Genomic DNA, 43839 nt, shown 5'->3' on the forward strand with positions numbered 1-43839 from the left:
TCCACCCGGAGTTCACCTCGACTCCCCGTGATGGCCACGCCCTGTTCGCCGGTTTTGTGAAGGCGGCGGGCGAGTATCAGAAGCGTAATTTGAAGTAATTGAAAATAAATGCGGTTGGGGCTCTGTGCCACAGCCGCTTTTTTTGGCATATTTTTGTTGTTTTTTTACGAAACCTGAGGAAATACACATGTCCAAGATCGTTAAAGTGATCGGTCGTGAAATCATCGACTCCCGTGGTAACCCGACCGTTGAGGCCGAAGTTCACCTGGAAGGTGGTTTTGTTGGTATGGCAGCCGCTCCGTCTGGCGCGTCCACCGGTTCCCGCGAAGCGCTGGAACTGCGTGACGGCGACAAGAGCCGTTTCCTGGGTAAAGGCGTGCTGAAAGCCATCGAAGCCGTCAACGGCCCGATCGCTCAGGCTCTGCTGGGTAAAGATGCCAAGGACCAGGCCACTGTCGACCAGATCATGATCGACCTCGACGGTACCGAGAACAAATCCAAGTTCGGCGCCAACGCCATCCTGGCTGTTTCCCTGGCCAACGCCAAAGCTGCCGCTGCTGCCAAAGGCATGCCGCTGTACGCCCACATCGCCGAGCTGAATGGCACCCCGGGTGTCTACTCCATGCCGCTGCCCATGATGAACATCATCAACGGTGGTGAGCACGCCGACAACAACGTCGACATCCAGGAGTTCATGATCCAGCCGGTTGGCGCCAAGACCCTGAAAGAAGCCGTTCGCATGGGCGCAGAAGTGTTCCACAACCTGGCCAAAGTGCTGAAGTCCAAGGGCTACAACACTGCCGTCGGTGACGAAGGTGGTTTCGCTCCGAACCTGAAATCCAACGCCGAAGCGCTGGAAGTGATCGCTGAAGCCGTTGCCGCTGCCGGTTACAAACTGGGCACCGACATCACCCTGGCCATGGACTGCGCTGCGTCCGAGTTCTACGACGCAGAGAAGAAAGAGTACAACCTGAAGGGCGAAGGTCGTATCTTCACCTCCAACGGTTTCTCCGACTTCCTGGCTGACCTGACCACCAAGTTCCCGATCGTCTCCATCGAAGATGGCCTGGACGAATCCGACTGGGAAGGATTCGCCTACCAGACCGCCGAACTGGGCAAGAAAATCCAGATCGTGGGTGACGACCTGTTCGTAACCAACACCAAGATCCTGAAGCGCGGTATCGACAACGGCATCGCCAACTCCATCCTGATCAAGTTCAACCAGATCGGTTCCCTGACCGAAACTCTGGCTGCCATCAAGATGGCCAAAGACGCTGGCTACACTGCCGTCATCTCCCACCGCTCCGGTGAGACCGAAGACGCGACCATCGCCGACCTGGCTGTGGGTACCGCTGCTGGCCAGATCAAGACCGGTTCCATGAGCCGTTCTGACCGTGTTGCCAAGTACAACCAGCTGATTCGTATCGAAGAAGCCCTGGGTGCCAAGGCTCCGTTCCGTGGTCTGAAAGAAGTGAAGAACCAGGCTTAATTTTCGCCTGCGTTCATGCTTCACAAAGCCCCGCCATCTGGCGGGGCTTTTTCGTTCTGCGCTTATGGACGTGTGCGACCTGCATTTTTTATTCCGACCAACCCATCCGGCACACAGGCTTTCTTTTGTCTTGCCTGCGAATATGGGAAACTAGGCCGCTTGAAGGAGACTCAGTGCATGCGGCTACTCACTCTTATCCTGCTCCTCCTGTTGGGAGGGCTGCAATATGACCTCTGGCTGGGGAAAAACGGCCTCTCCGACTATCGGGAACTCTCCACCGCCATCGAGCGGCAGCAACAGGACAACCTGGTACTCAAGGATCGCAACAGTCTGATTTACCGGGAAATCGACGATCTTACCTCTGGCCTTGAGGCCATCGAGGAGTTGTCGCGCAACGATCTTGGCTACATCAAGCAGGGCGAGACCTTCTACCGAATCATTCCCAAAGAAAAGGATCAGGTGACGGAGCCTGATGGTGCCCCCTACGATGACTGATAGCCTGAGCGGTCTGACCGCCATCGTCCCGGCTGCCGGTATTGGCAGTCGCATGGGGGCCAGTTGCCCCAAGCAGTACCTTTCCCTGGCAGGGAAATGCATTCTGGAGCACACCCTGGAGCGTCTGCTCTCCCATCCCGCCATCGCCCGTGTGATCGTGGCGCTGGCGCCCCACGACCGCTGGTTTGAGACCCTGACCGTGGCCACCGATCCGCGGGTGCTGCGAGTGGAAGGGGGAAGCGAGCGCGCCTTCTCCGTGCTCAATGCATTGCACGTGGCAGAAGGGGAGTGGGCACTGGTGCATGACGCCGCCCGGCCCTGTCTGACCCACGAGGATCTCGATGCGCTCATTGCTGCCGCCATGGCCTCTGGTGGTGCCATCCTCGGCAGCCGGGTGCGCGATACCATGAAGCGCACCGATGCGGCCGGCAATATCCTCGCCACCGTGGATCGCGAGCAGCTCTGGCATGCCCTGACGCCCCAGATGTTTTTGGTCCGCCCCCTCAAGCGGGCGCTGGAGGAGGGGCTGGCGCTCGGCGCCGCCATCACCGATGAAGCCTCCGCCATGGAGCGCGCCGGTTTCCCCGTGCGCATGGTGGAAGGGCGGGCCGACAACATCAAGGTGACCCGGCCGGAAGATCTCTCCCTGGCCGGGCTCTATTTACAGCAACAACGTGCGTGCCGGTCGGCACGACCCGATTCATCCCCAGAGGAGCAGGCATGATCCGCACCGGACATGGTTTTGATGAGACAGATTTCCGTGTATTGAGGAGGGCGCAGGCATGATGCGGATCGGACATGGTTTTGATGTTCACAAGTTTGGCGGGGTTGGTCCCTGCATGCTGGGCGGGGTGGCAGTGCCCTATGAACAGGGCCTGCTGGCCCACTCCGATGGCGACGTGGTGCTGCATGCGGTGAGCGATGCCCTGCTGGGGGCCATCGGCGCCGGTGACATCGGCCGCCACTTTCCCGATACCTCAGCCGAATTCAAGGGCATCGACAGCCGCATCCTGCTGCGGGATGTCTTTGCCCGCGTGCAGCGCGCAGGTTATGCCATCGGCAACCTGGATGTGACCATCATCGCCCAGGCCCCCAAGATGGCCCCCCATATCGACGCCATGTGCGCCGTGCTGGCCGCAGATCTGCAATGTGATTTGAACCGGGTGAACGTCAAGGCGACCACCACCGAACAACTCGGATTCACGGGGCGCAAGGAAGGGATCGCCACCGAAGCCGTCGTCTTGCTGGTGAAACAATGATGCTTGAACAACTTGCCTATCTGCACGGGACGCCCACTGCTCGCGGCATCCTCAAGGCCGAAGCCGCCGACTTCATGGTCAATGAAGATCTCGGGTTTGCACCTTGCGGCGAGGGGGAACACATCTTCGTCCGGGTACGCAAAACCGGCGAGAATACCGCCTGGGTGGCTGGCCTGCTGGCCGATGCGGCCGGGGTTGCCCGCAATGCGGTGACCTGGGCTGGTCTGAAAGATCGCCATGCGGTGACCGAACAGTGGTTCGGCATCCATCTGCCAGGCAAGGGCGAGCCGGATCTCTCGGTCATCGAGAACGACAACATCCGGATCCTTGAGGTGAAGCGCCACAACAAGAAGCTGCGGGTCGGCTATCTCAAGGGCAACCACTTCACCCTGCGCCTCACCGGGCTGGAGCAGGCCGACGGGCTGGAATCCCGTTTGCAGGCGATTGCAACCCAGGGGGTTCCCAACTACTACGGCGAGCAGCGTTTCGGCCGCGGTGGAAACAACCTGGAGGCCGCCAAGGCGATGTTCGCCGGCAAACGGATCAAGGATCGCAACAAGCGCTCCCTCTATCTGTCCGCCGCCCGCAGCATGCTGTTCAATGCCATCGTCAGCGCCCGCATCGAGCAGGGACTGGCCCATCAGCTGCTGGCTGGCGACTGCGTGATGCTCAAGGGCAGCCACTCCATCTTCAGTGAAGAGAGCGTGACCCCCGAGCTGGAAGCACGCCTTGCCTCCGGAGACGTGCAACTGACCGCTCCCCAGTGGGGCCGTGGCCGTCTGGCGAGCCAGGGTGCTGCCGCCGAGTTCGAGCAAGAAGTGCTGGCCCCTTATGGCGACTGGTGCGAAGGACTGGAAAAAGCCGGGCTGGATCAGGACAGGCGCCCGCTGCTGCTCAAGCCGGAGCAGATGAGCTGGCAACGGGAGGACGAGGTGCTGACCCTGTCGTTCTTCCTGCCGGCCGGCGCCTTTGCCACCAGCGTGGTACGCGAATTAATGCAGGCCGAAGAGGCCGATCACGGTTTCAGGAACTCAACCGATGCGAATTCTGGTCAGTAATGACGATGGGGTACACGCCGAGGGCATTCGCGCCCTCAGCGAGGCGTTGCGTGCCTGTGGCGAGGTCGTGGTGGTGGCGCCGGATCGCAACCGCAGCGGTGCCAGCCACTCCCTGACGCTGGAAGTGCCGCTGCGGGTCACCCGCCTCGATGCGTCCAGTTTTCACGGCATCAAGAGTTATGCGGTCAAGGGGACGCCGACCGACTGCGTTCATCTGGCGGTCAACGAACTGCTGCGCCCTGAGCCCGACATGGTGGTGGCCGGTATCAATCACGGGGCCAACCTGGGGGATGACGTCATCTACTCGGGGACGGTGGCGGCCGCGACGGAAGGGCGTCATCTTGGTTTCCCCTCCATCGCCGTATCGCTGGTGGGCAAGACCCATTTCGCCAGTGCGGCCCACTACGCCGCCCAGCTGGTGCGGGGGCTGATGGTGCATCCGTTGCCTGCGGATCAGATCCTCAACGTGAATGTGCCTGACCTGCCGCTTGAGCAGATCAAGGGGATCAGGGTGACGCGCCTTGGCAATCGCCACCGGGCGGAGTCGGTGATCCGCACCGAGGATCCCCGTGGTCAGCCGGTCTACTGGATTGGTCCCCCCGGCAACCAGCAGGATGCGGGAGAGGGAACGGACTTTGCCGCCATCGAGCAGGGTTATGTCTCCATCACTCCCCTGACCATCGACATGACGGCCTACGGCAGTCTGTCGACCCTGGGCGCGTGGCTGGATCTGCAGGGATGACGTTGTGATAGTACAGCGCCTGTTGAATCAACTGATTGCCCAGGATGTCCGCGATTTCCGCGTATTGGCGGCGATCGCGAAGGTGCCGCGCCAGCTGTTTGTGGACGAGGCCATGGCCCACAAGGCCTGGGACAATACGGCCCTGCCCATCGGCCATGGGCAGACCATCTCCCAGCCTTACATCGTGGCGCGCATGACCGAGCTGCTGATCCAGAACGATCCGGCCCATGTGCTGGAGATCGGGACGGGATCGGGCTACCAGACGGCGGTACTGGCCCACCTGGTGGAGCATGTCTACACCATGGAGCGGATCAAGTCGCTGCAGTTTCAGGCCAGGCGCAGATTGCGCCAGCTCGATCTGCACAATGTGTCGGCCAAGCACGGCAATGGGTGGCTAGGTTGGCCCAACAAGGGCCCTTTCGACGCCATTCTGGTGACGGCGGCGGCCAGTGAGGTCCCCAAGGCCCTGACCGATCAGCTGGCTGACGGTGGTCGTCTGGTGTTGCCGGTGGGTGATGGCCAGCAGACCCTGCAGCTCATCGAGCGATCGGGCTCCCAGCTCACCAGCCGGATTCTGGAGCCGGTACGTTTCGTTCCCCTGATTGACGGAGATGTCGAGTGAAGTTGTTTTCCCGCCTTTATGTTCTGGTGATGCAGTGGGCACGCCACAAGTATGCCCCCTGGTATCTGGCCATCACCGCCTTTATTGAATCCATCTTCTGGCCCATCCCGGTGGATGTGATGCTGGCGCCCATGGCGCTCGGCAAACCTCATCGCGCCTGGCACTATGCCGCGCTGGCTACCCTCTTGTCGGTGCTGGGCGCCCTGTTTGGTTATCTGCTCGGCTATGCCCTGTGGGAGCCAGTGGTGCAGCCGCTGGTGACCTCGGTTGGCTATGAGGACAAGATTGCCCTGGCCGAGCAGTGGTTCGCGCAGTGGGGCATCTGGGTTATTTTTATTGCCAGCTTCACGCCGATCCCCTACAAGGTGTTTACCGTCACGGCTGGCTTGCTCCACATGGCACTGTTGCCTTTCATCCTGACCTCGCTGATCGGTCGTGGCATGCGCTTCTTCCTGGTTGCAGGTCTGATGCGCTGGGGCGGCGAGAAGATGGAGCGCAAGCTGATGCACTATGTGGATGTGCTGGGCTGGCTCTGTATTGGTTTGGCCGTTGCGGCCTATTTCTGGTTTAGTCGTTAAGGATCCACTATGTGTTCGCGTGTTTGGCAAGGTAGCGGTGTCGTCGTGTTGTCATGGCTGCTGCTTGCCTGTTCCTCCAGCAAGACTGCGGCTCCGGTGCACAGCCTGGGCAATGATCAGGTCGCTTCGACCATCCCCGTGCGTCAAGGTATGACCAAGCCCGGCATTGCAGGCAACGGGTACACCGTGGTCAAAGGAGACACTCTCTACTCCATTGCATTTCGTTCTGGCATGGATGTGGCTTCGCTTATCAGCATCAATGGCATCACTCCCCCCTATAACATTTATCCCGGCCAGCAGCTCAGGCTCGATGGCGCTTCCGCCCCCATGGCGGTGGCAACCGTCGGCAGCCCTGTCAGTCGTGGCAGCGTGACGGGGTCTGGTAGTTACGAGGTGCGCCGTGGCGATACATTGAGCAGCATCGGTCGCCAGTTCGGTCTTTCCAACCAGGCCTTGGCCCAGCGCAACAACCTCCAGGCTCCTTATGCATTGCACGTGGGCCAGGTGCTCAATGTGGGGGGCTCGGGTTCCTCGGGTGGTCAGATGGTGGCAGCAACCACACCGGTTGTGACCAGCACGGGGCCCAAACCCCTGGCCACGGCTCCGGCAGGTACGACCACACCATTTATTGCTCAGAAAACGATTGCTCCTGCCTCGTCAACAGCATACGCTCAGGCGAAAGAACAAAAAACCGTCAGTTCCTCGTCAACACTCTCCTGGCATTGGCCGACCAAAGGGCGGATCGTTGAAGGCTTCTCCGTTGCGGAACAAGGCAACAAGGGCATCGACATTTCCGGCCAGAAGGGCCAACCCATTTACGCTGCGAGCAGCGGCAAAGTGGTCTATGCGGGCAGTGCACTGCGAGGTTATGGCAAGCTGATAATTCTCAAGCACAACGATGACTACCTCTCCGCCTACGCTCACAACGATGAGTTGAGGGTCAAGGAGGGAGACACCGTGAAGGGCGGAGCGGTTATCGCCAATATGGGTAGCACGGATGCGCCGGATGTGCGCTTGCACTTTGAAATCCGGTACAAAGGCAAGTCGATCAACCCGATGGGCTATTTGCCAAAGCGTTAACTCAGAGAGCTGAGTCTTACTCTGGTGTAGGTCAGGGAGAGATATCATGAGCCAAGAACAACTGGTAATGCAGGATGCAGAGTTAGAGTTCGACGAGGAGCTGGAGGTTCAGGAGGAAGAAGAGGTTCAGGAAGTGGCGGCCGAAGCCGAAGAGACCATCTCCGATGAACTGATGGCGCCAGAGCTGAACAAGGTAATGGACGCCACCCAGCTCTATCTGGGGGAGATAGGCTTCTCCCCCTTGCTCACGGCCGAAGAGGAAGTCTACTACGCCCGCCGTGCCCTGCGTGGCGACAAAGCGGCGCGCAAGCGCATGATTGAATCCAACCTGCGCCTGGTGGTCAAGATTGCCCGGCGCTACAACAACCGCGGCCTGGTGCTGCTGGATCTCATCGAAGAGGGCAACCTCGGCCTTATCCGCGCCGTCGAGAAGTTCGACCCCGAGCGAGGCTTCCGTTTCTCTACCTATGCCACCTGGTGGATCCGCCAGACCATAGAGCGGGCCATCATGAACCAGACCCGCACCATTCGTCTGCCCATCCATGTGGTCAAGGAGCTGAACGTCTATCTGCGCACTGCGCGCGAGCTTTCTCATCGTCTCGACCATGAGCCGACCGCCGAGGATATCGCCTCTGCACTGGATCGCTCTGTGGACGATGTGAATCGCATGCTCAAGCTCAACGAGAAGATCACCTCGGTGGATACTCCCATTGGTGGCGATCGCGACAAGGCGCTGCTGGATGTACTTTCCGACGAGCGCGGCATGGGGCCCGAGCTGGAGTCCCAGGAAGATGACATGCGCAGCAGCATAGTGCATTGGCTGGAGGAGCTGAATCCCAAGCAGCGCGAAGTGCTGGCCCGCCGTTTCGGTCTGCTCGGCTATGAACCGGCCACCCTGGAAGACGTGGGCGCCGAGATTGGTTTGACCCGCGAGCGGGTGCGCCAGATCCAGGTGGAAGGGTTGCGCCGTCTGCGGGAAATCCTGCTGGGGCAGGGGCTCTCCATTGAGGCGCTGTTCCGCACCAACTAAACGGGTATGAATACCGTCATCAAGATGAAAAAGGGGCCGCAGGCCCCTTTCTTTTTGTCGTGGATCGTCAGGATCACACCGGATCCAGAGTGTCCAGCGGCCAGCGCGGCACGGCCTTGACGACGAGGGGTTCGAAGACTCCCGCCTTCAGGCGTTGCATGCCGGCATAGGCGATCATGGCGCCGTTGTCGGTGCAGTATTCGGTGCGCGGGTAGAAGACTTCACCTTTGAGGCTCTCCATCAGCTCGGCCAGCTGGACGCGCAGATGACGGTTGGCACTGACGCCGCCTGCCACGACCAGACGATTGAGACCGGTCTCTTTCAGGGCACGGCGGCACTTGATGGCCAGGGTGTCGACCACCGCATCCTCAAACGCCCGGGCGATGTCGGCACGGGTCTGCTCGTCGTCGCCATTGGCTGCTATGGTATTGGCGGCAAAGGTCTTGAGGCCGGAGAAGCTCATGTCGAGCCCGGGACGGTCGGTCATGGGACGCGGGAAGGTAAAGCGTCCAGTGGTGCCCTTTTCTGCCAGCCGGGAGAGCAGCGGACCACCGGGGTAGTCCAGACCCATCAGCTTGGCGGTCTTGTCGAACGCCTCACCGGCGGCATCGTCGATCGATTCGCCCAGCAGCTGATAGCTGCCGATACCGTCGACCCGGACCAGCATGGAGTGGCCGCCGGAAACCAAGAGCGCCACGAAGGGGAACTCGGGGGCCTTCTCTTCCAGCATGGGGGCCAGCAGGTGGCCTTCCATGTGGTGTACGGCGATGGCCGGCTTGTCCCATGCCATGGCCAACGAGCGGCCTATGGTCGCCCCGACCAGGATGGCACCAACCAGACCTGGCCCCGCGGTATAGGCGATGCCATCGATGTCATCCTTGCCAAGTCCGGCCTCTTTCAAGGCGGCCTGGATCAAGGGGATCGTCTTGCGTACATGGTCCCGGCTGGCGAGCTCGGGAACGACGCCGCCGTAGTCCGCATGCAGCTTGACCTGGCTGTACAACTGGTGGGAAAGGATCCCTTTTTGATCATCGAAGATCGCGATCCCGGTTTCGTCACAGGATGTCTCTATGCCCAATACACGCATTGCTAAAAAATTTCACTGCTAAAATGAGACGGCTATGGTAACCTTCGCGGGTTTTTTAAACCAGAGCGATCTCTGCGGGTTTACTTTCATTCCCTGTCCAGAGTATAATTTCGCACCATTTTAAGACATGCTGATCGATTGAAGGTCAGCTAACAATTTATCACTGAGGTGAAAGGCACATGCCAGTAATCAAAGTCCGTGAAAATGAGCCGTTTGACGTTGCTCTGCGTCGCTTCAAGCGTTCTTGCGAAAAGGCCGGTATCCTGTCCGAAGTTCGTAGCCGTGAGTTCTACGAGAAGCCGACTACCATTCGCAAGCGCGCCAAAGCGTCCGCTGTCAAGCGTCACGCCAAGAAGCTGTCCCGCGAAAACGCACGTCGTATCCGCCTGTACTAATCAAGGGATCATGCCGTGTCTCTGAAGGATCAACTCAAGGATCAGCAAAAGCTCGCCATGCTTGCCAAAGACAAGCCTCGGTTGGGTGCTATCCGCTTGTTGATGGCAGAAATCAAGCAGCGTGAAGTCGATACCCGTGTCGAGCTCAACGATGAAGAGATCCTCGCTGTCGTGACCAAAATGGTCAAACAGCGTCGCGATTCCATCAGCCAGTTTGAAGCTGCCGGTCGCCAGGATCTCGCCGACAAAGAGTCCGCCGAGATCGTTGTGCTGCAGGAGTTCCTGCCACAACAGCTGACCGCAGACGAAATTGCCGCACTGATCGAGCAAGCCATCACTGAAAGTGGTGCTGCCGTCATGGCTGACATGGGTAAAGTCATGGCTGTCTTGAAGCCAAAAATTCAGGGGCGTGCCGATGTCGGCGCCGTCAGTGCTCAGGTGAAAACCCGCTTGGCGTAACAGGCAACTCTCTTGTTTGGTCGAAGAAGCCGTGCTTCCCATTGGAATGCGCGGCTTTTTTATTTCCTATGCAATGAAACAGGACGGTTATGGCTGGCAGGATCCCGCAATCCTTTATCGATGATCTGCTCGTACGCACGGACATAGTCGAGTTGATCGACTCCCGTGTGCGGTTGAAGAAAGCCGGTAAGAACTACCAGGCTTGCTGCCCTTTTCATAACGAAAAAAGCCCCTCCTTTACCGTCAGCCAGGAGAAGCAGTTCTATCACTGTTTCGGTTGTGGTGCCCACGGCAATGCCATCGGCTTTGTCATGGAGTACGACGGCCTGGAATTCCCCGATGCCATCGAAGAGCTGGCAAGCCTGCACGGTATGCAGGTCCCCCGTGAGCAAACGGCGGGTGGATCAAGCCATAGCCAACCAGCCGTCAGTAAGGATCTGTTCGAGCTGATGAACCAGATTGCGCGCTTCTACGAGAGCAATCTCAAGAACGCGCCTCAGGCGGTGGAGTATCTGAAAGGCCGGGGCCTGACTGGCGAGGTGGTCAAGCGCTTCAACATCGGTTATGCCCCGGGCGACTGGGACCAGGTGAGGCGCCGGTTTGGTGCCAGCCGGGATCACGAGCAGCTGCTTATCTCAGGCGGTATGCTGATCCCCCGCGATAGCGGTCCCGGCAGCTACGATCGTTTCCGGGATCGCATCATGTTCCCGATCCGGGACAAGCGTGGCCGGGTCATCGGCTTCGGCGGCCGGGTGCTGGGTGACGGCACCCCCAAGTACCTGAACTCGCCCGAAACCCCCATCTTCCACAAGGGGAGGGAGCTGTTCGGCCTGTACGAGGTCAAGCAGGCACACAAGGATCCTCGCCGGATCCTGGTGGTGGAGGGTTATATGGACGTGGTGGCCCTGGGCCAGTACGACATCGACTACGCGGTCGCGGCGCTGGGGACCGCAACGACCAGCGACCACATCCACACCCTGTTTCGCACAACGGCCGAGGTCGTCTGCTGTTATGACGGGGACAATGCCGGTCGTGAGGCGGCGTGGCGGGCGCTGGATAACGCCCTCTCTCATCTGCAGGACGGGCGCGAGCTTAAATTCGTGTTCCTGCCGGATGGCGAGGATCCCGATTCCCTGGTGCGCCAGATCGGCAAGGAGGGGTTCGAAGCCCTGCTCGACCAGGCCCAGCCGTTTGCCGACTTCATGTTCGAACGCCTCGGGCGCGATGCGGCCCTCTCGGGCGAGGCGGGCAAGTTCGAGGTGGCCAACAAGGCCGCCGAGCTGATCCGCCGGGTGCCGGAAGGCTTCACTCGCGAGGGTTTGATCACCCGCCTCTCCAGCATGATGCGCTGGGGGGAGAACAAGCAGCGGATCGCCGAGCTGTTTGCCCGCAACAGCCAGCCGAAGGCCGAGGTGAGCAAGCCCAAGGCGGCCAAACTGACCCCGCTGCGCCGGGCGCTGGCCCTGATGGTGCAATATCCGGCGATCACCGCCGAGTTGCCGGCCATGCCGGAGTTGGCCGATCTGCGTCTCCAGGGCATCCGCTTCCTGCTGCAACTGCACCAGCAGATCCTGAGCCAACCCGGCGTGACGACGGGCATCCTGCTAGAACACTGGCGCGGCACCAAAGAAGGGGACATTCTGGCCCAGCTGGCGATGCACGATCTGTTTGAAGAGGTAAAGCTCGACCAGGAGCCCGATATTCTGGGAGAATTGCAGGATACCTTCGTCGGTTTCATCAACCTGTTTCTGAAGCAACGCATCGAGGAATTGCAGGCCAAGGTGGCGCAGGAAGGGCTAAGCTCTGAGGAAACACAGGAGCTGATGATGCTGATCAGAGAGGTGCAGATTGAGAAAAGAAATGAGAGTGGGGCTTGATATCTGAGTGATTAACCCCAATATGAATACCGTTGCCCGAATCGACGGGATGAAAAGCAAATACTTTATAACCGCCTGGCCCCGACAATACTGCGGGCAGGGGTTTCTCATGACCGACGCCGCAACCAGACATAGCATGTCTGGCGGTTTTCTATTAGAATTGGCTATTTGCGCAGCAGCGCACTGTACGCGCAACCTAGCAACACCAACCGGATGAGTTCTATGGAGCAAACCCCGCAGTCTCAGCTTAAACTCCTCGTTGCCAAAGGTAAAGAACAGGGCTACCTGACCTATGCCGAGGTGAACGATCACCTCCCGCAAGACATCGTCGATTCAGACCAGATCGAAGACATCATTCAGATGATCAACGATATGGGCATTCAAGTGGTTGAAAACGCTCCGGATGCCGATGACTTGATCATGGCTGAAGGTGGTACCGCCGATGAGGACGCTGCCGAAGCAGCGGCCCAGGCTCTGGCATCTGTTGAATCCGAGATTGGTCGCACGACCGATCCCGTCCGCATGTACATGCGGGAAATGGGTACCGTTGAACTGTTGACCCGTGAAGGTGAAATTGACATCGCCAAGCGGATCGAAGACGGGATCAACCAGGTACAAAGCTCCGTGGCCGAGTACCCGGAAGCCATCACCTATCTGCTCGAGCAGTACGACAAGTACGAAGCCGAGCAACTGCGCCTCTCCGACATCATCTCCGGCTTTATCGACCCGAATGAAGTGGATGACGTGGCACCGACTGCCACCCACATCGGCTCCGAGCTCAGTGAAGACGACCTCGCCGACGAAGACGAGGATGAGGACGAGGACGAAGACGAAGACGGCGACAATTCAGACGACGACGGCGACGGCGGTCCGGATCCGGAAGTCGCGCGCGAGAAGTTTGGTGAACTGCGCGCCCAGTATGAAGTGACTCGTCTCTCCATTCAGCAGAATGGTCGTGCCCACGACGACACCCAGAATGCCATCGCCCAGCTGGCCGATGTCTTCCGTCAATTCCGCCTGATGCCCAAGCAGTTCGATCGCCTGGTCAACAACATGCGGGAGATGATGGAGCGTGTCCGCGTGCAGGAACGCATCATCATGAAGCTCTGCGTGGAGCAGGCCAAGATGCCGAAGAAGACCTTCGTCGCGGCCTTCACCAACAACGAGTGCGAAACTGCCTGGTTCGAATACCAGAAGCAGGCCGGCAAGGCCTGGTCTCCCCGTCTGCTCGAGATGGATGAGGAGATCCTGCGCTCCATCGGCAAGCTGCAGCAGATCGAAGAAGAGACAGGCCTGTCCATCGCTCAGATCAAGGACATCAACCGTCGTATGAGCATCGGTGAGGCCAAGGCCCGCCGTGCGAAGAAAGAGATGGTCGAGGCCAACCTGCGTCTGGTGATCTCCATCGCCAAGAAGTACACCAACCGCGGTCTGCAGTTCCTGGATCTGATCCAGGAAGGCAACATCGGTCTGATGAAGGCGGTCGACAAGTTCGAATATCGTCGCGGCTACAAGTTCTCGACCTATGCCACCTGGTGGATCCGTCAGGCCATTACCCGCTCCATCGCGGATCAGGCCCGTACCATCCGTATCCCGGTGCACATGATCGAGACCATCAACAAGCTCAACCGTATCTCCCGCCAGATGCTGCAGGAGATGGGTCGTGAACCGAACCCGGAAGAGCTGGCCATGCGCATGGGCATGCCGGAAGACAAGATCCGCAAGGTACTGAAAATCGCCAAGGAGCCCATCTCCATGGAGACGCCCATCGGTGATGACGAAGACTCCCACTTGGGCGACTTCATCGAAGATACCACCCTGGCTCTGCCAGCGGATGCGGCCACCAGCGAGAGCCTGCGCAACGCGACCCGCGAAGTGCTGGCCGGGCTGACCGCACGGGAAGCCAAGGTACTGCGCATGCGCTTCGGTATCGACATGAACACCGACCACACCCTCGAGGAAGTGGGCAAGCAGTTCGACGTCACCCGTGAGCGTATCCGTCAGATCGAAGCCAAGGCCCTGCGCAAACTGCGCCATCCGAGCCGCTCGGAAGTGCTGCGCAGCTTCCTGGACGAGTAGTCCCGGGTTCTGTCAGCCTGACATAGCAACAAAAAGCCCCGCCATGCGGGGCTTTGTTTTATCCGTGCTGGCATGGGCGTGAAGAGGGGTCATGGAACCGCTTGAATATGGATGAAATCTCGCCAAGTGGTTGATCTGACTATGGACGGGGTATCCGCCATCCCCTATAATCCACGCCGCTAACCAGCATCAATGGCCCCTTAGCTCAGTTGGTCAGAGCAGTCGACTCATAATCGATTGGTCGTGGGTTCAAGTCCCCCAGGGGCCACCATTTTCAGACAAAGCCGCTCTTTTGAGCGGCTTTGTCGTTTCTGGCGCTCACCAGTGTCTGTCCAGATCCTCGGCATAGAGTGCCATGGCGCGCCGGTAGGGGAGCAGGGCGGGATCCGTGGTGGTGGTCGCGAGGATCCCCAGCAGCGTCTCCATCCCCTCCTTGCTGCGCCCCAGGTTGTAGCAGGTCATGGCACGAAACACCTTGAACTCCACGGCATCGGGGAAGCGGGCCAGGGCCTCGTCAAAGGTGGCCAGCGCCTCGGGATGACGGCCCGTGGTGCGATAGGAGCTGCCAAGTCCAAGCAGGGCGCCGCGCAGCGACGCCTCGCCAAGCCCCAGCGACACGGCCTTCTGATAGAGCGGAATGGCCTCGGCCTCTCGCCCCAGCATGTCGTGCAGTCCGGCCACTTCGTAATGCAGCTCGGCGTGGGCCGGGTACGCGATGAGTTGCAGCAGACCGTGCTGACGGGCTTCCTCGAGCCGTCCCTCGGCCTTGAGGGTGTTCAACTGTTTCATATGCGCTCCTGCATGGGGATGAAGGATCAGTATGCCTGCCGGCAGGCTGGCGGGGAACAGGTCATGGGGCCATGAAAAAGGCCTCCCGCCGATGGCGGGAGGCCTGGTTCGGCGCCGGGGCGCAATGGCCCTGGCGTGTGTCCAGCCTTACTGGGCGCTCAGGCTGTAGGCCAGGGTCTGGTCGTTGAAGCGCACCACATAGGCACCGACCACTGCCGTGGTGATGTCTGCCCCGGCCAGCTCGGCCACGCCATCCTTGTTGGTGTCGCCGTAGTTCTGGGTCCAGTCCCCCTTGACGTCGAACTTGAAGCGCTGGCCGCCGTTGCCATCACCGCTGCCGGTGAAGGTGACGCTGGCCTGCCAGAGGTGATCCCCGACCAGGGACATGGGGGTGGTGCCCCAGTTGTTGGTGGTGCCGCGAATGTTGAGGCTGGCGACATTCTTGGCATAGGTGACGCTCACCGGAGTCAGGCTGTATTGCAGGGTCTGATCGTTGAAACGTACCCGATACTGGCCGATGACCGGGGTGAGGATGTCACTGCCGGTCAGATCGGCCACGCCGTCCTTGTTGGTGTCGCCGTAGTTCTGGGTCCAGTCCCCCTTGACGTCGAACTTGAAGCGCTGGTTGCTCTGACCGTCGAAGGTGACCAGGGCTTCCCACTGATTGTCGGCGACCAGTGTCATGGCAAGGGAGCCCCAGGCATTGGGGGTGCCGCGGAAGTTCAGGGTGGGCAGTACGCTGGCGTAGGTGCCGTTGTCGTCGGTGACGGTCACGGTGGCGCTGGCACTGGCGGTCAACCCTTCCGCATCGGTCACGGTGACCGTCACGGTATGGGTACCCGGGGTATCGAACCGGACTGTCTCAGTGGCGGCGGTGCCCCCGCTGGACCAGCTGTAGCTCACCACGCCGCCGTCATCGCTGGAAGCGGAGGCGTCGAACACCACGCTCTCCCCCGCCTTGACGCTGAGGGTCTTGGGGGAGAGGGCGGCGACCGGTGCCTGGTTGCTGGTGAGGGGGGTGACCGTGTAGCGCAGATCGCTCTCGCTCAGGGTGATGCGGTAGGTGCCCGCCCCGCTGACCAGGATATCCTTGCTGCTGCCCTTGTCGGCGATGCCATCCCCTTCGTTGTCGCCGTAGTTCTCGGCCCAGTTGCCGAAGACGTCGAACTTGAAGCGCTGGGCACCGGTGGCGTCACCGTTGCCGGTCAGGGTGAGGGTGGCGGACCAGACACGGTTGGCATCGACGGTCATGGGGGTGTTGCCCCAGGCGTTATGGGTGCCGCGCAGGTTCATGCTGCTGAACTTGTTGCCCGGCAGGACGGAACCGCCGCAGGGGCTGGCCTTGGTGCAACCGGCTATGATGGCGGCCGCCTTCATGCCGGGGACGTTCAGGCTGGCCTTGCCGCTGCCATCGACGGTGACATAACCGCCGCTGCAGTAGTCATTGCCCCCCAGGAGGTTGCAGTACTCGCCGGCCGGCAGGCCGGTCTGCACCGAGGCCACCAGGCTGCCGCTCTCGTTGTTGATGGCGACGAAGCCCTTGTCACCGCGGCTGAAGGCGATCTGGTTGTTGCCGTTGTCCCACCAGTTGCTGACGGGCTGGCCTTCGGTCCGGTTGTGGAACAGGGCCATGTTCATGATGGTCGGTCGGCGCTGTTCGCAGTTCCACTGGCTGTCCGTGCAGGGCGTGCTGCCCGGCGCCCCCTTGTCGGTTTCATAGGTACCCATGTTTTCGAAGCGATAGCCCGACATCACCTGCTTCCAGCCATAGGGCCAGGCCATCATGAAGGTGTTGGCCAGATCGTAGCGGGCACCGCTCATGAAGGTGAGCATGCCGCCACCGCCGTGGCCGCGTTCGCGGTCGTGGTTGACCACGAAGACGAAGGCCTTGTTGGAGGGGAGCAGGCCCCAGCTCTCGCCCAGGGTCTTGAGGTTCTTGATTTGGCCGTTGAAGTTGGCGGCGAGATCGGTGCCGTATTTGAAGTCGGTGACGGTGTCGATGTAGGTGTAGCGGCCCGGCTGGATGTCGGGGGACTCCCCGCCTGCGCCGATCACCTCCAGGTAGGCCCTGGGGCTGCCTGCCTTGTCGAGGATGGCCTTCACATCGGCCGGCGCCATGTGCTTGGCCGCATCGATGCGAAAGCCCGCCACGCCCCAGCCGAGCAGGGTCTTCATGTAGGTGGCGATCTGATCCTGGACGTAGGATGAGCCGGTATTGAGGTCCGGCATGCCGTAGAGGGCGCCGTTCCAGACGTTGTTGCTGTCACCGTAGTTGGTGATGTCGCCGCTGTGATGGAAGTCGTTGTAGCCGAACTGGGGATATTGGTATTGCCCCGAGTTGTAGCTGCCGCCGCCGGTGGCGGTGCCTGAACCCGATGCCAGCTGGTTGAAGACGGCGTCGGCATAGACCTTGACCCCGGCCGCGTTGCAGCGGGCGATCATGCTTCTGAGCTCTGCCTCGCTACCGCCGAAGCTGTTGAAATTCTTGAAGCTGACCGGTTGATAGACGGTCCACCAGACCTGGCTGCCCTGCTTGTGCTCGGCGGGTGGGGTGATCTGGACGCCACCGAACCCCTTGGGCCCGAGCACGGTCTCGCACTCGTTGGCGATGTCGTTGAACTTCCATTGGAACAGGTGAACCATGACCCCTTCGGCGCTGGCAGTGTGGCTGAAAGAGCCGAGTGCCGCCGCCAGCAGGGCGGTTCGAAACAGTGTGTTGTGCATGACGATTTTCCCTTCGATCTTGTTATTGACGTATCACTGTCGTGTAGTCGAACGGACAACAAACAACCTCGTTCAGCTCCGTAGCATTCATGAAATCGACGTGGTTGAAAATCGAACAAGCTGAATTAATTAAGAAATGTGAATGAAAATGCTTTCATGCCATTCGGTGGCAGCAGGAGGGGGCAGAGGGGAGCAGATCGGTGCGAGATCCCGTCAAGCGGGTAGCGAAGGGGATGAACAGGGGCCCCGCTGGGCCCCGTGAACGTTCAGACGTTGGGTTCCTGCTGCCCGGCACTGGCCCGGGAACGACGCCCTGGCAGCATGCGGGTGACCAGGTTGCTGCGCTGGCGCCAGGAGGTGTAGGCGATGGCGCACAGGTGCAGGGCGATCATGCCCTGCAGTGCCCAGGTGCACCACTCGTGCCAGTCGTCCGCCCCCAGATCGAAGCCGGTCTCGGTGTTCTGGAACCAGCCGGTCCCTGCGGTGGCGAGTACCAGCAGCCAGAGTGCCCAGACCGCCAGCTTGCCGCTGCCGTGATGGCCCGGGGTGGGCGGGGTCCGTTCGCGCAGGGCGTCGGCCTGATGGCGAAAATCCTCCCGGCTCGGGATGAGGGCGCGCAGGCGGGCGTGGCCGCGAGCGAAGGTGAGCCCCCACAGCAGGCGTATGCCGATGAGCACCATGACGGCGTATCCCATCCGCTCGTGCCACTCCTCGCCCGCCTCGTTGAGCCAGAGGTTGCCGATACAGATGGCCGCCACACCCCAGTGGGTGAGGCGCACCAGAGCATCCCAGTGGAAGGGATCAGCCTTTCTGCTTGGCATAGTTGTGGTACTCCTTCTTCAGGTCGTTGACCTTGGCCAGGTGCTCGCGGGCCTTGGCCTCGTCACCGGCCTGGAGGGCTGCCAGGCTGGCATCCAGCTCGGTCTGCACTTCGGTCATGCCTTCCAGGAACTTCTCCTTCTTGGCGGCGGGCATGTTCTTGCCCTTGGCGACGTCCAGCTGGGCCTTCATCTCCTTGATGTATTTCTCCATGGTGGCCGCGTCGTCGGCCTTGACGGCCTGCTTGTAGTTGAAGCCGATCTTCTTCATCGGCTGCTCCAGATCGCCGGCCATGGCAGGCAGGGCCATCAGGCCGAACATCAGGGGCAGCAGCAGGGGACGCACAGTTTTCAGCATGGGATTTCCTTATGAGACGACGAGATTGCAGGTTGTTATAGCACTCATTTGAGTGCGGTTTCACGCATCATGATGCCATGAAAGGGCGATCATTGTATGAAGAAAGTGCGACCAATTGTGACGAATTGTGCAGGGGATTGCTGTGGGAATGTAGCCGAAAGAGAACGGCCACCGGATCTCGCCTCCGGCAGGGATACAAGGGCGCGCATCTGGTCCGGGAAGGGGCTCGCAGGCAGTGAATCATGCTGCCATTATTTATCACACATCGGTTTTTTAAAGTCAGGTGAGTTTTTCAGGTGTTTTTGTTTTTGAAAGCCACCACCCATGGACGATTTCACTGCCAGAGCAGGTGCTGTGCAACAAAAAAAGGGCCCGCAGGCCCTTTGAGTGATCGGGATCCGGCCCTTATTCGGCCTGCTCGCGCTCAATGGCACGCCAGCCGATGTCCTTGCGATAGAAGATGCCGTCCCACTGGATGCGACCAGCGAGGGCATAGGCCCTCTGCTGGGCTTCCTGCACCGTGTGGCCGAGGGCGGTGGCGCACAGCACGCGGCCACCCTGGGTCAGGCTGGTGTGCCCTTCCAGGCGGGTGCCTGCATGGAACACCTTCTCCCCTGCCACTTCGTCCACCGGCAGGCCACTGATGGGGTGGTTGCTGCCGTAGTCGCCGGGATAGCCACCCGCTGCCAGCACCACGCCGATGGCGGCGCGGGGGTCATAGACGGCTTCCTTCTGATCCAGCTGGCCGGCGCAGGCGGCGAGGCAGAGATCCACCAGATCGGACTGCATCCGCAGCATGATGGGCTGGGTTTCGGGGTCGCCGAAGCGGCAGTTGAACTCGATCACCTTGGGGTTGCCCTCGGCATCGATCATCAGGCCGGCGTAGAGGAAGCCGGTGTAGACGTTGCCCTCGGCCGCCATGCCGCGCACGGTCGGCATGATCACCCGCTCCATCACGCGCTGGTGCACTTCGTCGGTCACCACGGGGGCCGGGGAGTAAGCCCCCATGCCGCCGGTGTTGGGGCCGGTGTCACCGTCGAAGGCGCGCTTGTGATCCTGGCTGGTGGCCATGGGCAGCACGTGCTCGCCGTCCACCATGACGATGAAGCTCGCCTCTTCCCCGTCCAGGAACTCCTCGATCACTACCCGGGCGCCGGCATCGCCGAAGGCATTGCCGGAGAGCATGTCACGCACCGCCGCTTCCGCCTCGTCGAGGGTCATGGCGACGATCACCCCTTTGCCGGCGGCCAGACCGTCGGCCTTGATGACGATGGGGGCGCCCTTCTCGCGCAGATAGGCCAGCGCCGGCTCCACCTCGGTGAAGTTCTGGTAATCGGCGGTGGGAATGGCGTGGCGGGCCAGGAAGTCCTTGGTGAAGGCCTTGGAGCCTTCGAGCTGGGCGGCGGCGGCGGTCGGGCCGAAGATGGTCTGATCGGCGGCGCGGAAGGCATCGACCACCCCTTTCACCAGGGGGGCTTCCGGTCCGACGATGGTGAGACCGATCTGGTTCGCCTTGGCGAAGGCCAGCAGGCCCTCGATGTCGGTGGCCTGGATGGCGACGTTCTCGATGCCCGGCTCAAGCTGGGTGCCCGCATTGCCCGGTGCCACGAAGACCTGGGTCACCAGGGGGGAGTGTTTGGCCTTCCAGGCCAGGGCGTGTTCACGGCCGCCGTTGCCAATGATCAGTACTTTCATCGTCTCGCTCGCTTCTGTCTGAGTTCACTGGCGCTGCGGTGGCACTGCCAGTGGAAAGGATCCGGTGCTAAAGAGGCAGGGCCGCCATCGGCGGCCCTGGGCTGTCAGTGACGGAAATGACGCATGTTGGTGAACACCATGCACATGCCGTGTTCGTTGGCGGCGTCGATCACCTCCTGGTCGCGCATCGAGCCACCTGGCTGGATGACGCAGGAGATGCCCGCGGCAGCGGCGGCATCGATGCCGTCGCGGAACGGGAAGAAGGCGTCGGAGGCCATGACGGAGCCCGCCACGGTCAGCCCTTCATCCTCGGCCTTGATGCCGGCGATCTTGGCAGAGTAGACGCGGCTCATCTGGCCGGCGCCCACGCCGATGGTCTGGCCGTTCTTGGCGTAGACGATGGCGTTGGATTTGACGAACTTGGCGACCTTCCAGCAGAACAGCAGATCCTGCAGCTCGGCCTCGGTGGGCTGACGCTGGCTGACCACGGTCAAATCCCCGAGCGTCACCATGCCCAGATCGCGCTCCTGCACCAGCAGGCCGCCGTTGACGCGCTTGAAGTCAAAGCCTTGCGCCGGGGCAGTCCACTGGCCGCACTCCAGCAGGCGCACGTTCTGCTTGGCGGCGACCGCCTCGCGGGCTGCCTGGCTGATGCTGGGGGCGATGATCACTTCCACGAACTGGCGGGCGACGATGGCCGCAGCGGTCTCGCCGTCCAGTTCGCGGTTGAAGGCGATGATGCCGCCAAAGGCCGAGGTGGGGTCGGTCTGGTAGGCGCGATCGTAGGCTGCCAGCAGGTCGTCACCGATGGCGACGCCGCAGGGGTTGGCATGCTTGACGATGACGCAGGCCGGTTCGCTGAACTCCTTCACGCACTCCAGCGCCGCGTCGGTGTCGGCGATGTTGTTGTAGGAGAGGGCCTTGCCCTGCAGCTGGATGGCGCTTGCCACCGAGCCCGGCGCGGCCTGCTCTTCGGCGTAGAAGGCGGCAGCCTGGTGGCTGTTCTCGCCATAGCGCATGTCCTGCTTCTTGATGAACTGGCTGTTGAAGGTGCGGGGGAAGCGGGACTCTTCGTCGCCTTCCTTGTTTTCGCCGTAGGAGGGCACCAGGGTGCCGAAGTAGTTGGCGATCATGCCGTCGTAGGCGGCGGTGTGCTCGAAGGCGGCGATGGCCAGATCGAAGCGGGTGGAGAGGGTCAGGCTGTTGCCGTTGCCATCCATCTCGGCGATGACGCGGTCATAGTCGGAGGCCTTGACGACGATGGTGACGTCCTTGTGGTTCTTGGCAGCGGAGCGGACCATGGTCGGGCCGCCGATGTCGATGTTCTCGACGGCGTCTTCCAGGGTGCAACCGGCTTTGGCCACGGTGGCGGCGAAGGGATAGAGGTTGACGACGACCATGTCGATGGGGGAGATAGCGTGCTCGGCCATGATGGCGTCATCCCGGTCGCGACGGCCGAGAATGCCGCCGTGTACCTTGGGATGCAGGGTCTTGACCCGGCCGTCCATCATCTCGGGGAATCCGGTGTAGTCGGACACCTCGGTCACCGGCAGGCCCGCATCGGCCAGCAGCTTGGCGGTACCACCGGTGGAGAGCAGGGCCACACCACGCGCGTCGAGTGCCTTGGCAAATTCCAGGATGCCAGTCTTGTCAGACACACTCAGCAGTGCACGGCGAATGGGTCGAGCTTGTTCCATCACACTATCGTCCTCAGCATAACGGGGACCGTTCCATGGGAGGCGAGGCTCAACACACAGAGAGTCCCCAAATAAATGGAAGTGGGGGATTTCGCAAACCACTCTCGCCCGGGGCGGCCGTTGGCAAAAGCGTTTTAGGAAATGCCCGCTTGACGCGACGCTCTCTTGTGGGCGCGTATTCTACACAAAAAATGTGACCTGTGGTGGATTTTTTAAAGAGACAAACCCTTGTGGGATGCGGCGTTAAACGTTTTCTGGTGAATTTTTGTGAAACGTTTGTCTTTTCAGTGTTTTGGGGATAAATGGCCGGCAAGTGAGGGGTTAGCTGCTGCTTTCCTGCCTTTGACTGGCAATCGCCGGGCAAAGAGGTGATAGTGGAGGCCGGTTTATATTGAGTACCATGTCGGGAATGTCATGCGGGGGGAGAGGACCATGTATCGGATCGGTGAACTGGCCAAGGCGTGCGGGGTGAAGGCCGACACCCTGCGCTTTTACGAGAAGAACGGCCTCATCTCGCCGGGCATTCGCAACGAATCCGGCTATCGCCTCTACGGCGAGCAGGACAAGCGGCGGCTGGAGTTCATCATCCGCGCCAAGTCGGTGGGGTTCTCCCTCGCGGACATCGGCGAGCTGCTCGCCCTGGACACCAACAAGGCCAAGGTCACCTGCCAGGAGGTGAAGGCGGTGGCCGACACCAAGCTCGAACAGGTGGAGCAGAAGCTCCTGGAGCTGACCCGTTTTCGCGAGAACCTGAAGGCCCTCTCCGACATCTGCTGCGGCGGCCCGCGCTCGGCGGAGCATTGCGCCATCCTCGAGACCCTGGAGTCCGGCGCCCCTTCCCGCCACGAGCACCACGACCATGAGCACTGAGCTGCGCCGGCCCCGGGTCTCCGCCTTTCTCGCCCTCTCCCTCGACGGTTTCATCGCCGGGGAGGGGGGCGATCTGGCATGGCTGGCCCCCTATGGTGGCGACGGGCCGGAGGAGACCGGCTACAGCGCCCTGATGGCGAGCGCGGACACCCTGCTGATGGGGCGCAACACCTACGATATCGTGAGCGCCTTTCCCGAGTGGCCCTACGGGGACAAGCCGCTGGTGGTACTGACCCACAGGCCCGCCGACCCCCGTCCTCGGGTCTCCTTTCGGCAGGGGGCGCTGGCGCAGGTGCTGGACGAGTTGTGGCAGGGGGGAAGCCGTCACCTCTATCTGGATGGCGGGGAGCTGGTGAGGCAGGGTCTGCAGGGGGCCCTGGTGGACGAGCTGACCCTGTTCTGGGTACCGGTCACCCTGGGGGGCGGGATCCCGCTCTTTACCGGGCCTCTCCCCGCAGGGTTGAGACCGGTGTCGAGCGCCGTGCTGCCAAGCGGCCTGGTGCGGGTTATCTATCACCCCGCCTGACAGCTTGCACGGGGGAGGCAAGAGGTGCACAATCGGCGCGTTTTTCGCCATCTGCCCTTCCAGACAGGGACGAAAGGCAAACACGACAACCCCATCAAGGAGCCCATATGGCCAAGAAGAAGGTGACCTGTGTCACCGCCGAACCCGCCTGCGAACATCAGCGCGGCATCATTCAGGACAACCACCTCAAGGCACTGGTGACCTCCCCCCTGTTCCAGGCCCGGGTCGAGCCGAGCAAGAAGGGCAAGGGCAGCTATCAGCGCAAGGCCAAGCACGGCAAGCGGTGGGAGCCCGGCCAACAGCAGATGGTAAGCGTCTGCTGCTGAGCGGGTTTCTGCCGCAAGGCATCAGTTAACACAATCAGGGCGCCAATGGCGCCCTGATTGTTTTTCTATTCGCTGGTGCTGACTTGCGGTCTTGACGCAAGAGAGTGAACCCGTGCTCACTCGTCCATAAAGAGTTCGAGCAGCACGTTGAGGTAGCGATGCCCGAGGGACGTGAGCTGCCAGCTGTCGCCAAGATCCTCGATAAGCTCCTTGGTCCGGGCGATGGCGAGCATGGTCTCTACCCGCTCCAGCGGTAGCCCCGTGAAGGCCTCGAACTCCGCCTTGGGGGCGGGTTCAAACAACCTGAACCGGTTCATGAAGTACTCGAGCGGCAGATCGTCCGCACTCACCTGCCATTGGTTGTCCAGATAGGGGCGGCTCGGATCCAGATAACCTTTCGGATGCTTCACCTTGGCGGTGCGCAGGATCTGCTGGTTGGCAAGATCCGTCACCTTGCCGTGGGCGCCGCAGCCGATCCCCAGATAGTCGCCAAAGCGCCAGTAGTTGAGGTTATGGCGGCACTGATACCCCTCTTTGGCATAGGCCGAGATCTCGTACTGCTGATAGCCCTGGGCGGTCAGCATGGCGTGGCCCTGCTCGTAGATGTCCCACAGGGTGTCATCTTCCGGCAATGTGGGGGGCTTGGAGGCGAATGCCGTGTTCGGCTCTATGGTGAGCTGATACCAGGAGAGGTGCGGCGGCGCGCAGTCGATGGCCTGCTGCAGGTCGTAGAGCGCATCGTCCAGGCTCTGATCCGGCAGGCCGTGCATCAGATCCAGGTTGAAGGTGGGAAGCGCGATGGCGTGGGCCAGTTCGGCGGCCTTGCGCGCCTCCTCGGGGCCGTGAATGCGGCCGAGCCGGGTCAATTTCTCCTGCTGGAAGCTCTGCACCCCGATGGAGATGCGGTTGATGCCCGCTTTTTGGAAGCCGGCGAACTTGTCCGCCTCCACCGTGCCCGGGTTGGCCTCCATGGTGATCTCGCAGTCCGGGGTCAGTGCGATCCGTGCGCGCACCCCGTCCAGCAGCGCCTGCATGGCGCCGACGGAGAGCAGGCTCGGCGTGCCGCCACCGATAAAGATGGAGGAGAGGGGGCGCCCCTGGGCCCAGTGCAGATCCTGCTCCAGATCCTCCAGCAGGGCCGCCACGTACTCGAGGTGGGGCAGTTCCCCCTTCTGGGCGTGGGAGTTGAAGTCGCAGTAGGGGCACTTCTGGACGCACCAGGGCACGTGGATATAGAGGGAGAGGGGCGGCAGTTGCAGCATGGGATTTCCAGTATTCAACAATCAAAAGGGGTCGGGTGGCCCTGGTTGCCGGTGACAACGGGCGGGGCGCCGCGAACGAAACGGGGGCCGACGGCCCCCATTGTAGATGACAACGCGGCGGGAGACAGCGCTTTAGTTGACCGCCGCCAGGGCCGCTTTGAGCTTGGCCAGGGCCTGGCCGCGATGGCTGAGCTGGTTCTTGAGCTCCGCCGGCATCTGGGCCGAGGTGCAGTCGTGGTCGGGGACGAAGAACACGGGGTCATAGCCGAAGCCGTGCTGGCCGCGGGGTTCGTCGATGATCATCCCCTCCCAGCTGGCCTGGCAGATAATGGGGGTGGGATCGTCGGCGTGGCGCATGTAGACCAGCACGCACCAGAAGCGGGCGCTTTTCAGGTAATCCGGCGCGCCCTTGAGCTCGGCCAGCAGCTTGTCGATGTTCTCCTTGTCGCTGGCACCGGCACCGGCAAAACGGGCGGAGTAGACGCCGGGGCGGCCGTGCAGCAGATCCACTTCCAGACCGGAGTCGTCGGCCACGGCGGGCAGGCCGGTGACGCGGGCGGCGTGGCGGGCCTTGATGATGGCATTCTCGACGAAGGTGGTGCCGGTCTCGTCGGCATCGGAGACTGCAAACTCGCTCTGCGGGATCACCTGGATCTTCATATCGGCCAGCATGGCGGCCAATTCCTTCACCTTTTTCTGGTTCCCTGTTGCCAGGACAAGCTTGTTCATCACACACCTCCGCAAAAATAATCTGCGCATTCTATGCGGGGGAGGGGTTTAGTAAAAGCGCCAATTGCCCGGGATCCGGTGCCAACGGGGGATCCTGGTTCCACCCCCTGAGAGGTAGAAGAGATGCATGTTTCCAACAGGGAATAACCGAAGTGATTAAATACCATTTCAATTCATTACTCTGAGTCAGTAGACTCGCGGCCCAATCGATATTCCTAGGGCTTGAGGTGACTGATGCCATTGATTCTTTTGCTTGTACTCCTGGTGTTGTTCAGCCCGCTGGCCATCGACATCTATCTGCCTGCCATCCCCCAGATGGCCGAGCAGCTGGGGGCCGAAGTGACCCTGATGCAGGGCACCATTACCTGGTTCCTGTTCAGCATGGGTCTGGGGCAACTGCTGGTGGGGCCGCTCGCCGATCGCTACGGGCGCAAACCCATTGCCCTGGGGGGCGTGCTGCTCTACGGCCTGAGCGCCCTGGCAGCCGGCTTTGCCGCCAGCCTGGGCGAGCTGATGCTGGCGCGGGTGCTGCAAGGCTTCGGGGCCTGCGCCACCTCGGTGGCCGCCTTCTCGGTGGTCCGTGACAGCTATGGCCCCAAGAAGAGCGGTCAGATGATCTCCTATCTGAACGGTGCCATCTGCTTCATCCCTGCACTGGCGCCCCTGCTGGGTGGCTGGCTCACCGCCAAGGCGGGCTGGTCGGCGAACTTCTGGTTCATGGCGGGTTATGCCGTCGTGGTCGGCAGCTGGCTGCTGTGGCGGATGCCGGAAACCCGCCCTGAGGAGACCAGCAGTGCTGGCCCGCTCATCAGCTGGTCCCGCTACAGTCCGGTGCTGCGCTCCCCGAGCTTCCTGTTCAACGCGGCGCTGTGCATGCTGGCGATGGCGGTGATCCTCGCCTACGTGACGGCGGCGCCGGTACAACTGATGGTGACCCTGGGGCTGGACATGAGTGGCTTCAGCCACTGGTTCACCGCCAATGCGGCCCTCAACATCCTGGCCTGCTTCCTGGCTCCGCGCTTCATCGCCCGGGTAGGGCCAAGACGGACCCTGCGCATCGGCCTGCTGGTGCTGCTGCTCTCCGCCATCACCCTGACCCTGGCCATGCACATCCCGCACCCGCTGGCCATGATGGGCCCGGTGTTCCTCTCCAGCATCGGCTTTGCGATGATCCTGGGCGCCGCCGCCGGCATGGCGCTGGCCCCCTTCGGCCACTGCGCCGGGACTGCTGCCGCCCTGCTCGGCCTGTTCCAGATGAGCGGCTCCGGCGCCCTGGTGGGGATCACCGGTTGGCTGATGCCGGATCCCCTGAGCCAGCTGGCCCTGCACATGTGGCTGCTGCTGCCCCCGCTGGTGATGCTGATGACCCGCCAGGGTCGCCGCTTGTGTTTGCAATAAATCCTGTGCTCTGATGAGCACACTCGGGGGGCCTTGAGCCCCCTTCTCTTTTTCAGGTGACCTCGCCTGCCTCGCATGATCACAGACCCGTGGAGAAAACCGGATGAGCCACACAATCAACGCCGCCCTGGTGGGATACGGCTTCGCAGGACAGACCTTTCACGCCCCCTTCCTGGCCACGACCCCGGGCCTGACCCTGCGCTGGGTGGTGAGCCGGGATGCCGCCAAGGTACAGGCCGCGTTGCCCGGCACCCGGGTCGGCACCCTAGAGCAGGTGCTGGCCGATGACAGCCTCGATCTGGTGGTGATCGCCACCCCCAACGACACCCACGCCCCCATCGCTCGCGAGGCCCTGCTGGCGGGCAAGCACGTGGTGATCGACAAGCCGTTCGCCCTGGATCTGGCCGAAGCGAAGGCGCTGGTCGAGTTGGCGGAGAAGCAGCAACGGCTGCTCAGCATCTTCCACAACCGACGCTGGGACGGGGATTTCCTCACGGTGCGCCGTCTGCTGGCGGAGGGGGCGCTGGGGCAAGTTGCCCAGTTCGAATCCCACTTCGACCGTTATCGCCCCGAGGTGCGCCNGCGCTGGCGCGAGGCGGGCGGCCCGGGCTCCGGTCTCTGGTTCGATCTCGGCCCCCATATCCTCGATCAGTCGCTCCAGCTGTTCGGCCAGCCGGACTGGTTGCAGGCGGATCTGGGCAAGCAGCGCCCCGGGGCCCTGGCGGACGACTATTTCCATGTGGTGCTGGGTTATGGCGAGATGCGAGTCATTCTGCACGGCAGTTGTCTGGTGTCGGCCGTGATGCCCCGCTTCGTGGTGCACGGCAGTCAGGGTTCCTTCATCAAGTTCGGCATGGACGTGCAGGAGGAGCAGCTCAAGGAGGGCAAGCGGCCTCCGGCGGCGGACTGGGGCGTGGATCCCGCCCCCGGCCAGCTCAGCCAGATCCGGGACGGTCAGCTCGTGCAGCAGACCGTGGCTGGCGAAGCGGGGGACTACGGCGCCTACTATCGCGGCGTCTGCGCCGCCATCCGGGGAGAGGGGGAGAACCCGGTGCCGGCCGACGAGGCCCTGGCGGTGATGGCCTTGCTGGACCTGGCCCGGGAGAGCGACCAGCAGGGGCGGCGCCTGCCTTGTCAGAAGCTGTCTGACTGACGGCGTAATCCGGCTGCGCCGAGAGCCTGACAGAAAGACAATGGCTGACTGGCAATCGTCAGGTAATTGGCGATTTGTTGTGCGAATTTGGTGGTGAATGGGTGTTTTATATTAATATTTGTCGTTGCAGCAGTGTTTCTTATCATGCCAACGAGAAAATATCATTGTGATACGCGTTTTCATCGGCCGCATATGGGGATATATTTCGCGCGCCTTCGGGCTCCAGCGGCCGGTGTGCCGACAGGAGCCGGGGCGTACAGTGATGGTCCCTGCACCATCTCTCCATCTTTTTTTGAGGGTATGCACATGAACAAAGTACTGGTAGCCGGTATCCTGGGTCTGATGTTGACCGCCTGTGGTCAGAAAGAAGAAGCTGCCGCTCCGGCTGCGACCCCGGCCGCAGACGTTGCTGCCACTGTCGAGAAAGCCGCTAGCGAAGCGTCTGCTACCGTCGAGAAGGCTGCTTCCGAAGCTTCCGCTACTGTCGAGAAGGCTGCCGCTGACGTGGCCACCAAGGCTGAAGCTGCCGTGAGCGATGCCAAGGCCAACTAAGCCAGCACCTCATTGAAAAACGGGCCCGGCGCACTCGCGCCGGGCCCGTTTTTTTATGGCCATGGCGGGGCGTTGCCCGGTCAGCCGAGGGGTTCCACCAGCAGGATGTGGGAGTCGGCCCCCACCACCTTGACCCGGCTGCCGGCCGGCAGCGGCGCGTTGCAGCGCACCGTCCAGACGGTGTCGTCCAGATGCACCCGGCTCATCCCCTGGCTGACCTCGTCCAGCAGGGTCAGCTCGCGGCCCATGTAGCTTTGCATCCGCTCGTTGATGGGAGCGGCGGCATCCAGCCCGGAGCGATCCCGGCGATGCTGCCAGCGCCACCAGGCCCAGGTGGTGAGCAGGGATTGCAGGGCGAAGAGCAGCAACTGCGCCTGCCAGCCAAAGGGCCAGACCAGTAGCAAGAGTCCCACCTCCAGGGCGGCGATGCCGGTCCAGAGCAGGAAGCCCACCGACCCCATCACCTCGATGGCCAGCAGCACGAAGCCGAGCCCCAGCCAGTGCCAGTGGGTCAGCCCCTCGAACAGGGCTGTCATGATTTGCCCGCCTTGCCGTCTTTGTTGAACAGCTCGGCCATACCCGCCACCGAGCCTATCAGGCTGCCCGCTTCCAGGGGCATCATGATGATCTTGCTGTTGGGGCCTTCACCGATGCGGGCCAGGGCCTCGGTGTATTTCTGGGCCACGAAGTAGTTGATGGCCTGCATGTCGCCCTCGGCGATCGCCTGGGAGACCATGTGGGTCGCCTTGGCTTCCGCCTCGGCGGCCCGCTCCCGGGCTTCAGCGGCGAGGAAGGCGGCCTGACGCTCACCTTCGGCTTTCAGGATCTGGGACTGCTTCTCCCCCTCGGCCTTCAAGATCTTGGACTGGCGCACCCCTTCGGCCTCCAGCACCTCGGCCCGCTTCTGGCGCTCGGCCTTCATCTGGGCGTTCATGGCTTCCACCAGGGCGAGGGGCGGGCGCACATCCTTGATCTCGATCCGGGTCACCTTGATGCCCCAGGGGGCGGTGGCCGCATCCATGGTGCGCAGCAGCTTCTCGTTGATGGTGTCGCGCTGGGAGAGCATTTCGTCCAGCTCCATGGCGCCGAGCACGGTCCGCATGTTGGTCATGGTGAGATTGCGGATGGCACTGGTGAGATCGTTGACCTCGTAGCCCGCCTTGCGGGCATCCACCACCTGCACGAAGCTGATGGCGTCGATGGTGACGTTGGCGTTGTCCCGGGAGATCACCTCCTGGGCCGGGATGTCCAGCACCTGCTCCATCATGATGATCTTGTGGCCGATGCGGTCGATGTAGGGGATCAGCAGGTTGAGGCCCGGGGAGAGGGTGCGGGTGTAGCGGCCGAAGCGCTCCACGGTCCAGTTGTAACCCTGGGGCACTATCTTGATGCCGGCACTCAGGGTGGCGAGTACCAGGAATATGAAGATCCCCAATACAATCAATGACTCATTCATGATTAAGCTCCTTATGAAACACTTTCACTAGCCTAGGGTCTGGTGCCATCCACCACAAGCAGATTCGCTTCTCTATTGCCGCCACACGGCTTTACTAATTACCAAAACGCATTAAAGAGCATTTTTTATTATTTTGAGGGATAAGCGCTCCTACCTATAGTCGCCCCAGATGTCGCGATGCCGAGGAGCGGGCCCTGATGGATTATTTACCTATGTTTGCCAGGTTGGAAGGCCGCCCGGTACTGCTGGTGGGCGGGGGCGAGGTTGCCCTGCGCAAGGCGCGCCTGCTGCTGGCGGCAGGTGCCCGGATCACCCTGGTCTCTCCCGCGCTCGAGCCCGAGTTCCATGAATTTGCCGGTCGCTTCACCCATGTGGCGGCGCGTTTCGACCCGGCTCACCTGGCAGGGCAGATCCTGGTGGTGGCCGCGACCGACGATCTCGAGGTCAACGCCCTGGTCTACCAGAGCGCCACCGAGCGCGGTCTGTTCGTCAACCTGGTGGATGACCCCGAGCGCTCCAGCTTTATCTTCCCCTCCATCATCGATCGCAGCCCCATCGTGGTGGCCGTCTCCAGCGGCGGCAAGGCCCCCGTGCTGGTGCGCCTGTTGCGCGAGCGGCTCGAGAGCCTGCTGCCCCGCCATCTTGGCGGTCTGGCGGAGCTCTCCGGCCGGGTGCGCCGCCGGGCCAAGCAGGTGCTGGCCTCCCTCTCCGATCGCCGCCGCTTCTGGGAGCGCGCCTTTGCCTCCAACACCCTGGCCGGTCTGATTGAGAAAGCCGATTGGCAGGGTGCCGAGCAGTGGCTGAACGAGGGACTGGACAAAGCCCGTACCGAAGTGGGCGAAGTGGTGCTGGTAGGGGCGGGCCCGGGAGATCCTGGCCTGCTGACCCTCAAGGCGCTGCAACAGATTCAACAGGCCGAAGTGGTGCTCTATGACCAGCTGGTCTCCCCCGAGATCCTGGACCTGGTGCGCCGCGACGCCACCCTCGTGTCGGTCGGCAAGAAGGCGGGTGCTCACAGCGTGCCCCAGGAAGAGACCAATCGCCTCTTGGTGGAATACGCCAAAGCGGGTAACCGGGTGGTGCGCCTCAAAGGGGGCGATCCCTTCATGTTCGGTCGTGGCGGCGAGGAGCTGGAAGTGCTGGCCGAGGAGGGCATTCCCTTCTCCGTGGTGCCCGGCATCACCGCCGCCGCCGGTGCCACCGCCTATGCGGGCATTCCGCTCACCCACCGCGACCATGCCCAGAGCGCCGTCTTCATCACCGGCCACTGCCAGAAGGAGGGAAAGGAGCCCGACTGGCAGCAGCTTGCGGCCACCAACCAGACCCTAGTCATCTACATGGGGCTGATGCGCTCCGAGCATATCCAGCAGCAACTGGTAAGCCATGGCCGACGCGCCACCACCCCCATCGCCATCATCGAGCGGGGCACCACGGCCCGTCAGCGGGTGCTGACCGGCACCTTGGCGGATCTGGCCGAGCTGGCCCAGCAGGCGGTGAGCCCGTCGCTTATCGTCATCGGTGAAGTGGTGGCCCTGCGCCAGCAACTCGCCTGGTTTGGCGAACAGGGGCAAGGGCAGGAGGCAAAAAGCGGCCACGAGCTCAAGCTGGTGAGCCTGGCCTGAGAGGCGAGACCCGAATCGATTTGACGGTGCGGCCAAGGCGGCACCGAACTGAACCAACACCGCGCCCCGAGCAGGCGCGATAGCAATGAACCGAGGACCCAGACATGGACCGTGAAAGACTGACCCAACTGCAGCCATCCGATGCACAGAGCATCCGTGCAGGTGTCACCCGCGAGCGACTGACTCACCTGCAGCAACTGGAAGCCGAGAGCATCCATATCATCCGCGAGGTGGCCGCCGAATTTGAAAACCCGGTGATGATGTACTCCATCGGCAAGGACTCCTCCGTCATGCTGCACCTGGCCCGCAAGGCCTTCTATCCGGGCAAGATCCCCTTCCCCATGCTCCACGTGGACACCAACTGGAAGTTCAAGGAGATGATCAAGTTCCGGGACGAGACCGCCAAAAAGTTCGGGCTGGATCTCATCGTCCACAAGAACCCGGACGGTCTGGCCATGGACATCAACCCCTTCGTGCACGGCAGCAGCAAGCACACCGACATCATGAAGACCGAGGGGCTCAAGCAGGCGCTCAACAAATATGGCTTCGACGCCGCCTTCGGTGGTGCCCGTCGCGACGAGGAGAAATCCCGCGCCAAGGAGCGTGTCTACTCCTTCCGCGACAAGTCCCACCGCTGGGATCCGAAGAACCAGCGCCCGGAGCTGTGGCGCGTCTACAACAGCCAGGTCAACAAGGGGGAGAGCATCCGTGTCTTCCCGCTCTCCAACTGGACCGAGCTGGACATCTGGCAATACATCTATCTCGAGAACATCGACATAGTCCCGCTCTACTTTGCGGCCATGCGCCCCGTGGTGGATCGCGGCGGCATCAAGATCATGGTGGATGATGATCGCATGCCCATCGGCCCGGAAGACGAAGTGAAGCAGGAGCTGGTGCGCTTCCGTACCCTCGGCTGCTACCCGCTGACCGGGGCCATCGAATCCAATGCCACCACCCTGCCGGAGATCATCGAAGAGATGCTGATCACCACCTCGAGCGAGCGGCAAGGGCGGCTCATCGACCACGATCAGGCCGGCTCCATGGAGCAGAAGAAGCGTCAGGGCTATTTCTAAAAAAATGTTCTAAGGAATCGCATCATGAACAACCACATTCAGACCGCCATCAGCGAACAGGGCATTGAAGCCTACCTGCACGCCCAGCAACACAAGAGCCTGCTGCGCTTTCTCACCTGCGGCAGCGTGGACGACGGCAAGAGCACCCTCATCGGCCGCCTGCTGCACGACTCCCAGCAGATCTATGAAGATCAGCTCAAAGCGCTGGAGTCCGACAGCCAGAAGCTCGGTACCACCGGCGAGAAACTGGACCTGGCCCTGCTGGTGGACGGCCTGCAGGCGGAGCGCGAGCAGGGCATCACCATCGACGTGGCCTACCGCTATTTCTCCACCGCCAAGCGCAAATTCATCATCTCGGACACCCCGGGCCATGAACAGTACACCCGCAACATGGCCACCGGCGCCTCCACCTGCGATCTGGCCATCATCCTGATCGACGCCCGCAAGGGGGTGCTGGATCAGACCCGTCGTCACAGCTTTATCGCGAGCCTGCTCGGCATCAAGCAGTTCGTGGTGGCAGTGAACAAGATGGACCTGGTGGAGTTCAGCCAGGAGGTGTTCGAGCGCATCAGCTTGGAGTACCGCGAATTCGCCAAGAAGCTCAGCGTCGACACCATCCACATCGTGCCGGTCTCGGCCCTGGACGGTGACAATGTGGTGAACCCGAGCGACAAGCTGGCCTGGTATCAGGGCGAGACCCTGCTCTCCTTGCTGGAGTCTGCCGAAGTGGAGCGCGAGCTGGAGCGTCACCCGGTGCGCCTGCCGGTGCAGTACGTGAACCGCCCCAACCTCGATTTTCGCGGCTTCGCGGGCACCCTGGCCTCCGGTATCCTGCGGGTGGGCGACAAGCTGGCGGTGTTGCCGTCGGGCAAAGAGAGCACGGTGACCCGCATCGTCACCTTCGATGGGGATCTGGAGTACGCCCTGCCGGGTCAGGCCATCACGGTCACCTTCGCGGACGAAATCGACATCAGCCGGGGCGACCTGCTGGTGGACGCGGCGAAAAAGCCCCAGGTGACCCAGAACGTGCTGGCTCACATCGTCTGGATGGGGGAAGAGTCCCTGCAACCGGGCCGGGTCTATGACGTCAAGCTGGCCACCAAGAAGAGCCGCGGCCAGGTGGAGGCCATCCGCCACCGCATCGAGATCAACAAGCTCGACGAGCTGCCCGCCTCCGAGCTCAAGCTCAACGAGATCGGGCTGTGCGAATTCAGCCTGACCGACCCGGTGGCGTTCGACCCCTACAAGGAGATCCGCGACACCGGCAGCTTCATCCTCATCGACCGGCTGACCAACGTCACCGTGGGTGCCGGCATGATAGTGGAAGGGCTGGCGGCCAAGGTGATGGCAGGGCAATACAGCGAGTTCGAAGTGGAACTCAACGCCCTGGTGCGCAAGCACTTCCCCCACTGGCAGGCGCTGACCATCAGCAACGATTCCGGCAAGGAGTAAGCCCATGACCTGGCAACAATCCCTGGTGCTGGGTCTGCTGGCTGCCCTCGTCGCCCTGCTGATCCAGGGCAAACTCCGGCCGGCGCTGCTCTTCTCGGGCGCCGTGCTCATCACCTACCTGAGCGGCCTGGCGGACATCAACGCCGTGGTGGCGGGCTACACCAACAGCGCCCTGCTGACCCTGGTGTTGCTGCTGCTGGTGTCGCTCGCGGTGGAGAAGACCCGGGTCATGAGCTGGTTTGCCAACCTGGTGGGCACCGGCTCCTTCAACAAGGTGCTGGTGAAGGTGTGGTTTTCCACCGCCTTCCTGTCGGCGTTCGTCAACAACACCGCCGTGGTGGCGTCCATGCTGGGGGCGGTCAAGCGCAACCCCAACCATGCGCCCTCCCGGCTGCTGTTGCCCATGTGCTTCGCGGCGACCTTTGGCGGCGTGCTGACCCTGATCGGCACCTCCACCAACCTCATCGTCAACAGCTTCCTCATCAAGATGGGGGCCAAGCCGCTCGGCATGTTCGACTTCTTCATGGTGGGGGCGGGGACCCTGCTGACCGGCCTGGTCGCCGTGCTGCTGTTTGCCCGCCACCTGCCGGAGCAGGACACCGAGATGAGCCGGGAATCCGGCTATTTTCTCGAGGCCAAGGTGGGCCCCGGCTCGCCGATGGCCGGGCGCAGCGTCAAGGAGAACGGCCTGCGCAGCCTGAAAAGCCTTTATCTCGCCGAGATCATCCGGGGCAACCAGGTGATCTGCCCGGTTCAGCCGGAACACGAGCTGCACGAGGGGGACATGCTGCTGTTTTGTGGCGACGTGGAGAGCGTCGGCGTGTTGCAGGAGCTCAAGGGGCTGGATCTCTACGGCCAGCATCGCCTCAACGGCCAGCACCTGGTGGAGGTGATCGTCAGCCACAGCTCGCGCCTGGTGGGGCAGACCATCAAGGATGCGGAGTTTCGCACCCACTTCGATGCGGTAGTGCTGGCGGTGCGCCGGGGCGAGACCCAGCTCACCGGCGGCCTCGGCCAGATTGAACTGCACGCAGGGGACACCCTGCTGCTGGCCCCCGGCCCCAAGTTTGCGGGCAACAAGTCCCTCTCCCGGGAGTTCGTGGTAGTGAGCGGGCTGGAGGCCTCCACCCGGCTCGATGCCACGCGCAGCGCCGCCGTGGTGGCGGGGTTCCTCGGGGTGCTGACCCTGTCTGTGCTCGATCTGGTGCCGCTCTTCAAGGGGCTGCTGGTGATGCTGGTGGTGCTGCTCTTCTCCCGCATCCTGACCCTGGACGAGATCCGCCGCCGCTTTCCCCTGGATATCTGGTTGGTGGTGGGCGGGGCGCTCGCCATCGCCGATCAGCTGGAGAAGAGCGGGCTGGCCAAGCTCATCGCCGACTGGCTGATGGGGGAGTTCAACGGGGCCAGTCCCTTTATCGCCTTCGTGGGTATCTATCTGTTTACCCTGGTGCTGACGGAGCTGATGAGCAACAACGCGGCGGCGGCCCTGGCCTTCCCCATGGGATTCCAGCTGGCGCTCAGCATGGATGTCTCCACCATGCCGTTCATTCTGGCGGTGCTGTTCGGGGCGAGCTCCAGCTTTATCCTGCCCTACGGCTACCAGACCAACCTGATGGTCTATGCGGCGGGCAACTACAAGATGCCGGATTATCTCAAGCTGGCCCTGCCGGTCTCCCTCGCCTACAGCATCGGGGTGATCGTCATGGTGCCCCTGCTGTTTCCGTTTTAAGGTCTGATACCGGGGGATGTGTTAAGGGCTGCTTATGTTAACGCGGCTTTTATCAAGGCTGTTTATGATGCAGGGGAGTGCCAGGACACTGGCATCCAGGCGTGAGCGCCAATCAGGGGGGGGGCATGCGCAATATCAGGGCATCAGCACCTTGCCGCCTCATGGTGCGAGGCGGCTCCCCGCGGTAGCGGACAGTGTCAGTATTGAGGCGTGAGCGCCAATCAAGGAGTGTTGGGTGAGCAATGCCATGGCATCAGCACGTTGTCGGCTGATAGTCCGAGGTGGCTCCCTGTGGTGCCGGACAGTTTAAGTTTTGAGGCGTGAGCGCCAATCAAGGAGTGTTGGATGAGCAATATCGTGTGGCATGCCCATGCCGTCGACAAACAGAGCCGGGCCGAGCAGAAGGGGCAAAAACCTCTGGTGATCTGGTTTACCGGGCTCTCCGGGGCGGGCAAATCCACCCTGGCGGGGGCACTGGAGCAGGCGCTGGCGGCGCAAGGCAAGCACACCTATCTGCTGGATGGGGACAACGTGCGCCACGGCCTGTGCGGCGATCTCGGCTTCGATGACGCCGCCCGCCAGGAGAATATCCGCCGGGTCGGCGAAGTGGCAAAACTCATGGTGGATGCGGGCCTGATCGTGCTCACCGCCTTTATCTCGCCATTCCGTGCCGAGCGGGACCTGGTGCGCAATCTCGTGGGTGAAGGGGAGTTCGTCGAGGTGTTTGTGGATGCGCCGCTCGCCGTCTGTGAAGAGCGCGACCCCAAGGGGCTCTACAAGAAGGCGCGGGCGGGTGAGATCCGCAATTTTACCGGTATCGACTCTGCCTATGAGGCCCCGGAAAACCCGGAAATCCATCTGCTTAACGCCGGCAAGCCGGTGGAAGTGCTGGTGGGTGAGCTGCTGACTGCCCTGCGGCAGAGGGGAGGGATCGATTAAGGTCGTTTATCAGCGTCGAATATTAATAAAGGGGGCGCTAACCCCCTTGTTTATTTTTATTCAGCTTCAAAAAGTAATAAGGAAAAATATTTCTTCAAGCCGCTATGCGGCGCTCAAAACCATGGATATCCTAATTTCTGAGTAGATTGTGACTGAACCGGAGAAGCCAATATTTACCGCGAATAAGTACTAAAATATTAGGCTTCGTGAAACTTAGTTTAGTTTGGGGCTGGATTGTTGTCACGCAATGGCGTATATACAGAGATTGACAAACACGTAACGTTTGAAAACCCTCCGTTTGTTATTTATTAACATTCGCAGCCTTCATCTAAATTTACAGAAGCTCTTCAGCACCATGCTCTATTACTCTGGCAAAAGACCTAAGTCTATGTCGGTACTCTTTCAATGTCGCGATGTCTAATTTTATTTCTCCCATAAGTGGCCATGGTAACGAAGCTCCGTTAGATAGCGCTCTGTTATGCATTGTTTGCGTAACTGCTGACTCTCCGTGGGCAATTCCATTGCGTATCACGGCTACCTCAACCAGCCCTGATAAGTTGCTTTCTACATATCCCCAGTCTCGACCTAGATCGTTTAAAAGTTTAGTCCCCCAAGTTTCGATTCCTCCGCTCTTGAGTATTGTTTGTAGGGTCGTGGCCCCAGACCGAAGATCTGCTAGTACAGGTGTATTTATACTGGTATTAGGAATGAGATACTCATAGACCTGTCTTACCAACGACTCAACGAGTGCATATGAATTTAACAGTACAACACATGAAAGAATATGACGGTCAGACAAAATTTCTTCATAAGTTTTTCCATCAGTTTCAAATTTATAGGGACCATCTTGTCGAACTATTTTGATGGTGTTTTTGTCTGCGATTGGTAAGGTTTTCCACTGCTCTTGTTGAGATAATAGTACGTGGTCGGAAAGTGCAAGAAATTGAGTGAGAGCCTTCCATCGCTCCCAGACAGGCAATATTGGTAATTTTTTACCCATGTAATTCTCCTAAGATCGTAAACTTTTACAATATAATCTTTGATATTTGATTTAAATTAGCAAGGGACGAGCATAAGTTGATTTGTTCGCATTGCCGTAACAGTTGGTTAAACCATGAGTCACACAATTTTAAGGCTTGATAAGTCAGAAAAATCTGAATCATAATTCTTGAATTCTTTAACTAGTGGTGATGCGAAAAAGTGAGATCCATCAGAAGCCATATCTCCTTGTATATTATTAAACAAAAGAATGCTAATTAAATGTTGCTGTTTAAAGATGTTCTTTATTTTTGTTTCAAAAGCAGGGCTGTCTTTTAAAAGGCTAAACACTTCAGAATTAGAAATCTCCACGGAAATACATGATGGTTTTGTATTTGGCAGCTGCTCTTTTGCTGCTCTTTTACAGATTTTTTCAAAATCACGTAGTAGCGCAGCTTTAATATGGGTAGTGATGATCAAACAGAATCTTCCTTTACAGCCATTTGGTGTTGAAGCCACTCGGATAATTTCAACACCATTTGTATGTATAGGCAAATATAAATGACTATCTACTTGATCTATATTGGCAATATCACTATATATTTCATGACGGACCTTGATTTTGCTCTCTGTAAGTGCGTTAGGGTTTTTTAATAAACAGATTATATCCGTAATAAGTTGATTTCTAGTTTTATTGTTTTTTGGTATTGCTTGCTCAAGTTCGATAGTGTAAATGTCAAATTGGTTATTAATGCCAGATTCTAATTCATGTGACTGGCTCAATATATCACTATGTAACTCAATTGCATCCTCACCTGAAACATACAATCCCTTGTCATAAGCAAAAGACTTACATTCTACTTGGATGAATTCATCAGTTTTTGTTTTAACAAGGTAATCATAAGTATCACCGCTAGTATCGCCATCCTTTACTTCAACATCATGACCTTGGCTAATCAGATAAAAACACATAAATAATTCATAGTAAATTGCGCGCATATCATTTGGCTGAAAGAATGCGGCTTTAAACCTTTTTAATAATTTATTTCTATTATCCTCTGCCAAAGAGTGATAGATAGTTAAAAATGCATTGCATGTAGACATTGACTCTGCCACAAGTCTTTTTTCATAATCATCTTTCAGAAAGAGAGGCTTTGTTTCATATAGGTGCAAGCCATATACAAGCTGGTTACTCATGAGCTTTGGCAGCGAAGGGGGTTTTCCTCCACTAATTAGGTTCGAGTATGCTTTTTTCCACGGCTTATCAGGTAATGTCTTCACTAAATGTTCATGTATATATTGATATTTATTATGCATATTAAGCCTGGTTATTCCAAGAGTGATTTACATGGAATTATTGTGGTGCCGTTAGACGACAAACTTTGATGAATTGTTAGCCTTATATACTTAGACAAAGTACTACTTCAGTTGAATGTTTAGAGGGGGTTGGTTAATTTTAATAAGCTGCTCCTCTATAATATCTCGTTGCTTCTGTTCAGTAATAACTCGGGCATGTATATGTGTTGCTCCTTTTTTAACCGCCTCAGCCCAGCGCTCATGATTTGAAAGGCGGTTTGAGAATGAACTTGCCTGACCAATATAAAGAGCCCTCCATCTACCATTAGCTTCGATTTTTGCGAAGATATAAATACCAGCCTTATCATGCCACTCAGACTTTGGCATATATACGCCAAAGTCATGACCTGCCCATGTTACTGTGTTTGTCATAGCACTCTCCTTGATATTTATAGATAAAATAGTGATATGGAAGGTGGGACTAACAGGTTAGTTCCGCCTTCCATATCATTTAGCTCTAACCTGATAACCACCATAAAAAGGTCAATATTAAATCAATGTGTTACCAGCCAATCTGTGAAGTGGAATGTGTTCGCTTGAGGTCTCTTTTAGTGAAATTATTACACACCGTATAACAATCAGTTAAGGCGTTGGCTATGGAAAGCTCAGTCAAGGCTACCGCCCCTGAATTCCAGCCTCCAGTCTGCTGCTCTTTCCCTGCGGTGTTGCTCTGGTCTGGTACATGGCTGACTCCGACGAGAGGTGATCCCGATTGCCATGTTACCGAACGGAGCTGGTTAGGGAAGGGGGATCAGGTGATTTCTCGGGCAAGATCAATAAATTGAGGGGTCAGCGGGGCCTGCGTCAGGTTGGATAAGAGGGATCTCAAGGTGCAACGCTTTCCCGCTCAACGCTCAACGCTCAACGCTCAACGCTCAACGCTCAACGCTCAACGCTCAACGCTCAAGGCCTAACGCCCAATATTCACGGTGTATGGATGGGGGAGTGAGGTCATTGCCCTGCCGAGGACCATGCGGTGCAGCCGAGAGGGTCGGCGTGGCACGGGCGAGCAGGTGGTTGGGAGGGGGCGAAAGACCCGCGAGTTCGGTCGAGGACTCGAATTTGAAACCCGCTCAGACGCCCATGCACCACCCAAAAGAGGGGCCCGCTGCCGGTGGCGGCAGGGGCCCGTTTTTATTGTTAGCGCACGGTCTTTATATGGAGTTTGATTACTTCCGCGAAGGCTTAGCGGGCCAACAGGGGTTGGCCGCTGGTCAGGGCGGTGCTGGTTGGCCGGGTGGCGGGATGCTGCTGGAACTGGCGTACCAGCCGCTCCAGATCCCCGAGCTGCTTCACGAGGGCAATGATGCCCTGCACGGCGTGGCGGCTGCCCTGGCTGGAGTCGTCGGCCAGACGCTTGATGTCCAGCACGCTGTGGTGGATGTCCTGGGTGACCAGGGACTGCTCCTGCATTGCCTGGGCTATCTGGTTGCTGCCTGCGGTCACCTGCAACAGGCGTTCGCTGATCTGTTGCAGGATATCGCCGGTGGCGGCGGCCTTGAGGCGGCAACTGGCGGAGAGCTGCTCCCCTTGCGCCATGGCCTGCTGGGCATCGTCGGCGCTGGCCTGCAAGAGGCTTATCATCTGCTGGATCTCGCCGGTGGAGGATTGGGTCTTGATGGCCAGGGTGCGGATTTCGTCCGCCACCACCGAGAAGCCGCGACCGGACTCGCCCGCCCGGGCCGCCTCGATGGCCGCATTGAGGGCCAGCAGGTTGGTCTGGTTGGCGATGTTGTTGATGACGTCCAGGATGCCGTCGATGGCGCGGCACTGGCTGGCCAGCGCCTCTATCACGGCGCGGGAGGTGAGCAGCTCGCCGTGAACCCCTTCCACCGCCGCCACGGTATCGAGCACGCTGCGATTGCCCTCCCGAAACAGCACGGCGGTGTTGTCCAGACTGTCCGAGGAGGCGCTCGAGCTGTGGGAGACCTCGCGAATGGACGCCGTCATCTCGGTGATGGCGGTCGCGACCTGGTTGGTCTGGGCCTGCTGTTGTTGCAGGTTGCCGGTGATGGACTCGGCATTGTTCAGATCCGTCTGCGCCGCCTGCACGATCTGCTGGCAGGTCTGCTGGGTGCGGGCCAGCACCGCATTGAACTCGGCCTGGTTCATCTTCATGGCGAGCTCGACGGCAGCCAGACGATCGACCCGGCCGGTATACAGCAGTTGCATCAAGGGGTTGTCGAAACGGTGGCGGGCCAGGGTCTCCAGCCGGGCGAGGCGCCGGGAGAGGATCTGGCAGATGACGAGCGCAACCACCAGGGGCAGGGCGCCGATGAGCAGTGGCCAGCCCGGGCCGTGCTGATAGCCGAGGGTGACCAGACTGGCCAGCAGTGCCATCAGGCAGAGGTGGATCCCCAGGGTGTGGCAGCAGGTGGGCAGGCGCAGGGCCCGGGGGGTCTTGCCGCGGCGCATCTCGTCATAGACCCGCTCCGCACGCTGTTTGACCGCGTCGTCCGGCGCCGTGCGCACCGACTGGTACTCCACCACCTTGCCGCTTGCGTCCTGAATGGGGGTGACGAAGGCGTTGACCCAGTAGTGATCCCCGTTCTTGCAGCGGTTCTTGACCGGGCCCATCCAGCTTTTGCCTTCCCGCAGATGGCGCCACATGTCGGCAAACGCCTGGGGCGGCATGTCGGGGTGGCGGACCAGGTTGTGGGGCGCCCCTTGCAGCTCCTCCAGGGTGAAGCCGGCTATCTGGCAGAACTCGTCGTTGGCATAGGTGATGCGGCTCTCCAGATCCGTGGTGGAAATCAGGTTCTGGTGCGACGGGTAGAGGCGCTCACGCTGGGTAACGGGTTGATTGACTCTCATGGTACTTCCTGCCTGACAGGGGAAAGAGAGTCTGTGTAGTGGTCTAATCATCCCGGACACCGTTTTAGGTGGTACAGTCGCCACCATTATTTGAGGTGTTCAATGACAAGATTACGTCGCTCATTTACTGCCGAGTTCAAGCTGGAAGCCGCATCCCTGGTGCTCGACCAAGGCTATTCAGTCCCCGAAGCCAGCCGTTCACTGGATGTCGGCGAAACCGTGCTGCGTCGATGGGTTCAGCAACTTCAATCAGAACGAAGTGGCGCTACACCTGCTAACCGGGCGCTGACCCCTGAGCAGCAAAAAATTCAGGAGTTGGAAGCCCGCATCAACCGGCTTGAACGCGAAAAGGCCATTCTAAAAAAGGCTACTGCTCTCTTGATGGCGGACGAACTCGAACGTACGCGCTGATAGACCGATTAAGGGAGCAAGCCCCCACCACCCTGGTCTGTTGCGCTTTCGGTATACCAACCGCCTGTTTTTACGACTATCTGGCTCGCAGGCGCACAATTAACCGTGAACGGGTGCAGCAGAGAAGTGAGTTACGGTGTTTGTTCAAAGAGAGTAGAGGCTCAGCTGGCAGCCGGGCCTTGATGTCAATGATGCGGGCACTGGGGCATCAGATTGGTCGGTTCAAGGTGCGTCGCCTGATGAAGGAGGCCGGGCTGGTCTCCAAACAACCGGGAGCTCATCGTTATCAGGTCGCGCGGTCTGAACGACCGGATATTCCCAATCTTCTGGCGCGTGAATTTGATGTCCAGCAACCCAATCAGGTGTGGTGCGGCGACATCACTTACGTATGGGCAGGTGGCCGCTGGCATTACCTGGCCGCGGTGCTCGACCTCCACACCCGACGGGTCGTGGGCTGGGCGATGTCCGGCAGGCCTGATGCTGAGTTGGCCGTGAAAGCGCTCGACATGGCGTATCAGCAACGGGGCTGCCCGTCTGGCGTGCTGTTTCACTCCGACCAGGGCAGCCAATACGGCAGCCGGGTATTTCGGCAACGGCTGTGGCGCTATCGCATGACCCAGAGCATGAGTCGGCGTGGCAACTGCTGGGATAACGCGCCGATGGAGCGGCTGTTCAGGAGCCTCAAGACGGAATGGCTTCCGACCACGGGGTACATGAGCCTGCGGGAAGCCAAGCGGGATATCAGCTACTACCTGATGGATTACTACAACTGGCGGCGCCCGCATCAACACAATGATGGGATACCGCCAGCAGAGGCCGAAAATCGGCTTAACTGTGTGTCCGGATTTAGTTGACCACTACA

General features: G+C 60.3%; 42 protein-coding genes and 1 tRNA gene (1 of these 43 only partly in view). 28 read left to right on the plus strand and 15 right to left on the minus strand.

Annotated features, from left to right (window positions below):
• From pyrG to rpoS, 11 genes are all read left to right on the plus strand, one after another.
• Nucleotides 1-98: the end of a glutamine hydrolyzing CTP synthase gene (gene pyrG, locus AB5Y59_RS16960; protein WP_010675629.1), read on the plus strand. The gene continues 1540 nt to the left of window position 1, outside the view; the window shows 98 of its 1638 coding nt (coding positions 1541-1638); its start codon lies beyond the left edge, outside the window; it ends in the stop codon at nt 96-98.
• Nucleotides 99-187: 89 nt separating this feature from the next.
• Complete coding sequence (gene eno, locus AB5Y59_RS16965; RefSeq protein WP_043154803.1) at nt 188-1489, plus strand: phosphopyruvate hydratase; 1302 nt, start codon at nt 188-190, stop codon at nt 1487-1489.
• Nucleotides 1490-1666: 177 nt separating this feature from the next.
• Nucleotides 1667-1984: a cell division protein FtsB gene (gene ftsB, locus AB5Y59_RS16970; RefSeq protein ID WP_010675628.1), complete on the plus strand. Its 318-nt coding sequence runs from the start codon at nt 1667-1669 to the stop codon at nt 1982-1984.
• Complete coding sequence (ispD, locus tag AB5Y59_RS16975; RefSeq protein WP_048208397.1) at nt 1977-2708, plus strand: 2-C-methyl-D-erythritol 4-phosphate cytidylyltransferase; 732 nt, start codon at nt 1977-1979, stop codon at nt 2706-2708. The genes ftsB and ispD overlap by 8 nt, the downstream gene beginning before the upstream one ends.
• Nucleotides 2709-2766: 58 nt before the next feature.
• Nucleotides 2767-3243 carry a 2-C-methyl-D-erythritol 2,4-cyclodiphosphate synthase gene (ispF, locus tag AB5Y59_RS16980; protein ID WP_043154801.1) on the plus strand — a complete coding sequence of 159 codons (477 nt, stop codon included), beginning with the start codon at nt 2767-2769 and terminating at the stop codon, nt 3241-3243.
• Entirely contained in the window at nt 3243-4301 is a 1059-nt protein-coding gene (gene truD / locus AB5Y59_RS16985; RefSeq protein WP_368212421.1) for a tRNA pseudouridine(13) synthase TruD, read from the plus strand. Before ispF ends, truD begins: the two co-directional genes overlap by 1 nt.
• Complete coding sequence (gene surE / locus AB5Y59_RS16990; RefSeq protein ID WP_041211067.1) at nt 4282-5043, plus strand: 5'/3'-nucleotidase SurE; 762 nt, start codon at nt 4282-4284, stop codon at nt 5041-5043. The genes truD and surE overlap by 20 nt, the downstream gene beginning before the upstream one ends.
• Before the next feature lie 4 nt (nt 5044-5047).
• Nucleotides 5048-5665, plus strand: coding sequence for a protein-L-isoaspartate(D-aspartate) O-methyltransferase (locus AB5Y59_RS16995; RefSeq protein ID WP_010675623.1), 618 nt, complete (start codon nt 5048-5050; stop codon nt 5663-5665).
• Entirely contained in the window at nt 5662-6243 is a 582-nt protein-coding gene (locus AB5Y59_RS17000; protein WP_039041046.1) for a YqaA family protein, read from the plus strand. Before AB5Y59_RS16995 ends, AB5Y59_RS17000 begins: the two co-directional genes overlap by 4 nt.
• A gap of 9 nt (nt 6244-6252) precedes the next feature.
• Nucleotides 6253-7323, plus strand: a complete 1071-nt coding sequence (locus AB5Y59_RS17005; RefSeq protein ID WP_039041047.1) for a LysM peptidoglycan-binding domain-containing protein — start codon at nt 6253-6255, stop codon at nt 7321-7323.
• A 46-nt stretch (nt 7324-7369) separates the two neighbouring features.
• The gene (gene rpoS / locus AB5Y59_RS17010; RefSeq protein ID WP_010675620.1) at nt 7370-8353 is read left to right on the plus strand and encodes an RNA polymerase sigma factor RpoS; all 984 of its coding nucleotides are present in this window, start codon (nt 7370-7372) and stop codon (nt 8351-8353) included.
• A gap of 73 nt (nt 8354-8426) precedes the next feature.
• On the opposite strand, the gene tsaD is transcribed toward rpoS, so the two are convergent.
• Nucleotides 8427-9440, minus strand: a complete 1014-nt coding sequence (tsaD, locus tag AB5Y59_RS17015) for a tRNA (adenosine(37)-N6)-threonylcarbamoyltransferase complex transferase subunit TsaD (protein ID WP_139737286.1) — start codon at nt 9438-9440, stop codon at nt 8427-8429.
• A gap of 179 nt (nt 9441-9619) precedes the next feature.
• On the opposite strand from tsaD, the gene rpsU reads away from it, so the two are divergent.
• The 5 genes from rpsU (at nt 9620) to AB5Y59_RS17040 (ending at nt 14521) form a co-directional block, all read left to right on the plus strand.
• The gene (rpsU, locus tag AB5Y59_RS17020; protein ID WP_005309452.1) at nt 9620-9835 is read left to right on the plus strand and encodes a 30S ribosomal protein S21; all 216 of its coding nucleotides are present in this window, start codon (nt 9620-9622) and stop codon (nt 9833-9835) included.
• Between the two features lie 15 nt (nt 9836-9850).
• Nucleotides 9851-10294, plus strand: a complete 444-nt coding sequence (locus tag AB5Y59_RS17025; RefSeq protein WP_010675618.1) for a GatB/YqeY domain-containing protein — start codon at nt 9851-9853, stop codon at nt 10292-10294.
• 89 nt (nt 10295-10383) lie between these two features.
• Entirely contained in the window at nt 10384-12171 is a 1788-nt protein-coding gene (dnaG, locus tag AB5Y59_RS17030) for a DNA primase (RefSeq protein WP_139737285.1), read from the plus strand.
• A gap of 183 nt (nt 12172-12354) precedes the next feature.
• Nucleotides 12355-14250, plus strand: coding sequence for an RNA polymerase sigma factor RpoD (rpoD, locus tag AB5Y59_RS17035; protein WP_289711753.1), 1896 nt, complete (start codon nt 12355-12357; stop codon nt 14248-14250).
• Between the two features lie 194 nt (nt 14251-14444).
• Nucleotides 14445-14521, plus strand: a tRNA-Ile gene (locus AB5Y59_RS17040).
• A gap of 47 nt (nt 14522-14568) precedes the next feature.
• Here the strand turns inward: AB5Y59_RS17040 and AB5Y59_RS17045 are convergent.
• The 6 genes from AB5Y59_RS17045 to purH all read right to left on the minus strand — a co-directional run bounded on the left by AB5Y59_RS17045 (nt 14569) and on the right by purH (nt 22331).
• The gene (locus AB5Y59_RS17045; protein WP_368212413.1) at nt 14569-15039 is read right to left on the minus strand and encodes a tetratricopeptide repeat protein; all 471 of its coding nucleotides are present in this window, start codon (nt 15037-15039) and stop codon (nt 14569-14571) included.
• 147 nt (nt 15040-15186) lie between these two features.
• Nucleotides 15187-17763, minus strand: a complete 2577-nt coding sequence (locus AB5Y59_RS17050) for an alpha amylase C-terminal domain-containing protein (RefSeq protein ID WP_368212414.1) — start codon at nt 17761-17763, stop codon at nt 15187-15189.
• Nucleotides 17764-18029: 266 nt separating this feature from the next.
• Entirely contained in the window at nt 18030-18584 is a 555-nt protein-coding gene (locus tag AB5Y59_RS17055) for a cytochrome b/b6 domain-containing protein (RefSeq protein ID WP_368212415.1), read from the minus strand.
• A complete protein-coding gene (locus tag AB5Y59_RS17060) occupies nt 18565-18939 on the minus strand; it encodes a cytochrome b562 (protein WP_010675612.1) in 375 nt (124 codons plus the stop codon). Before AB5Y59_RS17060 ends, AB5Y59_RS17055 begins: the two co-directional genes overlap by 20 nt.
• A gap of 405 nt (nt 18940-19344) precedes the next feature.
• Entirely contained in the window at nt 19345-20634 is a 1290-nt protein-coding gene (gene purD / locus AB5Y59_RS17065) for a phosphoribosylamine--glycine ligase (RefSeq protein WP_104452295.1), read from the minus strand.
• 104 nt (nt 20635-20738) lie between these two features.
• The gene (gene purH, locus AB5Y59_RS17070) at nt 20739-22331 is read right to left on the minus strand and encodes a bifunctional phosphoribosylaminoimidazolecarboxamide formyltransferase/IMP cyclohydrolase (protein WP_010675610.1); all 1593 of its coding nucleotides are present in this window, start codon (nt 22329-22331) and stop codon (nt 20739-20741) included.
• 432 nt (nt 22332-22763) lie between these two features.
• On the opposite strand from purH, the gene zntR reads away from it, so the two are divergent.
• The 3 genes from zntR to AB5Y59_RS17085 all read left to right on the plus strand — a co-directional run bounded on the left by zntR (nt 22764) and on the right by AB5Y59_RS17085 (nt 24053).
• Nucleotides 22764-23201, plus strand: a complete 438-nt coding sequence (zntR, locus tag AB5Y59_RS17075) for a Zn(2+)-responsive transcriptional regulator (protein WP_010675609.1) — start codon at nt 22764-22766, stop codon at nt 23199-23201.
• A complete protein-coding gene (locus AB5Y59_RS17080; RefSeq protein ID WP_010675608.1) occupies nt 23191-23727 on the plus strand; it encodes a dihydrofolate reductase family protein in 537 nt (178 codons plus the stop codon). Before zntR ends, AB5Y59_RS17080 begins: the two co-directional genes overlap by 11 nt.
• A gap of 107 nt (nt 23728-23834) precedes the next feature.
• Nucleotides 23835-24053, plus strand: a complete 219-nt coding sequence (locus tag AB5Y59_RS17085) for an alternative ribosome-rescue factor A (protein WP_042016330.1) — start codon at nt 23835-23837, stop codon at nt 24051-24053.
• A 116-nt stretch (nt 24054-24169) separates the two neighbouring features.
• Here AB5Y59_RS17085 and hemW read toward each other — a convergent pair whose 3' ends face one another.
• Nucleotides 24170-25315, minus strand: coding sequence for a radical SAM family heme chaperone HemW (gene hemW / locus AB5Y59_RS17090; protein WP_368212416.1), 1146 nt, complete (start codon nt 25313-25315; stop codon nt 24170-24172).
• A 132-nt stretch (nt 25316-25447) separates the two neighbouring features.
• The gene (rdgB, locus tag AB5Y59_RS17095; RefSeq protein WP_010675605.1) at nt 25448-26044 is read right to left on the minus strand and encodes an RdgB/HAM1 family non-canonical purine NTP pyrophosphatase; all 597 of its coding nucleotides are present in this window, start codon (nt 26042-26044) and stop codon (nt 25448-25450) included.
• Nucleotides 26045-26278: 234 nt separating this feature from the next.
• Between rdgB and AB5Y59_RS17100 the strand changes: the two genes are divergently transcribed.
• The 3 genes from AB5Y59_RS17100 (at nt 26279) to AB5Y59_RS17110 (ending at nt 29147) form a co-directional block, all read left to right on the plus strand.
• Nucleotides 26279-27442 carry a multidrug effflux MFS transporter gene (locus AB5Y59_RS17100; RefSeq protein WP_039040832.1) on the plus strand — a complete coding sequence of 388 codons (1164 nt, stop codon included), beginning with the start codon at nt 26279-26281 and terminating at the stop codon, nt 27440-27442.
• Nucleotides 27443-27545: 103 nt separating this feature from the next.
• Nucleotides 27546-28595, plus strand: a complete 1050-nt coding sequence (locus AB5Y59_RS17105) for an oxidoreductase (protein ID WP_368212417.1) — start codon at nt 27546-27548, stop codon at nt 28593-28595.
• Nucleotides 28596-28901: 306 nt separating this feature from the next.
• Nucleotides 28902-29147: a hypothetical protein gene (locus tag AB5Y59_RS17110; protein WP_010675602.1), complete on the plus strand. Its 246-nt coding sequence runs from the start codon at nt 28902-28904 to the stop codon at nt 29145-29147.
• Between the two features lie 80 nt (nt 29148-29227).
• Here the strand turns inward: AB5Y59_RS17110 and AB5Y59_RS17115 are convergent, their stop codons facing one another.
• Complete coding sequence (locus tag AB5Y59_RS17115) at nt 29228-29683, minus strand: NfeD family protein (RefSeq protein WP_010675601.1); 456 nt, start codon at nt 29681-29683, stop codon at nt 29228-29230.
• Nucleotides 29680-30603, minus strand: a complete 924-nt coding sequence (locus AB5Y59_RS17120; protein ID WP_029314806.1) for an SPFH domain-containing protein — start codon at nt 30601-30603, stop codon at nt 29680-29682. Before AB5Y59_RS17120 ends, AB5Y59_RS17115 begins: the two co-directional genes overlap by 4 nt.
• Before the next feature lie 197 nt (nt 30604-30800).
• Between AB5Y59_RS17120 and cysG the strand changes: the two genes are divergently transcribed.
• The 5 genes from cysG (at nt 30801) to cysC (ending at nt 37418) form a co-directional block, all read left to right on the plus strand.
• Entirely contained in the window at nt 30801-32225 is a 1425-nt protein-coding gene (gene cysG / locus AB5Y59_RS17125; protein ID WP_368212418.1) for a siroheme synthase CysG, read from the plus strand.
• 104 nt (nt 32226-32329) lie between these two features.
• Entirely contained in the window at nt 32330-33298 is a 969-nt protein-coding gene (cysD, locus tag AB5Y59_RS17130) for a sulfate adenylyltransferase subunit CysD (RefSeq protein ID WP_010675598.1), read from the plus strand.
• Between the two features lie 24 nt (nt 33299-33322).
• A complete protein-coding gene (gene cysN, locus AB5Y59_RS17135) occupies nt 33323-34750 on the plus strand; it encodes a sulfate adenylyltransferase subunit CysN (RefSeq protein ID WP_042878193.1) in 1428 nt (475 codons plus the stop codon).
• Nucleotides 34751-34754: 4 nt separating this feature from the next.
• Nucleotides 34755-36479: an SLC13 family permease gene (locus AB5Y59_RS17140; RefSeq protein ID WP_042016322.1), complete on the plus strand. Its 1725-nt coding sequence runs from the start codon at nt 34755-34757 to the stop codon at nt 36477-36479.
• A gap of 345 nt (nt 36480-36824) precedes the next feature.
• The gene (gene cysC, locus AB5Y59_RS17145) at nt 36825-37418 is read left to right on the plus strand and encodes an adenylyl-sulfate kinase (RefSeq protein ID WP_368212419.1); all 594 of its coding nucleotides are present in this window, start codon (nt 36825-36827) and stop codon (nt 37416-37418) included.
• 334 nt (nt 37419-37752) lie between these two features.
• Here the strand turns inward: cysC and AB5Y59_RS17150 are convergent, their stop codons facing one another.
• The 4 genes from AB5Y59_RS17150 to AB5Y59_RS17165 all read right to left on the minus strand — a co-directional run bounded on the left by AB5Y59_RS17150 (nt 37753) and on the right by AB5Y59_RS17165 (nt 42566).
• Complete coding sequence (locus AB5Y59_RS17150) at nt 37753-38418, minus strand: hypothetical protein (protein WP_324051245.1); 666 nt, start codon at nt 38416-38418, stop codon at nt 37753-37755.
• Between the two features lie 119 nt (nt 38419-38537).
• The gene (locus AB5Y59_RS17155) at nt 38538-39677 is read right to left on the minus strand and encodes a hypothetical protein (protein ID WP_324051244.1); all 1140 of its coding nucleotides are present in this window, start codon (nt 39675-39677) and stop codon (nt 38538-38540) included.
• Nucleotides 39678-39815: 138 nt separating this feature from the next.
• On the minus strand, nt 39816-40124 hold the full coding sequence (locus tag AB5Y59_RS17160) for a GIY-YIG nuclease family protein (RefSeq protein WP_324051243.1): 309 nt from the start codon (nt 40122-40124) through the stop codon (nt 39816-39818).
• An 813-nt stretch (nt 40125-40937) separates the two neighbouring features.
• Entirely contained in the window at nt 40938-42566 is a 1629-nt protein-coding gene (locus AB5Y59_RS17165; protein WP_368212420.1) for a PAS domain-containing methyl-accepting chemotaxis protein, read from the minus strand.
• A 102-nt stretch (nt 42567-42668) separates the two neighbouring features.
• Between AB5Y59_RS17165 and AB5Y59_RS17170 the strand changes: the two genes are divergently transcribed.
• Nucleotides 42669-43831 (plus strand): IS3 family transposase gene (locus tag AB5Y59_RS17170; RefSeq protein WP_103243192.1). Its coding sequence is split into 2 segments (ribosomal slippage): nt 42669-42924 and nt 42924-43831, totalling 1164 coding nucleotides; the frame shifts between segments, so codons are not numbered across the junction.
• The last annotated feature ends 8 nt before the right edge of the window (nt 43832-43839 follow it).

The organism is Aeromonas sp. s10 (assembly GCF_040907975.1).
In the GTDB taxonomy this organism is placed as follows: domain Bacteria; phylum Pseudomonadota; class Gammaproteobacteria; order Enterobacterales; family Aeromonadaceae; genus Aeromonas; species Aeromonas caviae.

Excerpts from the sequence above, each read along its gene's own strand:
- ispD (WP_048208397.1), top strand. The coding sequence starts at position 1,977 with ATGACTGATAGCCTGAGCGGTCTGACCGCCATCGTCCCGGCTGCCGGT.
- AB5Y59_RS17080 (WP_010675608.1), top strand. The coding sequence starts at position 23,191 with ATGAGCACTGAGCTGCGCCGGCCCCGGGTCTCCGCCTTTCTCGCCCTC.
- tsaD (WP_139737286.1), bottom strand. The coding sequence starts at position 9,440 with ATGCGTGTATTGGGCATAGAGACATCCTGTGACGAAACCGGGATCGCG.
- AB5Y59_RS17050 (WP_368212414.1), bottom strand. The coding sequence starts at position 17,763 with ATGCACAACACACTGTTTCGAACCGCCCTGCTGGCGGCGGCACTCGGC.
- AB5Y59_RS17115 (WP_010675601.1), bottom strand. The coding sequence starts at position 29,683 with ATGACAGCCCTGTTCGAGGGGCTGACCCACTGGCACTGGCTGGGGCTC.
- cysC (WP_368212419.1), top strand. The coding sequence starts at position 36,825 with ATGAGCAATATCGTGTGGCATGCCCATGCCGTCGACAAACAGAGCCGG.
- cysN (WP_042878193.1), top strand. The coding sequence starts at position 33,323 with ATGAACAACCACATTCAGACCGCCATCAGCGAACAGGGCATTGAAGCC.
- surE (WP_041211067.1), top strand. The coding sequence starts at position 4,282 with ATGCGAATTCTGGTCAGTAATGACGATGGGGTACACGCCGAGGGCATT.
- eno (WP_043154803.1), top strand. The coding sequence starts at position 188 with ATGTCCAAGATCGTTAAAGTGATCGGTCGTGAAATCATCGACTCCCGT.
- AB5Y59_RS17100 (WP_039040832.1), top strand. The coding sequence starts at position 26,279 with ATGCCATTGATTCTTTTGCTTGTACTCCTGGTGTTGTTCAGCCCGCTG.
- AB5Y59_RS17140 (WP_042016322.1), top strand. The coding sequence starts at position 34,755 with ATGACCTGGCAACAATCCCTGGTGCTGGGTCTGCTGGCTGCCCTCGTC.
- AB5Y59_RS17110 (WP_010675602.1), top strand. The coding sequence starts at position 28,902 with ATGAACAAAGTACTGGTAGCCGGTATCCTGGGTCTGATGTTGACCGCC.
- cysG (WP_368212418.1), top strand. The coding sequence starts at position 30,801 with ATGGATTATTTACCTATGTTTGCCAGGTTGGAAGGCCGCCCGGTACTG.
- zntR (WP_010675609.1), top strand. The coding sequence starts at position 22,764 with ATGTATCGGATCGGTGAACTGGCCAAGGCGTGCGGGGTGAAGGCCGAC.
- truD (WP_368212421.1), top strand. The coding sequence starts at position 3,243 with ATGCTTGAACAACTTGCCTATCTGCACGGGACGCCCACTGCTCGCGGC.
- AB5Y59_RS17060 (WP_010675612.1), bottom strand. The coding sequence starts at position 18,939 with ATGCTGAAAACTGTGCGTCCCCTGCTGCTGCCCCTGATGTTCGGCCTG.
- AB5Y59_RS17160 (WP_324051243.1), bottom strand. The coding sequence starts at position 40,124 with ATGACAAACACAGTAACATGGGCAGGTCATGACTTTGGCGTATATATG.
- AB5Y59_RS17120 (WP_029314806.1), bottom strand. The coding sequence starts at position 30,603 with ATGAATGAGTCATTGATTGTATTGGGGATCTTCATATTCCTGGTACTC.
- purH (WP_010675610.1), bottom strand. The coding sequence starts at position 22,331 with ATGGAACAAGCTCGACCCATTCGCCGTGCACTGCTGAGTGTGTCTGAC.
- ispF (WP_043154801.1), top strand. The coding sequence starts at position 2,767 with ATGATGCGGATCGGACATGGTTTTGATGTTCACAAGTTTGGCGGGGTT.
- cysD (WP_010675598.1), top strand. The coding sequence starts at position 32,330 with ATGGACCGTGAAAGACTGACCCAACTGCAGCCATCCGATGCACAGAGC.
- hemW (WP_368212416.1), bottom strand. The coding sequence starts at position 25,315 with ATGCTGCAACTGCCGCCCCTCTCCCTCTATATCCACGTGCCCTGGTGC.
- ftsB (WP_010675628.1), top strand. The coding sequence starts at position 1,667 with ATGCGGCTACTCACTCTTATCCTGCTCCTCCTGTTGGGAGGGCTGCAA.
- dnaG (WP_139737285.1), top strand. The coding sequence starts at position 10,384 with ATGGCTGGCAGGATCCCGCAATCCTTTATCGATGATCTGCTCGTACGC.
- AB5Y59_RS17150 (WP_324051245.1), bottom strand. The coding sequence starts at position 38,418 with ATGGGTAAAAAATTACCAATATTGCCTGTCTGGGAGCGATGGAAGGCT.
- AB5Y59_RS17055 (WP_368212415.1), bottom strand. The coding sequence starts at position 18,584 with ATGCCAAGCAGAAAGGCTGATCCCTTCCACTGGGATGCTCTGGTGCGC.
- AB5Y59_RS17045 (WP_368212413.1), bottom strand. The coding sequence starts at position 15,039 with ATGAAACAGTTGAACACCCTCAAGGCCGAGGGACGGCTCGAGGAAGCC.
- AB5Y59_RS17165 (WP_368212420.1), bottom strand. The coding sequence starts at position 42,566 with ATGAGAGTCAATCAACCCGTTACCCAGCGTGAGCGCCTCTACCCGTCG.
- rpsU (WP_005309452.1), top strand. The coding sequence starts at position 9,620 with ATGCCAGTAATCAAAGTCCGTGAAAATGAGCCGTTTGACGTTGCTCTG.
- rdgB (WP_010675605.1), bottom strand. The coding sequence starts at position 26,044 with ATGAACAAGCTTGTCCTGGCAACAGGGAACCAGAAAAAGGTGAAGGAA.
- AB5Y59_RS17085 (WP_042016330.1), top strand. The coding sequence starts at position 23,835 with ATGGCCAAGAAGAAGGTGACCTGTGTCACCGCCGAACCCGCCTGCGAA.
- rpoS (WP_010675620.1), top strand. The coding sequence starts at position 7,370 with ATGAGCCAAGAACAACTGGTAATGCAGGATGCAGAGTTAGAGTTCGAC.
- purD (WP_104452295.1), bottom strand. The coding sequence starts at position 20,634 with ATGAAAGTACTGATCATTGGCAACGGCGGCCGTGAACACGCCCTGGCC.
- AB5Y59_RS17005 (WP_039041047.1), top strand. The coding sequence starts at position 6,253 with ATGTGTTCGCGTGTTTGGCAAGGTAGCGGTGTCGTCGTGTTGTCATGG.